This is a genomic window from Vogesella oryzagri (assembly GCF_040148885.1).
Classification (GTDB): domain Bacteria; phylum Pseudomonadota; class Gammaproteobacteria; order Burkholderiales; family Chromobacteriaceae; genus Vogesella; species Vogesella oryzagri.
Genome location: NZ_JBEFLD010000001.1, coordinates 56,728 through 111,553, shown reverse-complemented (window position 1 = coordinate 111,553; position 54,826 = coordinate 56,728). Strand labels below are relative to the sequence as shown.

General features: G+C 66.9%; 57 protein-coding genes (1 of these 57 cut by a window edge). 14 read left to right on the top strand and 43 right to left on the bottom strand.

Translation table 11 applies throughout. The annotated features are described in order from the left end of the window. Positions 1–34: 34 nt before the first annotated feature. The 9 genes from ABNW52_RS00535 to ABNW52_RS00495 all read right to left on the bottom strand — a co-directional run bounded on the left by ABNW52_RS00535 (position 35) and on the right by ABNW52_RS00495 (position 7,238). On the bottom strand, positions 35–1,852 hold the full coding sequence (locus ABNW52_RS00535) for a nitric oxide reductase activation protein NorD (protein WP_349582544.1): 1,818 nt from the start codon (positions 1,850–1,852) through the stop codon (positions 35–37). Positions 1,853–1,867: 15 nt separating this feature from the next. After that, complete coding sequence (locus ABNW52_RS00530) at positions 1,868–2,257, bottom strand: magnetosome magnetite crystal formation protein family (protein ID WP_349582541.1); 390 nt, start codon at positions 2,255–2,257, stop codon at positions 1,868–1,870. Further along, positions 2,247–3,056, bottom strand: a complete 810-nt coding sequence (locus ABNW52_RS00525) for a CbbQ/NirQ/NorQ/GpvN family protein (protein ID WP_349582539.1) — start codon at positions 3,054–3,056, stop codon at positions 2,247–2,249. The genes ABNW52_RS00530 and ABNW52_RS00525 overlap by 11 nt, the downstream gene beginning before the upstream one ends. 10 nt (positions 3,057–3,066) lie before the next feature. After that, entirely contained in the window at positions 3,067–3,327 is a 261-nt protein-coding gene (locus tag ABNW52_RS00520; RefSeq protein ID WP_349582536.1) for a cytochrome C oxidase subunit IV family protein, read from the bottom strand. A 100-nt stretch (positions 3,328–3,427) separates the two neighbouring features. Then, positions 3,428–3,826 carry a VOC family protein gene (locus tag ABNW52_RS00515; protein WP_349582533.1) on the bottom strand — a complete coding sequence of 133 codons (399 nt, stop codon included), beginning with the start codon at positions 3,824–3,826 and terminating at the stop codon, positions 3,428–3,430. Then, on the bottom strand, positions 3,823–4,467 hold the full coding sequence (gene yfcF / locus ABNW52_RS00510) for a glutathione transferase (RefSeq protein ID WP_349582530.1): 645 nt from the start codon (positions 4,465–4,467) through the stop codon (positions 3,823–3,825). The genes ABNW52_RS00515 and yfcF overlap by 4 nt, the downstream gene beginning before the upstream one ends. Positions 4,468–4,588: 121 nt before the next feature. Continuing rightward, positions 4,589–5,173 (bottom strand): cytochrome c oxidase subunit 3, encoded by a 585-nt coding sequence (locus ABNW52_RS00505; RefSeq protein WP_349582527.1) that lies wholly within the window; start codon positions 5,171–5,173, stop codon positions 4,589–4,591. A 165-nt stretch (positions 5,174–5,338) separates the two neighbouring features. Beyond that, positions 5,339–6,772 carry a cbb3-type cytochrome c oxidase subunit I gene (locus ABNW52_RS00500; protein ID WP_349582524.1) on the bottom strand — a complete coding sequence of 478 codons (1,434 nt, stop codon included), beginning with the start codon at positions 6,770–6,772 and terminating at the stop codon, positions 5,339–5,341. Between the two features lie 40 nt (positions 6,773–6,812). Beyond that, positions 6,813–7,238, bottom strand: coding sequence for a c-type cytochrome (locus tag ABNW52_RS00495; protein WP_349582521.1), 426 nt, complete (start codon positions 7,236–7,238; stop codon positions 6,813–6,815). 148 nt (positions 7,239–7,386) lie between these two features. On the opposite strand from ABNW52_RS00495, the gene cobA reads away from it, so the two are divergent. Further along, positions 7,387–8,181: a uroporphyrinogen-III C-methyltransferase gene (gene cobA / locus ABNW52_RS00490; protein WP_349582518.1), complete on the top strand. Its 795-nt coding sequence runs from the start codon at positions 7,387–7,389 to the stop codon at positions 8,179–8,181. Between the two features lie 123 nt (positions 8,182–8,304). Here cobA and ABNW52_RS00485 read toward each other — a convergent pair whose 3' ends face one another. From ABNW52_RS00485 to ABNW52_RS00430, 12 genes are all read right to left on the bottom strand, one after another. Beyond that, the gene (locus ABNW52_RS00485) at positions 8,305–9,564 is read right to left on the bottom strand and encodes a hypothetical protein (protein WP_349582515.1); all 1,260 of its coding nucleotides are present in this window, start codon (positions 9,562–9,564) and stop codon (positions 8,305–8,307) included. Beyond that, positions 9,564–9,779, bottom strand: coding sequence for a DUF2249 domain-containing protein (locus tag ABNW52_RS00480; protein WP_349582512.1), 216 nt, complete (start codon positions 9,777–9,779; stop codon positions 9,564–9,566). The genes ABNW52_RS00485 and ABNW52_RS00480 overlap by 1 nt, the downstream gene beginning before the upstream one ends. Then, the gene (locus ABNW52_RS00475) at positions 9,766–10,197 is read right to left on the bottom strand and encodes a hemerythrin domain-containing protein (RefSeq protein WP_349582509.1); all 432 of its coding nucleotides are present in this window, start codon (positions 10,195–10,197) and stop codon (positions 9,766–9,768) included. The genes ABNW52_RS00480 and ABNW52_RS00475 overlap by 14 nt, the downstream gene beginning before the upstream one ends. Positions 10,198–10,277: 80 nt before the next feature. After that, complete coding sequence (locus ABNW52_RS00470) at positions 10,278–11,879, bottom strand: MFS transporter (protein WP_349582506.1); 1,602 nt, start codon at positions 11,877–11,879, stop codon at positions 10,278–10,280. Between the two features lie 84 nt (positions 11,880–11,963). Next, positions 11,964–12,398 (bottom strand): universal stress protein, encoded by a 435-nt coding sequence (locus ABNW52_RS00465; protein WP_349582503.1) that lies wholly within the window; start codon positions 12,396–12,398, stop codon positions 11,964–11,966. Between the two features lie 11 nt (positions 12,399–12,409). Beyond that, positions 12,410–13,153, bottom strand: a complete 744-nt coding sequence (locus tag ABNW52_RS00460; RefSeq protein ID WP_349582500.1) for a TerC family protein — start codon at positions 13,151–13,153, stop codon at positions 12,410–12,412. 108 nt (positions 13,154–13,261) lie between these two features. After that, the gene (locus ABNW52_RS00455) at positions 13,262–13,993 is read right to left on the bottom strand and encodes a substrate-binding periplasmic protein (RefSeq protein WP_349582497.1); all 732 of its coding nucleotides are present in this window, start codon (positions 13,991–13,993) and stop codon (positions 13,262–13,264) included. A gap of 253 nt (positions 13,994–14,246) precedes the next feature. Then, positions 14,247–15,107 carry a pirin family protein gene (locus tag ABNW52_RS00450; protein ID WP_349582494.1) on the bottom strand — a complete coding sequence of 287 codons (861 nt, stop codon included), beginning with the start codon at positions 15,105–15,107 and terminating at the stop codon, positions 14,247–14,249. A gap of 9 nt (positions 15,108–15,116) precedes the next feature. Further along, positions 15,117–15,968, bottom strand: coding sequence for a pirin family protein (locus ABNW52_RS00445; RefSeq protein WP_349582491.1), 852 nt, complete (start codon positions 15,966–15,968; stop codon positions 15,117–15,119). A gap of 147 nt (positions 15,969–16,115) precedes the next feature. Beyond that, positions 16,116–17,513, bottom strand: a complete 1,398-nt coding sequence (locus tag ABNW52_RS00440; RefSeq protein ID WP_349582488.1) for an EAL and HDOD domain-containing protein — start codon at positions 17,511–17,513, stop codon at positions 16,116–16,118. 81 nt (positions 17,514–17,594) lie between these two features. Further along, the gene (gene aroC / locus ABNW52_RS00435; RefSeq protein ID WP_349582486.1) at positions 17,595–18,695 is read right to left on the bottom strand and encodes a chorismate synthase; all 1,101 of its coding nucleotides are present in this window, start codon (positions 18,693–18,695) and stop codon (positions 17,595–17,597) included. Positions 18,696–18,844: 149 nt separating this feature from the next. Then, positions 18,845–19,783: a LysR family transcriptional regulator gene (locus tag ABNW52_RS00430; RefSeq protein ID WP_349582483.1), complete on the bottom strand. Its 939-nt coding sequence runs from the start codon at positions 19,781–19,783 to the stop codon at positions 18,845–18,847. A gap of 117 nt (positions 19,784–19,900) precedes the next feature. Between ABNW52_RS00430 and ABNW52_RS00425 the strand changes: the two genes are divergently transcribed. Genes ABNW52_RS00425 through aguB form a run of 3 tightly spaced genes read left to right on the top strand, consistent with a single transcriptional unit; the run spans position 19,901 to position 22,991 of the window. After that, a complete protein-coding gene (locus ABNW52_RS00425; RefSeq protein ID WP_349582480.1) occupies positions 19,901–20,995 on the top strand; it encodes a polyamine ABC transporter substrate-binding protein in 1,095 nt (364 codons plus the stop codon). Positions 20,996–21,010: 15 nt separating this feature from the next. Further along, entirely contained in the window at positions 21,011–22,129 is a 1,119-nt protein-coding gene (locus tag ABNW52_RS00420) for an arginase family protein (RefSeq protein ID WP_349582478.1), read from the top strand. Beyond that, on the top strand, positions 22,122–22,991 hold the full coding sequence (aguB, locus tag ABNW52_RS00415; RefSeq protein ID WP_349582475.1) for an N-carbamoylputrescine amidase: 870 nt from the start codon (positions 22,122–22,124) through the stop codon (positions 22,989–22,991). Before ABNW52_RS00420 ends, aguB begins: the two co-directional genes overlap by 8 nt. Before the next feature lie 120 nt (positions 22,992–23,111). Here aguB and ABNW52_RS00410 read toward each other — a convergent pair whose 3' ends face one another. Next, on the bottom strand, positions 23,112–24,317 hold the full coding sequence (locus tag ABNW52_RS00410; RefSeq protein ID WP_349582472.1) for an MFS transporter: 1,206 nt from the start codon (positions 24,315–24,317) through the stop codon (positions 23,112–23,114). Positions 24,318–24,576: 259 nt separating this feature from the next. Between ABNW52_RS00410 and ABNW52_RS00405 the strand changes: the two genes are divergently transcribed. Next, complete coding sequence (locus tag ABNW52_RS00405; protein WP_349582470.1) at positions 24,577–26,244, top strand: ABC transporter substrate-binding protein; 1,668 nt, start codon at positions 24,577–24,579, stop codon at positions 26,242–26,244. Between the two features lie 89 nt (positions 26,245–26,333). On the opposite strand, the gene ABNW52_RS00400 is transcribed toward ABNW52_RS00405, so the two are convergent. Further along, complete coding sequence (locus ABNW52_RS00400) at positions 26,334–26,960, bottom strand: 2OG-Fe(II) oxygenase (RefSeq protein WP_349582468.1); 627 nt, start codon at positions 26,958–26,960, stop codon at positions 26,334–26,336. A 70-nt stretch (positions 26,961–27,030) separates the two neighbouring features. Beyond that, positions 27,031–28,032: a YeiH family protein gene (locus ABNW52_RS00395; protein ID WP_349582464.1), complete on the bottom strand. Its 1,002-nt coding sequence runs from the start codon at positions 28,030–28,032 to the stop codon at positions 27,031–27,033. Positions 28,033–28,133: 101 nt separating this feature from the next. Between ABNW52_RS00395 and ABNW52_RS00390 the strand changes: the two genes are divergently transcribed. Continuing rightward, on the top strand, positions 28,134–29,030 hold the full coding sequence (locus ABNW52_RS00390) for a LysR family transcriptional regulator (protein ID WP_349582461.1): 897 nt from the start codon (positions 28,134–28,136) through the stop codon (positions 29,028–29,030). Here the strand turns inward: ABNW52_RS00390 and ABNW52_RS00385 are convergent. Further along, positions 29,024–29,950 carry an alpha/beta hydrolase family protein gene (locus ABNW52_RS00385; protein ID WP_349582459.1) on the bottom strand — a complete coding sequence of 309 codons (927 nt, stop codon included), beginning with the start codon at positions 29,948–29,950 and terminating at the stop codon, positions 29,024–29,026. The genes ABNW52_RS00390 and ABNW52_RS00385 overlap by 7 nt on opposite strands. Positions 29,951–30,144: 194 nt before the next feature. Between ABNW52_RS00385 and ABNW52_RS00380 the strand changes: the two genes are divergently transcribed. Next, on the top strand, positions 30,145–31,380 hold the full coding sequence (locus ABNW52_RS00380; protein WP_349582457.1) for a DEAD/DEAH box helicase: 1,236 nt from the start codon (positions 30,145–30,147) through the stop codon (positions 31,378–31,380). A gap of 88 nt (positions 31,381–31,468) precedes the next feature. Here ABNW52_RS00380 and ABNW52_RS00375 read toward each other — a convergent pair whose 3' ends face one another. From ABNW52_RS00375 to ABNW52_RS00335, 9 genes are all read right to left on the bottom strand, one after another. Next, entirely contained in the window at positions 31,469–32,239 is a 771-nt protein-coding gene (locus tag ABNW52_RS00375) for an ABC transporter substrate-binding protein (protein WP_349582455.1), read from the bottom strand. A 37-nt stretch (positions 32,240–32,276) separates the two neighbouring features. After that, a complete protein-coding gene (locus ABNW52_RS00370; RefSeq protein ID WP_349582453.1) occupies positions 32,277–33,389 on the bottom strand; it encodes an NAD/NADP octopine/nopaline dehydrogenase family protein in 1,113 nt (370 codons plus the stop codon). Between the two features lie 105 nt (positions 33,390–33,494). Then, entirely contained in the window at positions 33,495–34,454 is a 960-nt protein-coding gene (locus tag ABNW52_RS00365; RefSeq protein WP_349582451.1) for a LysR substrate-binding domain-containing protein, read from the bottom strand. Positions 34,455–34,706: 252 nt separating this feature from the next. After that, positions 34,707–35,663: a 23S rRNA (adenine(1618)-N(6))-methyltransferase RlmF gene (gene rlmF / locus ABNW52_RS00360; RefSeq protein ID WP_349582449.1), complete on the bottom strand. Its 957-nt coding sequence runs from the start codon at positions 35,661–35,663 to the stop codon at positions 34,707–34,709. 108 nt (positions 35,664–35,771) lie between these two features. After that, positions 35,772–36,704 carry a GlxA family transcriptional regulator gene (locus ABNW52_RS00355; protein WP_349582446.1) on the bottom strand — a complete coding sequence of 311 codons (933 nt, stop codon included), beginning with the start codon at positions 36,702–36,704 and terminating at the stop codon, positions 35,772–35,774. A gap of 12 nt (positions 36,705–36,716) precedes the next feature. Continuing rightward, complete coding sequence (locus ABNW52_RS00350) at positions 36,717–36,914, bottom strand: DUF1737 domain-containing protein (protein ID WP_349582444.1); 198 nt, start codon at positions 36,912–36,914, stop codon at positions 36,717–36,719. A gap of 29 nt (positions 36,915–36,943) precedes the next feature. Beyond that, positions 36,944–37,399, bottom strand: coding sequence for a GNAT family N-acetyltransferase (locus ABNW52_RS00345; protein ID WP_349582441.1), 456 nt, complete (start codon positions 37,397–37,399; stop codon positions 36,944–36,946). Further along, a complete protein-coding gene (locus ABNW52_RS00340) occupies positions 37,399–38,301 on the bottom strand; it encodes an EamA family transporter (RefSeq protein ID WP_349582439.1) in 903 nt (300 codons plus the stop codon). The genes ABNW52_RS00345 and ABNW52_RS00340 overlap by 1 nt, the downstream gene beginning before the upstream one ends. Positions 38,302–38,429: 128 nt before the next feature. Next, positions 38,430–38,663, bottom strand: a complete 234-nt coding sequence (locus ABNW52_RS00335; protein WP_349582436.1) for a DUF1272 domain-containing protein — start codon at positions 38,661–38,663, stop codon at positions 38,430–38,432. A 257-nt stretch (positions 38,664–38,920) separates the two neighbouring features. On the opposite strand from ABNW52_RS00335, the gene ABNW52_RS00330 reads away from it, so the two are divergent. The 4 genes from ABNW52_RS00330 to ABNW52_RS00315 all read left to right on the top strand — a co-directional run bounded on the left by ABNW52_RS00330 (position 38,921) and on the right by ABNW52_RS00315 (position 42,177). After that, entirely contained in the window at positions 38,921–39,430 is a 510-nt protein-coding gene (locus ABNW52_RS00330; RefSeq protein ID WP_349582433.1) for a hypothetical protein, read from the top strand. Between the two features lie 71 nt (positions 39,431–39,501). After that, positions 39,502–40,209 (top strand): response regulator transcription factor, encoded by a 708-nt coding sequence (locus tag ABNW52_RS00325; protein WP_349582431.1) that lies wholly within the window; start codon positions 39,502–39,504, stop codon positions 40,207–40,209. 13 nt (positions 40,210–40,222) lie between these two features. Then, positions 40,223–41,338, top strand: a complete 1,116-nt coding sequence (locus ABNW52_RS00320; RefSeq protein WP_349582428.1) for an ATP-binding protein — start codon at positions 40,223–40,225, stop codon at positions 41,336–41,338. Positions 41,339–41,445: 107 nt separating this feature from the next. Next, complete coding sequence (locus tag ABNW52_RS00315; RefSeq protein WP_349582426.1) at positions 41,446–42,177, top strand: EF-hand domain-containing protein; 732 nt, start codon at positions 41,446–41,448, stop codon at positions 42,175–42,177. On the opposite strand, the gene ctlX is transcribed toward ABNW52_RS00315, so the two are convergent. Then, the gene (gene ctlX, locus ABNW52_RS00310; protein ID WP_349582423.1) at positions 42,161–43,108 is read right to left on the bottom strand and encodes a citrulline utilization hydrolase CtlX; all 948 of its coding nucleotides are present in this window, start codon (positions 43,106–43,108) and stop codon (positions 42,161–42,163) included. The two genes, ABNW52_RS00315 and ctlX, sit on opposite strands and share 17 nt — an antisense overlap. A 145-nt stretch (positions 43,109–43,253) precedes the next feature. Between ctlX and ABNW52_RS00305 the strand changes: the two genes are divergently transcribed. Beyond that, complete coding sequence (locus tag ABNW52_RS00305; RefSeq protein ID WP_349582420.1) at positions 43,254–43,706, top strand: Lrp/AsnC family transcriptional regulator; 453 nt, start codon at positions 43,254–43,256, stop codon at positions 43,704–43,706. 104 nt (positions 43,707–43,810) lie between these two features. On the opposite strand, the gene ABNW52_RS00300 is transcribed toward ABNW52_RS00305, so the two are convergent. After that, a complete protein-coding gene (locus ABNW52_RS00300) occupies positions 43,811–45,337 on the bottom strand; it encodes a fumarate hydratase (RefSeq protein WP_349582418.1) in 1,527 nt (508 codons plus the stop codon). Positions 45,338–45,482: 145 nt separating this feature from the next. On the opposite strand from ABNW52_RS00300, the gene ABNW52_RS00295 reads away from it, so the two are divergent. Beyond that, entirely contained in the window at positions 45,483–46,241 is a 759-nt protein-coding gene (locus ABNW52_RS00295) for a substrate-binding periplasmic protein (RefSeq protein ID WP_349582415.1), read from the top strand. A gap of 93 nt (positions 46,242–46,334) precedes the next feature. Here ABNW52_RS00295 and ABNW52_RS00290 read toward each other — a convergent pair whose 3' ends face one another. The 3 genes from ABNW52_RS00290 to ABNW52_RS00280 form a co-directional block, all read right to left on the bottom strand. Continuing rightward, the gene (locus ABNW52_RS00290; protein WP_349582412.1) at positions 46,335–46,673 is read right to left on the bottom strand and encodes a zinc ribbon domain-containing protein YjdM; all 339 of its coding nucleotides are present in this window, start codon (positions 46,671–46,673) and stop codon (positions 46,335–46,337) included. Between the two features lie 137 nt (positions 46,674–46,810). Next, entirely contained in the window at positions 46,811–49,306 is a 2,496-nt protein-coding gene (locus ABNW52_RS00285; protein WP_349582408.1) for a bifunctional diguanylate cyclase/phosphodiesterase, read from the bottom strand. Then, positions 49,303–49,437, bottom strand: coding sequence for a hypothetical protein (locus ABNW52_RS00280; protein WP_349582406.1), 135 nt, complete (start codon positions 49,435–49,437; stop codon positions 49,303–49,305). Before ABNW52_RS00280 ends, ABNW52_RS00285 begins: the two co-directional genes overlap by 4 nt. A 333-nt stretch (positions 49,438–49,770) precedes the next feature. Between ABNW52_RS00280 and ABNW52_RS00275 the strand changes: the two genes are divergently transcribed. After that, on the top strand, positions 49,771–51,381 hold the full coding sequence (locus ABNW52_RS00275; RefSeq protein ID WP_349582403.1) for a methyl-accepting chemotaxis protein: 1,611 nt from the start codon (positions 49,771–49,773) through the stop codon (positions 51,379–51,381). Positions 51,382–51,746: 365 nt separating this feature from the next. Here the strand turns inward: ABNW52_RS00275 and ABNW52_RS00270 are convergent, their stop codons facing one another. The 4 genes in view from ABNW52_RS00270 to ABNW52_RS00255 are tightly spaced (at most 34 nt apart) and all read right to left on the bottom strand, a layout consistent with a single transcriptional unit that may run on beyond the window. Then, a complete protein-coding gene (locus ABNW52_RS00270; protein WP_349582400.1) occupies positions 51,747–52,955 on the bottom strand; it encodes an amidohydrolase family protein in 1,209 nt (402 codons plus the stop codon). 34 nt (positions 52,956–52,989) lie between these two features. Next, positions 52,990–53,757 (bottom strand): ABC transporter ATP-binding protein, encoded by a 768-nt coding sequence (locus tag ABNW52_RS00265; protein WP_349582397.1) that lies wholly within the window; start codon positions 53,755–53,757, stop codon positions 52,990–52,992. A 23-nt stretch (positions 53,758–53,780) separates the two neighbouring features. Beyond that, positions 53,781–54,503, bottom strand: a complete 723-nt coding sequence (locus tag ABNW52_RS00260) for an ABC transporter permease (RefSeq protein ID WP_349582394.1) — start codon at positions 54,501–54,503, stop codon at positions 53,781–53,783. Continuing rightward, positions 54,500–54,826 carry the 3' portion of an ABC transporter permease gene (locus ABNW52_RS00255; protein WP_349583644.1) on the bottom strand. It continues 363 nt past the right edge of the window, so only the last 327 of its 690 coding nucleotides appear in the window; its start codon lies off the right edge, out of view; its stop codon occupies positions 54,500–54,502. Before ABNW52_RS00255 ends, ABNW52_RS00260 begins: the two co-directional genes overlap by 4 nt.

The window sequence follows — 54,826 nt, the reverse complement described above, 5'->3', positions numbered from 1 at the left end:
GTTGGGCTGCGCTACGCTCGAACCAATCTTCAAACTACGCCGTCAGCCCCGCATACAAGCTGGTCAGCACCTGCGGCAGCCGCCGCGCGTCGTGCACCACGCTGTAGCCACGGCGGCCGAACAGGTGCGGCAGGTAGTCGCCGGCCTCCTTGTCCACCGTGACGCAGAACGGGATCAGCCCGGCCTGCTTGGCCTCCAGCACCGCGCGGCGGGTGTCTTCCACCCCGTAGCGCCCCTCGTAGTGATCCAGATCGTTGGGCTTGCCATCGGACACGATCAGCAACAACCGGCGCTGTGCCGGCTGTTCCAGCAGGATGCGGGTGGACTGGCGGATGGCGGCGCCCATGCGCGTGTAGTAGCCGGGGCGGATGGCCAGGATGCGGCCGCGCGCGGCGTCGTCGTAGCGTTCGGCGAAATCCTTCAGCAGCAGGTAGCGCACCTCGCTGCGGCGGATGCTGGAAAAACCGTACAAGCCGAAGCTGTCGCCGCAGGCGGCCAGCGCCTCGGCGAACAGCAGCAGGCTGTCGCGGATGACGTGGATCACCTGCCCGGCTTCGCCGAGCCAGCTTTCGGTGGACAGCGACAGGTCGGCCAGCAGCAGGCAGGCCATGCTGCGCCCGCCCGGCGGCCAAGCCTGGTACAGCGCCGGCTCGGCCACCGCCACGCCGCTTTTCTGTTCGGCCAGGAAGCGGATCAGCCGATCCAGATCGATGTCCGGGCCGCTGGCTTCGCCGCTCTTGCGGGTGCGTTCCGGCGCCAGCGCCTGGAACTGGCGGCGCAGGCGCCGGGCCAGCGGTTGCAGGTTTTCCGGCAGCCCGGCCGGCTGCGCGTCGCGCGGCAGCATCGGCTGTAGCCGGCAGTGTTCGGCCACCAGCCGCTGCCGCTTCCAGTCCCATTCCGGCAGCAGGATGCCGCCGCCCAGCGGGGTGTCGTCGTAGGCGGCGGCCGGCAGGTCGAGGTCGAACTTGAGCCGGCTGGCGCGGGTGTGGCCGTCGCGCGCCACGGTCAGGCGGTCCATGTCCTCGGCGGCGGCGCCATCGTCGGATTCGTCGTCGTCCTGGTGGCGGTTCACCTTCACGTAGTCGTCCCAGGTGAAGATGCTTTCGGCGCGGAACTGCAGCAGCATGCCGCTCTTGCGTTCGTCCGGCGTTTCGCGGCGCGCGCGGTAGCGGCGGCGCTGCTTGCCGTCACGGCTGTCGCCGTGCGAGCTGTCCGGCGTCTGGCCATCGTCGGCGTTGGCCGCCAGCGTGGTGGGCGGCGCCGGATGCAGCCACAGCAGCACCGGCTGCGGCGGGGTGCGCGCCGCCGGCAGGCTGATGTCGCGCTCTGGCTGTTGCAATGCCTGACGGATGGCGGCCTCCTGCGCGGCGGCAGCCGGATCGCGCGGGCTGTCGCGCAGTGGCAGCAGTGCCGTCACCAGCCGCTGGTACAGCGCGGCGAGACCGGGCATGGCGGCAATCGCGGCCGCGCTGGCGCGGCGATTGCGCGTCAGCCAGTCGCCGGCCGGCAGCGGCTGCGCCGCCAGCGCCATCAGCCAGAAATACAGCTCGCGGTTGCGCGCGGCATCCGGGTACAGGTCGATTTTTTCCGGTAGGTACAGCGACTGGCCGTCGCGCCAGGCCAGCTCCACCTGGGTGTTGCTGCCGGCAATGCGTTCCAGCAGCCGGCGGCGCGCGCCGTGGGCGGTGCCGACCGCGCTCTTGATGGTGAGCGCCGGTTCGCCGCCCATGGCGCGAAAGAACAGCGGCGCCTGGCGTTCGATATCGACCAGCGCGACGGCGGCCTGCGGGTAGCCGCGATAGGCGGCGCGGCGGATGAGTTTGTCCCACCAGCCGCCGACGATGTCTTCCATAGTGGCAGTTCCGTTCTAGCGTGGCCGCCACAGACCGGGCAGCGGGTAGCGGCACGGCAGGCCGGCCATGGCCCGCGCCAGCGCGTAGGCGCCGGACAGCACCAGGGCGGCGTGAATCAGGGTGAAGTACAGGATCAGCACTATCCAGGTAGTGCTGTTGCCAAAGCCGCCCAGCAGCGGCACGGCGGCGGTGACCAGCAGCAGCAACACGCCGCTCCACAACGCGGCGATGAACGCCTGCTGCAGATGCTGGCGCAGTTCGGCGCCGGCCTGCGGCTGCCAGCGGCGGCGGCACCACCACAGCGCGGCAAAACCGAGGCCCGGCGCCAGCAGCAGGTTGAGCAGGTACAGTGCGTGGGCGCAGATGGCGCGCTGGCGGTCGGCCTCGTCCATGTCAGTAGCCAAACTGGGTGTCCACCACCGCCAGCAACGCGGCAATGGTGTCCGCCTCGTCCGACAGCGGCTCCACCAGCGCCACGCGGCAGGCGCTGCGCGGGTCCATGCCGCTGGCGATCAGCTTGGCGGCGTACACCAGCAAACGGGTGCTGACCGCTTCGTCCAGGTCGTAGCCGGTGAGGCGGCGGATCTGGCCGGCCAGTTGCACCAGCTGCCGGGCCAGCATCTCGTCGGCGCCGCCTTCGTGGCGCAACACCGCCATTTCCACCTCGGCGGCGGGAAAGTCGAAACTCAGCGCCACGAAGCGCTGGCGGGTAGACGGTTTCAGCGTCTTGAGCACGTGCTGGTAGCCCGGGTTGTACGACACCACCAGCATGAAGCCGGGCGGTGCGGCCAACTCTTCGCCGGTGCGCTCGATCGGCAGGATGCGGCGGTCGTCGGTGAGCGGGTGCAGCACCACGGTGGTGTCCTTGCGCGCCTCCACCACTTCGTCCAGGTAGCAGATGCCGCCCTCGCGCACTGCGCGGGTGAGCGGGCCATCGCACCAGCGGGTGTCGCCACCGGCAATCAGGTGGCGGCCGACCAGATCGGCGGCGGACAGGTCGTCATGGCAGGACACGGTGAACAGCGGCAACCCCAGCCGCGCCGCCATGTGGGCGACGAAGCGGGTCTTGCCGCAGCCGGTGGGGCCCTTGATCAGCACCGGCAACTGGTGACGCCAGGCATTTTCGAACACCGCGCATTCGTCGGCCACCGGCTGGTAATAGGGAACGTTGGCCGCAATGGCGGCGTGGACGGGGGCATTCATCTGGGGGCTCCTACAGGAAACTGGTGAGCAGGCCGCCGCATACCAGCAGCAGCCAGCCATGCACGCAGCTGCGCAGCCACAACGGCGCATGGCGCAGCGCCATGAATTCTTCGGCCACCGCCACGCCCTTGAGCCAGGCACCGGCCAGTGCCAGCAGCGCCACGGTATGGCCGCCGGCGCGCCAGTCGGCCAGCCAGGCCAGCAACAGGGTAAGGACGGAAAGCCATAGCCAAACCAGCCACAGCCCGCGGTGGGAAACGGGGGAAGTCATGGCCGAAGCATGCCGCAGCAGGGTTGCGGCCAACCTTGACGACAGGCAAGAAAAAGCCCGCGCAGGGCGGGCGGGGGTGGCAGCGGCGGCGGGCGCGGCGTCAGCTGGCGGCCGGCTGCAGCAGATCCCACAGGTTGCCGTACAGGTCCTTGAACACCGCCACCGTGCCATAGGCTTCCTGCCGGGGCGGGCGGACAAACTCAATGCCGGCGGCCTGGTAGCGGGCGTAGTCGCGGGCGAAGTCATCGGTGTACAGGAACAGGAACACGCGCCCGCCGGTTTGCGCGCCGACACGCGACAGCTGCTCGTCATTCGACGCCCGCGCCAGCAGCAGTCGCGATTCGCTGGCGCCCGGCGGCGACACCACCACCCAGCGCTTGTCCTGCTCGGCAATATAGCTGTCTTCCAGCAGCACGAAGCCCAGCTTGCCGACAAAAAACGCCAGCGCCTCGTCGTAGTCGCGCACCAGCAGCGATACCAGCCCCAGGCTCTGCTTCATGGCGACACTCCCGCACCGGCTGCATCGCCCAGCCGGCGCCAAGCCTGCAGCGACGGGCGCTGCCACTGCTGCGCGGCATAGTCGGCCAGCCGCTGCGGCAGCGGGTCACCGGCGCGCAGCAGCCGCTGCAGCATCAGCGCCAGGTCGGCGTCGGCTATGCACCAGTCGCCGAACAGGTTAGCGCCGCCGTGCGCCAGCAGCTCGGAGGCCACCGCCACCAGCTTGGCGGCGGCCTGCTGCCCGGCGGCATCCAGCGGCGCAATGGCCGGGCGGCGGAATACCACTTCGGTGGTGCGCTGCTCGCGCAGCGGCATCAGATCGCTGCGCAGCCAGGCCTGCACTTGCCGCGCCTGCGCCCGCAGTTGCGCCGCGGCCGGATACACCGCGGGTGCCGGGTGGCAGTCTTCCAGGTATTCGCTGATGGCAGACGACTCGGCAAGGCGGAAATCGCCGGCCAGCAGCAGCGGCACGCGCTGCATGCCGGTCAGCGCGGCGTAGTCCGGCTGGCGGTTGGCACCACTTTCCAGATCAACGGTGCGCAGTTCGAACGGCAGGCCCTTTTCGGTCAGGGTGACGAACACCGACATGGCGTAAGGGCTCAGGTTCTGGCTGTCGACATACAGCAGGTAAGGCTGGGACATGGTGTTCCTTTCGGATGGGTGGGAGGGCAAACACATTGGCTACCACTCTACCCTGTCCGGCCGCCCGTCACAGCCTGACCATCCAGAATGCATTGTTCTGCAGTCGGCGCCGCAGTGGCACTCAGTGCGCCACGTACACCAGCGCGAACAGCACCAGCCACACCAGGTCCACCATGTGCCAGTAGGCGGCGGCGGTCTCCACCCCGACATGGTTGGCCGCATCGTAAGCGCCTTGCCGCGCGCGGACATACACCGCGGCGATGATCACCATACCCAGCACCACGTGCAGGTAGTGAAAGCCGGTCAGCGCCAGGTAGAACATCCAGAAATCGTTGCTGGACAAGGTGATGCCGGCGCCGAACTTGGCGGCAAACTCCATGCTCTTGAGCAGCAGGAAGCCGCCGCCACAGGCCAGCGACGCCAGCAGCCAGCGCTGGCCATGCCGCGCACGACCGGCGGCAAAACTGCGCACCGCCGCCGCCACCGCCGCACTGCCGGCAATCAGCAGCAGGGTGTTGATGATCGCCGGCAGCAGCGACAGCTGCTGCTGCCCGGCGGCGAACAGTTCCGGCTGCCGCGCGCGCACCACGCCGTAAATGGCGAAGAACAGGCCGAATACCGCCAACTCCGCCAGGATGAAAAACCACATCGCCAGATCGCCCGGCACCGTGCGCGGTGCGCTGGCGGCCAACCTTGTCGTCTGCATTGTCGTGCTCCGGGCCGGCTCCGCGGGCGGAGCAGGCCAGTAAAAATCCATTCGGGGCGAACCGGGCTGGGGCCCGTTACCACCGTGCTCGGCCCACCCGCTGTGCGCGTAAAAAAGGCGCCCCCTCGCAGGGGCGCCAACCGTTACACACACACATACACGGAATCAGTCGCGCGCATCACCGCGCACGAAGAAGCTGATGATGTACAACACCAGACCGGCAGCAAACATCACCCCGGCGCCTTCACGCAGCCAGTAGAAGAAGGTGAGCTGGTCTTGCGTTGCCATGAACGACAGCGGCTGGCTGCCCATGCGCTGCATCCATACCTGCAGGATGCCGGCGGCGGTCAGGAACAGGGTGATGAACACCATGGCGATGGTCATCAGCCAGAACGACCACATCTCCACCACTTGCGAACGGTTGCTGTTGGCTTCGCGGCCACGCAGGATCGGCATGGTGTAGGAGATCATGGTGATCACCACCATGGCGTAGGCGCCGTAGAAGGCCATGTGACCGTGGCTGGCAGTGATCTGCGTGCCGTGGGTCAGGTAGTTCACCGGAGCCAGGGTGTGCAGGAAGCCCCACACGCCGGCGCCAAGGAAGGACATCACACCGGTACCCAGCGCCCACAGTACGGCAGCCTTGTTCGGGTGTTCGCGGCGGCGCTTGTTCACCATGTTGAACGAGAACAGCGTCATCATGAAGAACGGGATCGGCTCCAGCGCGGAGAAGGCCGAACCAAATACCTGCCAGTAGCTAGGCGTACCAATCCAGAAGTAATGGTGACCGGTACCGATGATGCCGGTAATCAGCGTCATGGCGATGATCACGTACAGCCATTTTTCGACTACTTCGCGGTCCACGCCGGTGACTTTCACCAGCACGAAGGCCAGCATGGCACCCATGATCAGTTCCCAGACGCCTTCCACCCACAAGTGGACCACCCACCACCAGAAGTACTTGTCCAGCACCAGGTTGATCGGGTTATAGAACGAGAACAGGAAGAAGATCGCCAGTCCCCACAAGCCCATCATCATCACCATGCTGATGCTGGTCTTGCGACCCTTGAGCACCGTCATGCTGAGGTTGAACAGGAAGGACAGCGCCACCACCACGATACCGATCTTGGTAATGGTGGGCTGCTCCAGGAACTCGCGCCCCATGGTGGGTAACAAGTCGTTGCCGGTAATCCTGGCCAGCGTGGCGTATGGCACCGCCAGATAGCCGACGATGGTCAGCGCCCCGGCGATCAGGAACACCCAGAAGGTGATGATGGCCAGTTTCGGACTGTGCAGCTCGCGCTCGGATTCTTCCGGGATCAGGTAGTAGCCTGCGCCCATGAAGCCGAACAGCAGCCACACGATCAGCAGGTTGGTGTGCACCATGCGCGCCACGTTGAACGGGATTTCCGGGAACAGGAAATCGCCGATCACGTACTGCAGGCCCATCACCAGACCAAAGATGATCTGGCCGACAAACAGGCCGATGGCGGCCATGAAGTATGGCTTGGCCACCGCCTGCGAGCGGTATTTGAGTTGAACGTTGGCCGCAGCCTTGCCCGTTGCCGGGTTCAGTGTGGCCGTAGTGGAGGAAGTCATGCTCGTCTCCTGGGTAAGTAAGTCAGCAAGCGGTGCGGGCTCAGCCTTCGATGTTCGGCGGCCAGTTGTTGGTATTGATCTCGGAGCTGTATTTCAGGAATGCCACCAGATCGTCCAGTTGTGCATCGGTCAGATGGAAATTGGGCATCTGGCGACGGCCAGGCACGCCGGTCGGCTGCGCCTTGATCCAGGCCTTGATGAAGTCTGGGCCGCGGCGCTGGTAGACGTTGCCCAGCTCCGGCGCAAAGTAGGCGCCCTCGCCCAGCAGGGTGTGACAGCCGATACAGTTGTTGGTCTCCCACAGCTTCTTGCCGCGCGCCACCTGTTCGGTGAGGTTGGCCCGGTTGTCCCGCTTGGGCAGCGCCTGCACGGTGTCGAACGTGAGTGCGACAAACAGCAGGAAGAAGAACACCGCGCCGCCATAAAAAATATTGCGCGCGGTGGATTTGGTGAAACTGGCGCTCATCGCAACCTCCTAGTCATCTGCTCCGGCATCCCGGCATTTCAGCCCGAAATGTACGTTTTCGGGCTTCCCGATAGCATTGACCGCGATCAACGATTTCCAGACCCTGCCCTTCCTACACTGGCGTCATTCCATCGTTGCGGAGAACCGCATGAATCCCGCCCTGCCCTTTTCCCATCCCGCCCCGCTGCACGGCGGCCAGGTCAGCCTGGTCGGTGCCGGCCCCGGTGACCCGGACCTGCTCACCCTCAAGGCGCTGCGCCGCCTGGCCGAGGCCGACGTGGTGCTGTACGACCTGCTGGTGGCCGAGGAAATACTGGCGCTGATCAACAAGCGCGCGCGGCTGATCTGCGTCGGCAAGCGCGCCAGCCGCCACACCCTGCCGCAGCACGAGATCAACCAGCTGCTGCTGACCGAGGCGCAGGCCGGCCATCGCGTGGTGCGGCTGAAAGGCGGTGACCCGCTGCTGTTTGGCCGCGGCGGCGAAGAGTTGGCCGCACTATTGGCAGCGGGTATCGAGGTGGAAGTGGTGCCCGGCATCACCGCCGCAGTAGGAGCCGCCGCCGCCGCCGGCATCCCGCTGACCCACCGCGACTGTGCGCAGGGCGTCAGCCTGGTCACCGGCCACCGTCGCGACGGCGCCAGCGGGCTGGACTGGGCCGCACACAGCGGCCGCGAACAGACCGTGGTGGTGTACATGGGCCTGGGCGAGGCGGCCGCCATCGCCGCCGAGCTGCAGGCGCACGGCCGCAGTGGCGACACCCCGGTGGCCGTGATCGAACAGGCCACCACGCCACGACAGCGAGTGCTGCGCTGCAGCCTGGCCACACTGGCCGACTGCGTGGCACGCGAAGCGCCGCAGCCGCCGGCGCTGCTGGTGATCGGAGAAGTGGTGGCGCTGGCCAGCAGCTGGCAGCGGCAAACCGCGGAGTGCAGCGCCGGCTGACGCCGTATTCCGCTACCGACCAAGCAAAAAGGTTGGCCGCAAAGTTCACCACTTTGCGGCCAACCTTTTTGCCGTTGCTGGCGCTACCGCGTACTGCACATGACCTTTAGCGCCGGCAGTTGCTTACTGCACCGGCACCGCCTTGGCCACCGGCTGCGTGCCCTGGCGCCAGCAACGCCAGGCGGCGTGATAGTGCCAGCCCAGCAGCAGCGCCAGCAGGGTACCGGCCAGCGCCGGCAGCAGCCACAGCCCGGGGGCCAGACACCAGGCCACGCCGCACAGCTGCCATAGGCACACCGCGCGCCAGCCCTGCCGCGCCCGCGCCTCCGGCAATAGCACCTGCAGCGATGGCACCTTCTGCTGCGGCTTGACGCCGCGCCGCAGCTGCAGCCACAGCAGGAACGGGATGATGCGGTACAGCATGCCCACGCACAGTGTCAGCACCACGCCCGGCAGTAGCAACCAGCCCTGCAAGCGGCGCAGCCAGTCGCTGTCCTGCCACTGCCCGGCGATGAACGCCAGACCCAGAGCCAACATCAGCCCCAACCCCAGCTGCCAGTAACGCGGCAGCCATTCATGCGGGCGACGGCTGTGTGCCAACGCCTTGCCCCACACCCAGCCACACAGCGGCAGCGGCAGCGCCGCCAGCCACCACCAGCCACCGTCCGGCCAGCGCAGCGACAGCGCCGCGGCCAGCAGCAACAAGCCGCCCCAGCCCGGCGACGCCCAGCGCTGCCACCAGCCGGGCAAGGCCGGGGTCAGCAGGAACATCGGCAGAATCACCTGCGCCACCGCCACCAGCAGCAGCCATACCCAGCCCTGCGCCGCCAGCCGATGCAGCGGCAGCAAGCTCAGCAGCGGCCAGGACAGCCCCCAGCCGAACACGCCCAGCTGCGCCACGCCCAGCCCCAGCGTCAACAGCAGGCACAGCAGCGCCAGGCGCAGGCCACGGCTGCTGCTGTCCTGTGCCGGACTCTGCCACAGCAGCCACCACAGCCAGACCAGCAAGCCCATCGCCGCCAGCAAGGCTACGCTGGCCAGTTGCAGCCAGTGCGGCGACAGGCCGCCGGCAAAGCCCAGCGCCAGCGCGGCGCAGCCTACCTGCCAGCAGCCCCACAAGCCGTGCTGCCACAGCCCCGGGCGAGGGAAGGCCAGCGCCGACACCACCGCCAGCAATTGCAGCAGCGCGCCCAGCATCACATTGCCCAGCACCCCCAGCGCCAGCATATGCAGCGGCAGCCACAGCGCGGGGGATGGATAGCCGCCATCGGCCGTGCCGATCCAGGCGCCGGCCAGCAACAGCAGCCAGACCCACGCCGCCATGAAAAAACGCACCGGCAGGGCGAGTGGCGGTGCGCTGTCATAACTGGGTATCGCCTGCATCAGGGGATATCCACGTGGAAGATCACGCCGGACATGTCCGGCAGCATTTCGCTGTCGAAGCGCACGCCACGATCGCGCAGCATCGGCAACAAGGGGCCGGGAAAGTGCGGCAGCACGAAGGACAGACGTTGGCCGCTGGCCCCCTCGTCCACCGCATCCAGGATGATCTCTATCGGCTCGGGCGGCAGCAGGCCGCGCAGGTCACGCGGGGACATGGCCCAGCTCCGCCAACAGTACGCTCATATCGCCTACGCGATCACACATCGGGTACAGGATGTTCTCCTCCTTCAGGTTGTGCTGCTGCATTAGCAGCAGCAGGGTATCGGCAGCGCCGGCCAGACCATCGCCATCCAGCGCCGCGGCGGCGGCACGCATCTCGTCCATCAGCACCCGCATTTCGGCGTGCTCGTGGCGCATCACCACGGTGGGGCCCTGGCCCATGCCGCTGGCCTGCTCGAAAGCCGGAAACAGCACGTTTTCCTCCTCGGCAAAATGGTGTTCCATTGCCTGGCAGAAGGCCGTGCAGCTGGCCACCACTTGCGGCCAGTCGCCATCACGCAGCGCATTTTCCACGGCCACGAATTGATCGTCACAGGCGCGATGCACCTGGGTAAAACAGCGGGTGAGAGTCATGTCGGCAGCACCGGTGTTGAGCTTGCTTGCATTGTGCGGCGCGGCGGGCGCTGGCAGACATGACATCGGTCAAGGGTATTTCAGCGCGCCACCGGCGCCGCGATGAAACGGCGGATGCGCGGCGGCGCGGTCTCCAGATGCAGCTCATGCCGGCGGTCGCGCAGGCTGAGGTCGGCGGCGGTGCCGCGCTCGTTGCGCCTTAGGTATTCCAACCACGAACTGTCGGTGAACTGTTCAATATAGACGCCGGGCTCGGCAGTATCGTGGAACAGTTCCCACGACAGCGCGCCGTTGCGCAGCCGCGAGCGCCGGGTTTCGCGCATCAGCTGGGCAAACTCCTCGGCGCGGCTCGGGTCGATGCGGTACTCCACCATGATCAATACCGGGCCCTGGTCCGGCTCGATGTCGATGGCGACTTCCGGCGCCTGCCACAGCCGCACCGGCGACTTGTCCTCGTTGTGTATCCCCAGCGTCAGGCGGCGGGTGAGCAGCAAGCCCAGCAATGCGCAGCCGGCGGCAATGGTCAGCGCCGTCGGCACGCTGCTGATGCTGGCCACCTGCCCCCACAGCGCGGCGCCCAGCGCGCTGGAGCCCATCATGGTCATCTGGTGGATGGACATGCCGCGCGCGCGCACCCAGTCCGGCAGCGCCGCCTGCGCCGACACCGTCAGCGAGTTGGCCACCGAGATCCACGCCATGCCGGCCAGCGGCATCAGCACGGCAGCCAACCATGGGCTGGGCACATGCGCCACCAGCACGGTGATGGCGGCATGCAGCAGCGTGCCATAGAGCAACAGGGTGTCGCGCGGCAGGTGCTGGCGCACATACGGCAGCAGGAACGCCGCCAGCACCGCGCCGGCGCCCATGCTGGCCAGCAGCAGGGTAAAGGTGCCGGCACCGGCGCCGGGAAAGCGCCGCGCCACCAGCGGCAGCAGCGCCAGCAAGGCAGTGGACAGCGTGAAGAAGGTAAACACCCGCAGCATGATGATGTGCAGTTCCGGCGACTGCCGCACGTACTGCAGCCCCACGCGGATGGCACCGAAGAAGCGCTCGCCCGGCAGCGAGCTGATCTTTTGCTGGTGGCGCCAGGTCAGCAGCAGCAGGCCGATGGCCACCGACAGCACGGCGTTGAGCAGAAACACGTAGCCGCTGCCGGCCGCGGCGATGATGCCGCCGGCGACGATGGGGCCGATCACCCGCGACAGGTTCATCGCCACCGCGTTGAGCACCAGCGCACCCGGCAGCTCGGCCCGGGGCACCAGGGTGGGAATCAGCGCCGCGAACAGCGGCCAGCGCATGGCCAGGCCGATGCCGTAGGCAAACGTCAGCGTCAGCAGCAGCCCCGGCGTCAGCAAGCCCAGAAAAGTGGTCAGGCTCAGGGTAATGGCCACCGCGGCCACCCAGAACTGGGTGGCGATGAAAAAACGGCGCCGGTCGACGATATCTGCCAGCGCCCCGCACGGCACCCCCAGCAGGAACACCGGCAAGGTAGACGCCGCCTGCACCAGCGCCACCAGCACCGGGCTGCTGCTGAGCGAGGTCATCAGCCAGGCGGCGGCCACGTCGTTCATCCACATGCAGATGTTGGCCGTCAGCCAGGTGCTCCACAGCATGCGGAACAGCGGTTGTTTCAGCGGCGTCCAGGCCGGCAACGGTGTCGTGGAGGTAGCGGGGGCAGTCATGGTGGCAATCGGGTCCGGCAACAGCGGGGTGGAGAAAACAAGACGCCCGTCAGCGCGGGCGCCGACGGGCAAACGGCAGGATATTTACTCGTGGCTGACCACGGTCACCGGCACCGACGACAGGCGAATCACCTCGCTGGTGACCGAGCCCAGCAGCGCGCGCCCCAGCCCGGAGCGGCCATGCGAGCCCATCACCACCTGGTGGGCGCGTACCTCGCTGGCGTAGTGGGCGATGGTGCTGGCGGTGTGCCCCACCGCGATGTGCGGCGTGTAGGGCTGGCCGGCCGCCTCCAGTGCCGCCTTGGCCGGCTGCAATGCAGCCAACCCTTCTTCGCGGTAGTAGTTCTCCAGCTGCTCGTGGCTGACAAACCAGCGCACGTGGCCGGATTCCACCGGCACCTGCACCGTCAGCAGGTGCACCTCCAGCGCGCCCAGCAGCTCGCGCAGCTGCAACACGTGCTTCACCGCGCGCATGGCGCAGGCCGAGCCATCCACCGCCAGCAATATCCGCATGCTCATCTTGGTTTCCTTCACGATGGTTTGCGCGGGCTTTCGTCGCCCAGCGCCACTTCATGGATGTGCTGCGCCTGCGCGCGCCGCGCCAGCAGGCTGCCCACCAGCACCACCCCCAAGGCGCCAGCGGCGGCGGCCACATAGTGCAGGCCGTGCGGCGCGCCGGCCAGCAGCGGCTTGACCGCCACGTCGCCCAGCAGCATGTCGCCGGCGATCCAGCCCAGCAGCGCGGCACCAAAGGTGATCACCAGCGGAAAACGGTCCATCAGCTTGAGCACGAACTGGCTGCCCCACACGATGATGGGAATGCTGATCAGGATACCGAACACCACCAGCCCCAGCTCGCCGCGGGCGGCACCGGCCACGGCAATCACGTTGTCCAGGCTCATCACCGCGTCGGCCACGATGATGGTCTTGATCGCCCCCAGCAGGTGGGTGCTGCCCTCGATATTGCTATGCGCGTCGCCTTCTTCCGGCTGCATCAGCTTGATGCCGATCCACAACAGCAGCAGCGCGCCCACCACTTTCAGGTACGGCAGCGCCAGCAGCTGCAAGGCAAAGAAGATCAGCGCGATGCGCAGCGCAATGGCGCCGGCCACACCCCACATGATGCCCTTGCGCCGCAGTTCCGGCGACAGCTTGCGGCAGGCCAACGCGATCACCACTGCGTTGTCGCCGCCCAGCAGAATGTCGATCATCACGATCTGCAGCACGGCACTCAGGAAGGCCATGCTGAACAGCTCCATCCCGTACAACTCCATGGCGTGTCCTCGACGACGGGCCGTGCGCAGGCACGGCGATGACAGGTTGGCCGCATCGCGCGGCCGGGTTGATGTTTCATGTTAGCCGCTGCACCGGGCGGCAACCGGCTAGCGATAACGGTTATACGCCGCCTGCAGGCGGCCGCGGGCCTGCAACTGGCGGATGGCGCGGTTGAGCTCGGCCAGGCTGACGCTGCTGTGCGGCGACAACGCACACTGCACCCGTGTCCGGCTGACCAGCAGCCGCGGGTGCAGCGCATGGCGGAACAGGCCGCGCTTGATCTGATAATCCAGAAACTGGCTGTTGACCACCACATGCCTGATGCGCCCGGCGACCAGCTTTTCCAGATTGGCCTGCATCTGTGGCGCATCATCGCGGATGAAATGCGCCCCCAGCACCGCCTCCAGCTCCGGGTAACGGAAGCCGAGCACGGTGCCGACCGGCTGATCGGCAACCGCGGCCAGCGCCGGCGGGCGCGGCGCGCGCCGCAGGGTCACCAGCACGTCGGTATGTTCGGCCACCGGCGCGCTCCACAAGAATGGCCCCGGCAGCCACGCCGGCTGGTAACCGCAGACGATATCGGCATCGCCACTGGCCAGCGACACCGGCAGCCGCTTGCGCGGCCGGACCAGGAAGCGCGGCTCGCGCCCCAGCCTGGCGGCCAGCAACACGCCGATATCCTTGTGCCAGCCCTGCAGCAGCTGGCCATCGCGCAGCTCGGCCAGCGGCATTTCGGTGCTGTCGTCCACCACGATGCTCAGCGTGGCGGCACAGGCCGGGCCGGTGGCGGCCAACAGGCCGCCAAGCAGCAACAGCAGGCGCCGGTAAGCGCGTTTCATGCATCCCCCTGCCCTACTGCGCTGTCATGCCGACACCAGGTTGGCCGCAGCGATGACGCGCAGTTAACAATTATGCACCGCACTTTGCCACAAGCCCGCCTCGGTTGTCATGGCAGCGCCGGCCCGACCGCTGCATGCCCGCCCGGGCAGGCAGGAAACAAAACGCCGCGCACCATTATCGGCACGCGGCGTTGTCATCGTTGTCACCGCTGCCAGCCAGCATGCCTGACTGGCCAGTCGTGGCGCTTGCGCGCTAGCCCGGCAGCGGGATGAACTCGGTTTCGCCCGGCACCATGGCAAAACGGCCGGCCGCCCAGTCCTCGCGCGCCTGCTGCAGCCGGGCCTTGTCGCTGGCGACGAAGTTCCAGTCCAGATAGCGCGGCGCATCCAGCGGCGCGCCGCCAAACAGCACGCCGTGGGCGCAGGCGCTAGCCTGCAGGCGGATCTCGCCCGGCCCCAGCTGCACCAGCTCGCCGGCGCGCACCCGCTCGTCGCCAAGCTGCACTTCACCGTCGAACAGGTACAGGCCGCGCTCGGCCACCTCCGGCAGCAGCAGTTCGCCGCCGCCCTTCAGCTGCCAGTCCAGATACAGCGTGTCGCTGAAGGTGCGCACCGGCGAGTGCATGCCGTAGGCGTTGCCGATCAACAGCCGCACCAGCGCGCGCGGCAGCTGGCTTTGCGGCAGCTCGTCCGCCGGGTAGTGGTGGAAGGCCGGCGCGCAGGCTTCGTCCGCCAGCGGCAGTGCCAGCCACATCTGCAGCCCCTCCACCGCCAGCTGGCATTCGCGGATGTCCGGCGGCACACGCTCGGAGTGCACGATACCGCGGCCGGCCACCATCAGGTTCACCGCTCCCGGCTCAATGCGCTGCACCGTGCCCAGGCTGTCGCGGTGCATCATCGCGCCCTGCGTCAGGTAGGTGACGGTGGCGAGGCCGATGTGCGGATGCGGCCGCACATCGCCTTCGGTGCCGGCGGCCACGAAATACGCCGGCCCCATGTGGTCCAGAAACACAAACGGCCCGATCTGGCGGCAGCCGCGCACCGGCAGCAGCCGGCGTACGATAAAGCCGATGTCCTGCTGCTTCGGTTCAATGCGTTGCATGATGGCGTTCATCGCAGCTCCTTAGGCCAGGGTGCCGGCCTGGTAATCGGCAAATGCCTGTTCCAGTTCGGCACGACTGTTCATCACGAACGGACCGTACTGCGCGATCGGCTCACACAGCGGCTTGCCGGCCAGCACCAGCACGCTGGCACCCGCTTCGCTGTGAAAGCTCACGCCGTCACCACTGCCGGATAGCACCGCCATGCGCCCCTCGGTCACCGGCCGCGCCGGCTCGCCGACGGCGATCTGGCCCTGGTACACGTACAAAAAGGCGTTATGCCCGGCCGGGATGCTGATCTGCTGCGTCTGGCCTGCGGCCAACGTTACGTCCAGATACAGCGGCTCGGTGTCCGGCTGCTGGATAGTGCCGGCGGTGTCGGCGTAATGGCCGGCAATCACCTTCACCTTGCTGCCATCAGCCAGGCTGACCACCGGAATATCGCTGGACGGAATGTCCTGGTAGGCAGCCGGAATCATCTTGCGCTTGCCCGGCAGGTTGATCCACAGCTGGAAGCCGTGCATCAGGCCTTCTTCCTGCTCCGGCATTTCGGAGTGGATCACGCCGCGACCGGCAGTCATCCACTGCACGCCGCCCGGCCCCAGCAGGCCTTCGTTGCCGCCGCTGTCGCGGTGGCGCATGCGCCCGGCCAGCATGTAGGTGACGGTCTCGAAGCCGCGGTGCGGATGCGGCGGGAAGCCGGCGATATAGTCATTGGGGTCGTCGGAGCGGAACTCGTCCAGCATCAGGAACGGATCGAGCCGGCGCTGCAGGTCCTGTGTCAGCACGCGCTTGAGATTGACCCCGGCGCCGTCGGCGGTGTCGATGCCGACCACCAGGCGTTCTACCTGGCGGGATTGGAAAGCAGTAGTCATGGTAGCGTTCCTCGTAGCGTTGTTATGCGGCCAACTATAAGAAAGCCGCCGCCGATAGAAAAGCGCAAAAAACTGCAAGCAGTCTTCAAAAAAAACGAGCAAAAAAGCCGCCCACAACGGACGGCTTGGCAACGGCGGCGCAGCGGCTTACTCGCTGGCCGGCGCCAGCATCTCCTGCGCCCACACCATGGCGTCCAGGTGGCTGCGGTTCACCACCGCCGGCTCCAGCTTGAGCATGCGCGCCAGCGTGGTTACCCGTTCGATGTTGTCCTGCTCCGCCGCCATCGCCAGCGCCAGGTACGGCGCAAACAACCCGCGCTGGTTGAGCAGCGCATCCGCCACCGTCGGCGGCAGCTCCAGCGGCTCCAGCGCATCGGCCAGCTTCACCTGCATCAGCGCATCCAGCAGCGAGAACATGCCGGTCAGGAACAGGTGCTCGCACTCCAGCTTGTGGTTGCCGCCCATCTCGCCCAGCTTCTGCATGAAGCGGGCGCGGAACAGCGAGCGCTCCATCAGCGCCACCGAGCGGCCATCGTCCTTGCGGGTGGTGAACAGCAGCAGCGTCAGCCACTTGAACAGCGAATCGCGGCCGATCAGCATCAGCGATTCCTGGATGGTCATCACCTTGCGCGACAGGCCGTTCATCGGCGAGTTGATGAAGCGCAGCAGCTTGAACAGCAGCAGCGAATCCAGCTTGAACTGGGCGTCGATCTCCACGCCGTCGGCGCCGGCGCGCAGCAGGCGCATGATTTCCATGATGCGCATCTGGCTGGCATCCACCTGCGCCGCCGGCAGCGGGTGGAAGTTGGTAAGGAAGCTGCCCTGGTACAAGGCGAAGCGCTTGGCGGCGCCCGGCGTTTTCACGCACACGTCGAACTCTTCCGCCGAGCCGATATTGCGCGCATACCAGCGCGCCGCCGGGTATTTGCCCGGCAGCTGGTCCAGGAACGGTGCCAGCACATCGTCCACCGCGGCGGCGAAATCCAGCACCAGGATGTCCATGCGCGACAGCAGCTCGTCCTGCAGCAGCTCGGACGCCACGTGGTGGCCGAACAGCGCCGGCTCCAGCGCAAAGCGGCGCCCCTGCGCCTTGTGACGGTCGATCTCGGCGATGATGGCCTCGGTCACCGGCTCGTCCGACGGCGGGTTGAGCACGAAGTACACGCGGTCGGTCGGAAAGCCTTCCAGCGCCGGGTCGTTCAGCGAGGTGGTGGAGATGTGCACCAGCGCGCGGCGGAAGGCCAGCAGGCGGAACACGTCCATATTGATCAGCGTGCTGATCATCAGGTGATCGAACTGCACCCACTGGCTGGCGCTGGATTCCTTGCGCCGCAGCGCGTCGCGCACCATGAACTCGTAGGCGACCACCCGCTGCTGACTGTCGTGCACCGCCTGGTGCATCACAAAGCCGAAGGTGGGCGGCAGCACCGGAGCGGCCTGGGAGGCCGGGTCCGGCGTGGCGGCCGCGGGGACGGCACCCGGCTCGTTGGCCGCCGGCTCATCCTTGTTGCCCTTGCCCAAACCACCAAACAGACTTTTCAACATGATCGGGTATCCCGTCGTAAAACCAGTGTTATTCAGAGCCAAGCGCTTGCCGCTGCGCGACAAGCGTATCTGGTTATCAATCTAGCCGATGCGCCCCGGAATGCGCGGGGTATCGACATGCACATCGCCGCACTGCGCGCGGTGGCGCAGCGCGTGGTCGATCAACACCAGCGCCAGCATCGCCTCGGCGATCGGCGTGGCGCGGATGCCGACGCACGGATCGTGGCGGCCATGGGTTTCCATCTCGATCGGCTCGCCGGCCTTGTTGATGGAGCGGCGCGGCTGGGCGATGGACGAGGTCGGCTTGATGGCGATCGACACTTCGATGTCCTGGCCGGTGGAAATGCCGCCCAGCACGCCGCCGGCGTGGTTGCTGGCAAAGCCCTGCGGCGTCAGTTCGTCGCCGTGCTCGCTGCCGCGCTGGGTGACGCAGCCGAAGCCGGCGCCGATCTCCACGCCCTTCACCGCGTTGATGTTCATCATCGCGTAGGCGATGTCGGCGTCCAGGCGGTCGTACACCGGCTCGCCCCAACCCACCGGTACGTTCTCGGCCACCACGCGCAGGCGTGCGCCGACCGAGTCCAGGCTCTTGCGGATGCTGTCCATATAGGCTTCCAGCTCGTCCACCTTGCTGGCGTCGGCGGCAAAGAACGGGTTGTCGTTGACCACGTTCCAGCTCTGGAACGGAATTTCCACCGCGCCGATCTGCGTCATGTGGCCGCGGATCACGATGCCGAATTTCTCGCGCAGCCATTTCTTGGCAATGGCGCCGGCGGCCACCCGCACCGCGGTCTCGCGCGCCGAGGAGCGGCCGCCGCCACGCGGGTCGCGGATGCCGTACTTGTGCCAGTAGGTGTAGTCGGCGTGCCCCGGGCGGAAGGTATCGGCGATATTGCCGTAGTCCTTGCTGCGCTGGTCGGTGTTGCGGATCAACAGCGCGATTGGCGTGCCGGTGGTCTTGCCCTCGTACACGCCGGAGAGGATCTCGACAGTGTCCGGCTCGCGGCGCTGGGTCACGTGGCGGCTGGTACCGGGCTTGCGGCGATCCAGCTCGGCCTGAATGTCGGCCTCGGACAGTTCCAGCCCCGGTGGGCAGCCATCCACCACGCAGCCGATACCCGGCCCGTGGCTTTCGCCGAAAGAGGTGACAGAAAACAGCAGACCCATGCTATTGCCAGACATCGCTTTATCCCTAGATTCTTGTGGTGATCGCGATGGATTCTAGCACGGCTGGCAGCGCCTCCAGAGAGGCAGCCGACAGTTCACCGCCGGGCCATGCCGCCTCCACCGCGAGCACCGATTGGTACAGAGCGACCACCGCGCAAAAATACTTAAACGCCGCCGGCGAGCGGCGGGTGGCCGGCGGGGAAATGCTGCTCCATCCACTGCTGTATTTCCTGCACAAACAGCCGTACTTTCAACGAGTTGCGGCGCGATGCCGGATACACCGCATACACATGGTCGCGGCCAAAACTTTCACCGGTGCAGTAATACTCCGGCAGCACTTGCTGCAGCCGTCCGACCGCCAGGTGACGCAGCGCGCTCCAGCGCGGACACGGCAGGATGCCCTGCCCGGCGCAGGCGGCGTCGATCAGCAGATCGAAGTTGTCGGACTGGATGCGGCCAACCGGTTCGATGCGCTGGCTGTGGCCATCGCGGCTGAAGAACCACGCCGGGTTGAGCAGCGGGTGGCGGTAGATCAGGCAGCGGTGCAGCGCCAGATCGCGCGGCTCGCGCAGCGGCGGCGCGCTGGCCAGGTAGTCGGCCGACGCGCACACCATCACCCGGTTATCGCCGATCACCTTGGCGATCTGCCCTGGCAGATCGTGGTGCCCCAGCCGCAGCGCCACATCGTAGTTTTCCGCCACCAGGTCCACGTAGCGGTCCGACAGCGCCACGTCCAGCTCCACCTCCGGATAACGCTGCATGAAGGCCGGGCAGAACGACGACAGCACCGCGCGCCCGAACGACAGCGCCGCAGTGATGCGCAGCCGGCCGCGCGGCATGCCGTCCAGCTCGTTGATGCGCTGGCCGACGCGCGCCAGCTGCGCCATCGCCTCGCTGGCGGTTTCCAGATAGATGCGGCCGGCCTCGGTCAGCGCCACCTGGCGCGTGGTGCGTGTCAGCAGCCGGCTGCCCAGCGACGCCTCCAGTCCATTGATAGCCTTGGTGATGGCCGATGGCGTCTTGCCCAGCTTCAGCGCCGCCCGCGACAGGCTGCCGGTTTCCGCCACCGCCAGAAAGGCGGAAATCGCGTGAAAAGTATCCATGAGTTTTTCCATTCAGGAAAAAAAGAACTGCGCACCACGTGCTTTATCCGCCGGGGCGAATCGCGCCATGATGGCTGCACCGCTTGCCATATTGCGGACTACAAATGGAGAAAGGCAATGAAAACAACCGTTAAAACCCTTGCCGCAAGCTGTCTTGTCGGCTTTATACCGCTGGCCGCCCACGCCGGCGGCACGCTTAACATCTACAACTGGGGCGAGTACTTCGCCCCCGACACTATTGCCAATTTCGAAAAAGAAAGCGGCATCAAGGTGCGGCTGGACGTGTACGACAGCAACGAGGTGCTGCAAACCAAGCTGCTGGCCGGCGGCAGCGGCTACGACCTGGTATTTCCGTCCAACGATTTTCTCAGCCGCCAGATCCAGAGCGGGGTGTACCAGAAGCTGGACAAGAGCAAGCTGCCAAACCTGAAAAACCTCGATCCGGCCTTCGTGCCCAAGGTGGGCAGCGTCGACCCGGGCATGCAGTACAGCGTGCCGTATATGTGGGGCACCACCGCCATCGGCTACAACGTCGACAAGGTGAAAAAGGCGCTCGGCGGCCAGCTGCCGGCCAACAGCTATGAGCTGCTGTTCAACCCGGCCATCCTCGCCAAGCTGCAAGGCTGTGGCGTGGCCTACAACGATGCCGGCAGCGCCATGTTCCCGCTGGCACTGCGCTACGTTGGCCGCGACCCTAACAGTACCAAGCCGCAGGACTACGAAGCCGCCGCCGGCGTGCTGCAGAAGGCGCGCCCGTTCGTGCGCCGCCTGATCGCCACCCCGGTGATGAACGATCTGGCCAACGGCGAAGTCTGCGTGTCCACCGGCTATTCCGGCGCCGTGCTGGTGGCCAAGCTGCGCGCCCGCGACAGCAAGACCGGCAACAACATCGCCTACAGCATCCCGCAGAGCGGCGCACCGATCTGGTTCGACAGCATGGTGATCCCCAAGGACGCCAAGAATGTCGACAACGCGCACAAGTTCATCAACTACATCCTGCGCCCGGACGTGGTGGCCCACATCAGCAACGCGGTGATGTACCCCAGCCCCAATGCCAAGGCGGTGAAGCTGATGAGCAAGGACCTCACCGGCGACCCGATGATCTTCCCGGACAGCAAGCGCATGCAGACGCTGTGGGTGCAACGTCCGTTCGACCCGGCCACCATGCGGCTGCAGACCCGCCTGTGGCAAAAATTCAAGACCGGCCGTTAAGCGGGAGCGCCAGCCATGACCACTACCGGCTTCATCTACGACGACCTGTTTCTGGAACACAACGCCGGCCGCCAGCAGTACTGCGGCCAACATGGCAGTGCCGATTGCGGCGAGGAGTTCGACACCCCGCTGCGCCTGCGCTACACCAAGGCACTGCTCGACGCCACCGGCATGACGGCGCGCCTGCGTCCGCTTGACTACCAGCCGGCCGGCGACGACGCCCTGCTGCGGGTACACACCCCGGCCTACCTCGCCAGCCTGGCGGCCAACTGTGCCGCGGCGCAAAGCGATGGCGTGCAGCTGGGTTCCGACGCCCGCGGCGGCCCGGCCACCGAACGCATCGCCCGCGCCGCCGCCGGTGGCGCCTGTGCCGCGGTGGATGCGGTAATGCAGGGCGAAGTGCGCAACACCTACGCGCTGATCCGCCCCTCCGGCCACCATGCCGGCCCGGACTACGCCATGGGCTACTGCTACTACAACAACGTGGCGGTGGCCGCGCGCCACGCGCAGGCCAAGTACAGCGTCGAACGCGTCGCCATCATCGACTGGGACGTGCACCACGGCAACGGCACCCAGCACATCTTCTACGGCGACGACAGCGTGCTGTTCTGCTCGCTGCACGAAGAGGACAACTACCCGCAGGAAGGCGGCAGCAGCGCCGAACACGGCGAAGGCCGCGGTGCGGGCTACACCGTCAACATTCCGCTGCCGGCCGGCAGCGGCTACGCCGCCTATGCCGACGCCTTCGAGCGCGTGCTGCTGCCCATCCTGCGCCGCTTCGCGCCGCAGCTGATCCTGGTCTCCGCCGGCCAGGATGCCAATGCCTACGACCCGCTGGGGCGCATGCGTCTGACCCGCCCCGGCTACCGCCGCCTGGCCGCCAGCCTGGTGGCCGTGGCCGAAAGCCTGTGCGGCGGCCGCATCGTGATGCTGCAGGAAGGCGGCTACAGCCTGCCCTACCTGCCGATCGCCACCCTCGGCGTGATCGAGGGCCTGAGCGGCCAGCAGGTCGACTTCGACGACCCACACCTGATACCCGACCGGCCGCTGAGCGCCGGCGAAGCCAGCGCCGTCAGCCACGCGCTGGATGCACAACGCCCGTACTGGGCCGGATTGGAGGAACACCATGCGTAACGTCACCGTCGCCACCACCCAGATGCGCTGCAGCTGGGGCCGTGCGACCAACCTTGAGCGCGCCGAAGCGCTGGTGCGCGAAGCCGCCGCCCGCGGCGCCAACATCATCCTACTGCAGGAGCTGTTTGAAACGCCGTACTTCTGTATCGACCAGCGCCACCACCACAACGCGCTGGCCGCACCGTTCGACGGCCACCCGTGGCTGGGCCGCTTCGCCGCGCTGGCGCGCGAACTGCAGGTGGTGCTGCCGGTGAGCTTTTTCGAACAGGCCGGCAACACCCAGTTCAACAGCCTGGCGATGATCGACGCCGACGGCAGCATCCTCGGCCACTACCGCAAGATGCACATTCCGGATGGCCCCGGCTACAGCGAAAAGTTCTACTTCTCGCCCGGCGATATGGGCTTCAAGGTGTGGGACACCCGCTACGGCAAGCTGGGCGTCGGCATCTGCTGGGATCAGTGGTTCCCGGAGACCGCGCGCTGCATGGCACTGATGGGCGCCGAGATTCTGCTCTACCCCACCGCCATCGGCAGCGAGCCGCACGATGCGAGCATCAACTCCATGCGCCACTGGCAGAACACCCAGCGCGGCCACGCCGCGGCCAACGTGATGCCACTGCTGGCCAGCAACCGCGTCGGCACCGAACACGGCGAGGCCGGCACGCATATCAGCTTCTACGGCGGCTCCTTCATCGCCGCCGAAGACGGCGAACTGCGCGCCGAGGCGGCAGACGAAGACGGCTGCATCCTCACCGCCAGCTTCGACCTGGATGCGCTGGCCGCCAAACGCCGCGCCTGGGGCGTGTTCCGCGACCGCCGCGTGGAGCACTACGGCACGCTGCTGCAGTTTGCGCAGGGTTGAGCCGACGATAGAAAAATACTTGGTTGCAGCACGAAAACGCCGTCCACCGGAACAGTGGACGGCGTTTTCACTGGTGCCGGGCTGCGGCCAACGTTGGCCACATACCCGCGACCCGACCAGCTAGCGCGCCACCTCCGCTGCCGTCAGCGCCGGCGAAACCGGCCGCCGGTGCGCCCGGTCCGCCTGCCACACGAACAGCGCACCCAGCAGCGTCAGCAGCAGCATGCTCCACAGCATGGCGCTGCCGGGCATGGCGGTAAGCAGCAGGCCGGCCAGCACCGGGCTGCCAGCGGCGCCCAGCTGTGCCAGGTTCTGTGCGCCGTAGTAGCTGCCCTTCAGCTGTTCCGGCGCGATGGCGTCGATGTACAGGTACTCCGCCGGCACCAGCAGGATCTCGCCCAGGGTGAACAGCACCATCCAGCCGCACCACAGCCATAGCGACGGCGACAGCGCGAAGCCGGCCAGGCCGGCGGCCAGCAGCACCGAGGCCAGCATGATCCAGCGCAGCAGGTTGTGCGGCCGCAGCAGGCGGCCCAGCCAGTACTGGCACAGCACCACGGTAACGGCGTTGCAGGTGATCAGCGCCGACATCCAGCGCAGTACCTCGGCATCGCTGTGGCTTTGCAGCAGGTACAGCGACAGGTAGTCGGAAAAACGGCCGTGCACCACGCAGGCCAGCAGGCTGCCGATGGTGAACAGCACCAGGGTGTGGTCGCGGCGCAGCAGCTGCAGCGTGGCGGCGAACTGCTGCGGCTGGCTGGCCTGCGCCGCCGCGTGGCCGCGCGGTACCAGCCGGGTGAGTGGCAGGCTGAGCAGCGCCAGCAGCCCCGCCAGCCAGTACGCCCACGCCATCTGGCCGGCCGCCAGCAGGCTGCCCAGCAGCGGGCCGATGGCATAGCCGACATTGGCCAGTGTGTAGCGCAGTGAGAAGGCGCGGCTGCGCTCCGCCGGCGGCAGCGAATCGCTGAGCAGCGCCTTGATGGCGATGCCGAACAGCACGAAGGCCAGCTCCACCAGCAGTAGCGCCACGGCGGCCAGCGCGGTATGGCGACAGGCCGGCAGCAGCGCAAAGCCGACACCGATGGCCAGCAGCGCTGCCTGCAGCAGGCGGCGGCGGTCGGCGCGATCCACCAGATAGCCGGCATACAACCCGCCCAGGGTGGCGGCCAGCAGTACGGCGCCCAGCAGCAGACCGATCTGCTGGGCGGCCAACTGCAGCTGCCGCCCCAGCGTCAGCACCAACAGCGGCGACACCAGCGCGCGGCTGATCGACAACACAAAACTGCTCAGCAACAGCTGCTGCACCAGTGGGGGAAAACGCGACACGATGACACTCCTGAGTTGCGGTTTACGCGCTGCGTTGCGGCGGCGATACGAGTGCGGAAGGTGCTTTTACTGCGAGTAAATTCCGCGGCTCCGACCGCGATGGTCGGCACTTGCACTCGCTGCCAGCAACGTAAACCGGCGGTTACTTGCGATGCCGTCAGTATCGGCAACAAAGCAGAAGCAAAAAATGGATAATCCTTCCATTATTTACTTCCGCTTTTATCCGTCGCGGCCACCTTGGCCGCGGCCAGGAGTCGCCATGCGTCTGGAACAACAATACCGGCTGCTGCATCAGCACTACGGCGAAGCCGACAGCCATCCCGGCCTGCCGGCGCTGGCCGCGCTACTGAACTGCAGCGAGCGCAATGTGCGGCTGCAGCTGGGCAAGATGCAGGCACAGGGCTGGATCGCCTGGCAGGCCGGCCGTGGCCGCGGCCGGCTGTCCACCCTGCGCTGCCTGCGCGCGCCGGACACGCTGGCGCTGGACAGCGTTGGCCGCCTGCTGGCGCAGGGCGAGCTGGAACAGGCGTTTGCCCGCCTGCCGCCGGAACAGCGCGGCCAGCTGATGGCGCAGCTGTCGTGCTATCTGGGCGCCGGCAACAACCGCCGCCAGTTGCGCATCCCCATCCATCGCCAGCTCACCACGCTGGACCCGCAGCAAGTCAGCAGCCGGCTGGAAGCGCATCTGGTGCGGCAGCTGTTCGATCGCCTGTGCGATTTCGACGTGCACAGCCAGACGCTGCAGCCGGCGCTGGCGCACCACTGGGAGGCACAGCACGACGCGTGCCGCTGGCGCTTCTGGCTGCGACCGGGCATCAGCTTTCACGACGGCACGCCGCTGGATGCCCAGGCGGTGGCGGCCAGCCTGCGCCGGCTGGACCACCCGGCCTGCCCGTGGCGGCGGCAGTACCGCGGCCTGCGCGCCATCCGGCTGCACGATGCGCTGTCGCTGAGCTTCGAGCTGGCCGACAGCGACTGGCTGTGGCCGCAGCGGCTGATCACCGCCAATGCCTCCATCGTGCCGCTGCGGCGGGCGGCGGGCTTTGCGCAGCTGCCGGTGGGCAGCGGCCCGTTCCGCGTGCTGCGCCACAGCCCGCAGCGGCTGACGCTGCAGGCCAACCCGCACTACTACCGCGAGCGGCCGCTGCTGGACGAGATCGACCTGTGGGTGATCGACACCCCGGCACAGCAGCAAGGCTTCGATGTGCGGCTGGACGCCGCCGGCGGCGATCGCTCGCTGCAATCGGCCTGCACCTACCTGGTGCCCAACCCGCAGCGACCGCTGCTGCGCGACGCCGCCAGCCGGCGCTGGCTGCTGCGGCTGCTGTCGCAGCCGTCGGTGATTACCGCCGACGATCCGCTGCGGCGCCCGGCGCACGGCCTGCTGCCGGACTGGCAGCAGCCAGCGGTGGCCCCGGCGGCGGCGGCGCTGCCACCCGGCAGCCAGCTGCGGCTGGTGACCTACGAGCTGGCAGCCTTCCAGCCGCTGGCGCAGGCACTGGCGGCGCGGCTGGCCGCCGCCGGCATCGGGCTGCAGATCGTCACCCTGGACTATCCGCGCTACGAACGACTGCAGGAATGGTGGCCGGATACCGACCTGGTGCTGGGCAGCGAGGTGCTGCACGACGACCGCGACTACAGCTGCCACGAATGGTTTGGCAGCAATCCGACGCTGCGGCTGGCGCTGGGCGAGGTCGGCGGTGCACGCATGGATGCGGCGCTGCTGGCAATCCAGCGCCAGCCGTCACCCGCTGCGCGCATGGCGGCGTACCGGCAGATCGGCGACTGGCTGGTGGCCGAAGGCTGGCTGCTGCCGCTATCGCACGAATACCAGGGCGTGATCGCCAGCCCGGCGGTGGCCGGGTTGACGCTGGGGCTGAATGGCTGGATGGATTTCTCGCGGCTATGGCTGCAGGACGAAGCCTGAGCGCCGGGCCAACCGCTGCGGCCAACGTTGGCCGCATAAAACAACAGCGCCCCGTGTCGGGGCGCTGTGGCATGACTAGCCGACTGTGCTTACCACGGCACGCTGCCGCCGCGGCGGCGATACCAGCCGGTCACCGACAGCCGCTGCTGTGTTGCCGGCAGCACCTCGTGCCAGAAACGGTCGGACAGGAACAGCACCAGGGTGCCGGCCTCCGGCGTTACGTCGATGTGCTGCGTGCAATCGGCGTCCAGATACAAGCGGATCTCGCCACCAGCATCCTGCGGCCAAGCTTCGTTGAGATAGAACACCGTGGTCAGGGTGCGGGCGTCGTCGTCGCGGAAGCGGTCGAGATGCTTCTTGTAGAACGCGCCTTCCGGGTACACCGCGAAGTGCGACTCCAGCTCGGCCAGCCCCAGGTACAGGCCACGGTTCACCGCCTGCATGATGTCGTCCATCGCCGCGTTGTAGGCGGCCACCGCCGGCAGCGTCGCCACTTTATCCAGCCACAGCACCGAATCGCTGCGGATCTCGGCGCGGCGCGCCTGGCCATCGCCACGGCCGGTGGCGGCCTCGTGGAACAGCCCCTGCTGCCACACCTGCAGGCAGGCGTCGCGCAGCTCGGCGGTCAGCGCCGCCGGCATGGCATGGGGAATCACCACCCAGCCATCGGTGGCCAGGCGGTCGAGTACGGCATCAATATCGAATTGCAGGGACATCGCGGTAATCGGCAAAAAATCGGTCAGGCGGCTTTCTACCATGCGGCGGCGGCGCCGCCAATGCATTGCATCAAGCCTGCAGCAGCCAGTTGATGCCGCCACCGCCCAGCAGCAGCCAGCCGAACAGCAGCGCCGCCAGCAGCAGCGGTTGCCAGCCGGCGGCGCGGATGGCGGCCAGGCGGGTATCCAGCCCCAGCGCGGCCATGGCGGTGGCCAGCAGCAGGCGGTCCAGCTGCAGCAGACCGTCGCGCAGCCCGGCGGCCAGCACGCCGCTGCTGTTGACGGCGATGGCGGCGATAAATCCAAACGCGAACCACGGCACGGTGATCGGCACCCGCTGGCCGGTAGGCGCGGCACGACGCTGCCAGCAGGCGGCCAGCAGCAGCAGGAACGGCGCCAGCAGCATCACCCGCAGCATCTTGGTCAGCACCGCGTTGGCCGCGGCGCCCTCGCCCACCGCGCGGCCGGCGGCCACCACCTGCGCCACTTCGTGCAGGGTGGAGCCGGTCAGCACGCCGTAGGCGGCCTCGTTCAGCCCCAGCGGCGCCAGCAGGCTGTACAGCCACGGATACAGCAGCATGGCGATGCTGCCGAACAGCACCACGCCGGCCACCGCCACGCTGGCACGCTCGCCGCTGGCGCGGATCACCGGCTGGGTGGCCAGCACCGCCGCCGCGCCGCAGATGGCGCTGCCGGCGCCGATCAGCACGCAGCTGTCGCGGTCCAGCCCCAGCTTGCGCCCCAGCCACAATGCCAGCCCGAAAGTGCTAGCCAGCACCAGCGCATCGATCAGCAATACCCGCCCGCCCAGCTGCAGCAGCTGGCCCAGCGTCAGCTGCAGGCCGAACAGCACGATGCCGGCGCGCAGCAGTTGCTGCTTGCACAGCCGCAACCCTGGCTGCCAGCGGGATGGCAGCGGCCGCAGATTGGCCAGCACGATGCCGCCCAGCATTGCCAGCGTCAGCGCCGAGCCGCCATGCGCGGCCAACCATGGCAGGCTGGCCAGCTGTCCGGCGGCCAGTGCCAGCAGCAGCGCCGCCAGCAAGCCGGGTAAATATGCGTTTTTTTGCATATTGATAGCACCACAAGGTTTAACGGTGGCGCCAGCTTACGCAGCCGGCGTTTAGTGGTAAAACGGATAATATCGATCAACACCATTAGCAATACCGATCAATGACCCTCAAGCTCAGCCTGCGCGAACTGGAAGTGTTCGCCGCCATTGCCGATGCCGAATCGGTGACCCGTGCCGCCAGCACGCTGGCGCTGTCGCAATCCGCCGCCAGCCAGGCACTGGCGCAGCTGGAAAGCGCGCTGGGCGCGGCGCTGTTCGACCGCATCGGCCGCCGCCTGCAGCTGAACGAGAACGGCCGCGCGCTGCTGCCGCGGGCACGGGCGCTGCTGGACGATGCCGCCGCGCTGCAGGGGCTGTTCGGCCAGGCGGCGCTGTCGCTGCGGCTGGGCGCCAGCACCACCATCGCCAACTACCTGTTGCCGCAAAGGTTGGCCGCACTGCGCCGTGACTGGCCGCAATGCAAGGTTCTCCTGCAGGTGGCCAACACCCGCGACATCGTGGCGGCGGTGGCGGCGCTGCGGGTGGATTTCGGCCTGATCGAAGGCCCGTGCCACCACCCGGAACTGCTGGCCACGCCGTGGCAGCAGGACGAGCTGGTGCTGATCGCGGCGGCGGAGCACCCGCTGGCACAGCAACCGCTATCCCGCGCCAGCCTGGCCGCCGCGCCGTGGCTGCTGCGCGAGGCCGGCTCCGGCACCCGCGAGGAAGTGGAACGCGTGCTGCTGCCGCTGCTGGGCAGCCTGCAGCTGGAAATGGAGCTGGGCGACTCCGAGGCCATCAAGCGCGCGGTGGCAGCCGGGTTGGGCATCAGCTGCCTGTCGCGGCGGGTGGTGGCGGAGCTGCTGGCCGACGGCAGCCTGGTGGAGCTGGCCGCCGGTTTGCCGCCGCTGGCGCGTACGCTGTGGTGCGTGCGCCACCGCGACAAACCGGTGGGGCGCAGCATGCAAGAGTTTTTGCAGCTGGATGCCGGCGGCGGCCAGGCCGGCGCGGCTCAGTAGTTTTCCACCACCCGCTGGTACTGCCCGGCCAGCCAGTGCAGCACCAGCGGAAAGTGGTCATGCACCGCATCCGGATGCGTCAGCAGGCTGACGTGGTCGTAATCGTGGCGATGGCCCTTGTGCCGCGCCAGCAGCCGCAGCCGCGACAGATGTTGGCCGCTTTCATCGCGAAAGCGCCGCACATCGTCCGGGTGGCCGCGGCAGGGGTCGTTGCGGGCGGCGAAGTACAGCGCCGGCGGCAAGCGGTGCTGCTGCGCGGCGGCGGCGTAGTCGAAGCCATCGTCGCTATCCACCCACGGCGCCACCTGCGCCCACTGCTTGCTCTGGCGGTGGCTCTTGTCGGTCTCGTCGTCCGCCCCCAGGCCGATGCGCTGCGCCGGCAGGTAACCCACGCTGCGGCACAGCAGGCGGCCAACGATGTTCCACATCAGGTCCACCTCCAGCCGCTTGCGCCAGTTGCGCACATGCACGCTGCGCTTGCTGCCGAAATACACCAGGCTCTGCACCTGCGGGATCAACTGCGGATGGCGCAGCAGGCAGCTGCTCATGTGCACCCCACCCCAGGAATGCGCCAGCCAGTGCAGCGGCGCCTCGCCCTTGATGTGGCGCACCGCCGCATGCAGCGCCGGCAGGTCTTCGGTGATGGTTTCGGTCTGGCCGTGGCGGGCATGGCGGTCGATGCGCGGCGTGCTGTTGCCGCGCCCGCGCAGATCGGCCACAAACACATCGTAACCATGCGCCGCCAGATACGGCGCCAACCCCTTGCCGTTGGCGGAGTAGAAGATGCGGCCGTTGGCCATCACCCCGTGCAGCAGCAGCACTGCCGGCGCATCCAGCCTGCCTTTGGGGCGCAACCGTTTCAGGAACAGCGTATCGCGGTCGGTGACCGGCACCTGGATATCGTCCAGCCGAATGTTCATGTTTCCTCCCGTGGTGGTGTCGCCGGCTGTCTGCGCAGCCGTTTAAACAAGCGCTTGACTAAACCGCACCCCACCCCGCGGCGTCAACCGGAAACCACCTGCCGCCGGTCTGGCCGCTGCGCTAGTTACCACAGTCGAAACCCCGTAGACTGCCGCCTTTCTCTTTTAGTGCCTGGCGCAAGCCATGCTCGCCGATGCCCTTTTCCTCTTTTGCGCTGGACCCGGCGCTGCTGCACGCGCTGGATGAAGCCGGCTACCCGGCCGCCACCGCCATCCAGCAAGCGGCCATTCCGCTGATCCTGGCCGGCCACGACCTGCTGGCCACCGCCCACACCGGCGCCGGCAAAACCGCCGCCTACTGCCTGCCGCTGCTGCAACACTGGCTGCAGCGCAAGGGCAGCCACGGCAAGCGCTGCACCCTGCTGCTGCTGCCTACCCGCGAGCTGGCGCAGCAGGTCGGCGCCACGCTGCAACAGTTGGCCGCCCACCTGCCGCGCCTCAACATCGTTACCGCCTATGGCGGCGTGTCGATCAACCCGCAACTGCTGGCGCTGCGCGGCGGTGCGGATTTCCTGATCGCCACCCCCGGGCGGCTGCTGGACCTGATCGAGCACAACGCCGTGCAGCCGGCCAGCATCGACACCCTGGTGCTGGACGAAGCCGACCGCCTGCTGGCGCTGGGCTTTGCCGACGAACTGAACCGCATCCTGGCGCTGCTGCCGGCCAAACGGCAGACGCTGCTGTTCTCCGCCACCTTTGCGGCCAACGTGCAACAGCTGGCGGCCGGCCTGCTACAGCAGCCGCAGCGGGTGCACATCGCCGCCGAGCAGGTGCCGGACATCACCCAGCGCGCCATCGAGGTGGATGCCCGCCAGCGCAATGCGCTGCTGCTGCAGTTGCTGCAGCAGGAGGGTTGGCCGCAGGCGATGCTGTTCGTCAACAGCAAGCACGATGCCGCCGAACTGGCGCAGTGGTTGCAACGCGAAGGCATCCGCGCCGCCGCGCTGCATGGTGAGCTGGCGCAGGGGCGGCGCGAGCGGGTGCTGGACAATCTGAAGAACGGCACGCTGCAGGTGCTGGTGGCCACCGATCTGGCGGCACGCGGCATCGACGTGCCGGCGCTGCCGGCGGTGGTGAACATGGCGCTACCGCGCTCGCCGCAGGACTACACCCACCGCATCGGCCGTACCGGCCGCGCCGGGCAGCGCGGCGTGGCGGTCAGCCTGATCGACGCCGACAGCCGTGCGCACTTCCGCTTGATCGAAAAACGCCTCGGCCTGAAGCTGGCGCGCGAAGTGCTGCCGGGCTTCGAGCCAACCGATCAACCCGCCGCGCGGCTGCTGGCCAGCGACGACAACGGCGGCATCAAGGGCAAGCGCATGAGCAAAAAGGACAAGCTGCGCGCGGCGGCGGCCAAGCAGCCGGACTGAGACGCCATCAACCAAACGCCCTGCGGCCTTGCGCTATGACAAGGTTGGCCGCAGGGCGTTTTTGCAGGCGTCGTCCCGGAGAAATCTCTTAGTCGCCGAAGATATCTGCCGAAAAGTACTTTTTCTGAATCTTGCCGTAGCTGCCATTCTTGCGAATCTGGCTAATGGCCTGATTCAACCGCTGCACCAGCTCGGCATTGCCCTTTTTCACCGCGATGCCGGCACCTTCACCAAAGTAACGGACATCGGTAATCGGCGCGCCGACAAAGGCGTAACCAGCCCCCTGCTTGGTCTGGATGAAGTCCTGGTCACCCACTTCGCTGGTCACAAACACCCCATCCACCCGCCCGGACTTCAAATCCAAAAACGCTTCCGGCGCCTTGCCATACACCACGATATTGGCGCCATTCTTGCCCCACACATCGCGGGCATACTTCTCTTGCGTGGATGCCCGCAGCACACCGATACGCTTGCCGCTAAAATCCTTGGCGCCGATGCTGGAACCCGCTTTGGCGATCATGCGTGCCGGCACGTGGTAGTACTTATTGGTGAAATCCACCGCCTTCTTGCGCTCGGCGGTAATCGACATCGATGACAGGATGGCGTCGTATTTATTAGCGTTCAGCCCGGGAATCAGGCCGTCCCAGTCCTGCGGCACGATCTGGCACGTCACCTGCATGACCTGGCACAGTGCCTGGGCGATATCCACATCAAAACCTTGCAGATTGCCATCTGCCCCCTGTTTGGTGAACGGCGGGTAATTGCCATCCATGCCAAAACGCAGTGTCTCACCCTGTGCCGTGCCCAGCATGGCCAACAGCATGCCAGCCAGCGCCAGTTGTTTGATGGGTTTGTTCATGATGCTCTCCTTTGTTGTCGTGAGATAACCGCCCGAATTAGTCCAGCGCCGCCAGCAAGGCAACCGGCGGCGTGCTGGCCAGGCCCATACTGGCCAGCGTCCGGCCATGCCGGCGGTAATCAGTTTGGTTGAAGGCGCCAGCCAGATTGAGGCAGGCATCCAGAATCGGGGTCGCCAGCCCGCACAGCCGAGCCAGCTCGTGGCAAGGCACCAGCAGATAGGGCACGTCTTCGCTGATGTAGCGCGACTGCGGCCCTTCCGGTGCGCTATGCAGCTTGCTGTGGGTGTCACTTTGCCGGTTAAGCGCCAGCACGCTGTCAAACTGCGTGCCGTACAGATCATTCATCGCCGCCAGTTCGCTGCGCAGCGTCAGGCCCAGCGCGGCGCCCACCTGTAGTCGTTCGGTATCCAGCTGTTCAGCAGCGCGTGCCACGCCCGGCGAACAGCAATCGCGATAGAAGCTGAAACGGCCACCGCTGTTTTCCAGCAGTCCCATGCTGCAGATGGTCAGCAGCGGGTGGCCGCCGAAGTTGATGTTTTCCAACCCCGCCTCCAGCACATTGCCAAGCGGGGTCAAGGGCAGTGGCAGCAGCGGCTGCAAGCGCGCCAGTGCCGCACGGGTGCGGCTGGCGGGCAAGGCGGCGGCCGGCAGGTGCCGCTTGATACCGAAAATAGCCAATTGTGCCGGCGCGACAATGCGCGTCGCCCACGGAATGGAAATGCAATCGACAAAAGTAAGATCCAGCGCCGCGTAGCCATGCTCCCGCTGCAAGCGGCGCAGCACCAGCGAGCCGTAGTTGCCGGGCATCAGGCAGATCAGCTGGCCACTGCGCAGATGCGGCAACAACGCCAGAAACAAGGCTTCCTGGGCAAAAGACGGCACCGGCAGCAGCAGGATGTCGGCGAAGGCGGCCGCAGCGGCCAGCGAGCGGGTGAGCGTATGCAACGCAGCGTGGCCGGCCAGCAGCAGGGCCTCGCCCTCCAGCGCCGCCAAGGCGGTGATGCCGCCCTGCTGCGCGATGGCATCCAGCTGCAGATCGAAACCGGGGGCGCCGTACAGGCAGACGTCCACTCCCTCGCGGCTGAGGTGGTAGGCGGCGGTCAGGCCGGCATTGCCGGCCCCGAGAACAGAAACGCGGAGCGATGACATGAACTGAATCTCTGGTGAGTGATCTTCAGTGCCATCTTGGCCAAAATCCATAACTAGAAAAAATGCTATTTCAAGCTGAATCCATGCCGTAACGTTATGGATAGGTCACGGTAGCCACGGTGACGCGCCGCCAAACAGCGCCTCGCCATGGGGCAGGTACTCCACTTGCAACAGAATACCCTCCTCGCGGGCCAGCTCGAAGAAGGCGCGCAGGAAGTGCTGGGCAAACGGCGCCAGCGGTCGCAAGGTGGGCAGCAAAATCAGAAATTCGAACGGCAGCGCCGGCTCAAAGCGGTGGATGGTCACCGCCTCGTTCTGGTTACGGGCGATATGGGCGGTAAACGGATCGGTAACCGCAGCGCCCACCCCGACAGCCACCAGGCTGGCTAGGGCGCTGGCGAATGACACCTCGATCGGATCATGACGATGCATGCCGGCCTGACGGAACACATGGTCCAGCAGCTGTTGCGCCGGGTCCTGCTCATTGCGAATCAGCGCGGTACCGGCAAGGTCGCCCGGCGTCAGCGGACGGTGCAACTGCGCCAGCGGATGCGCCGGCGGCAGCAGGCAGATACTGTCGCAGCGCACCCGCAGCCCGCTCATGCCTTCGCCGGCCTCGCAGCCCAACGCAAAGCCGATATCACAGGTCTGGATGGCGACGCGCTGCAGTACTTCCTCGCTACGAAACGTCTGTAGCGTCATCGCCCCCTGAAAGCCCTGCTGCAGACACAGCCGCAGGGCCTCCGGCAAGAACAGGTTGGACAGCAGCGGCATCGCCGCCAGCACCAGACTGCCACTGTGCTGCTGCCGGATACTGCTGGCGCTATGGCGCAGACGCTCCAATCCGACAAACGCCCGATCCACCTCCAGATAAAATGCCCGCCCCTGCGACGTGGGCTGCAAGCGCCCCTTGATGCGCTCGAACAAGGGAAAGCCCACCGCTTCCTCCAGCGAGGCGATCAGCCGGCTTACCGCCGGTTGCGCAATGTGCAGATAGTTGGCCGCGGCCGTCACCGTACCCAACTCGATCACGGCCTTGAAAGCGCTAATCTGCTGGAACTTCATACCCACTCCTGCTGAGGCTTGCCTGGGTAACGTCTCGCGTCTCAGCGCAAGACCAGGCAAAAACAAGCGGCGACGCGGCACGCCCACGTATCAACGGTGTGCTTGCCGGACATGGCGACATTGTCTCGGTGGCACGACGCGCATGGTAAACAGCTTCCGCGCGCCTCGACAAATGTGATCGCCGGGTAGACGGGAACAAAAAACCCCGCGCGGCTTCCCGGCGGGGTTTTTGTTTGCCTTACGGCGGCGGGCTTACGACTCCCAGCGCGTATCGCGCCACTCCGCCATTGCTTCTTTGTCGAGGAAGGTCCACGCCACCACGCGGCTGACCTTGTTGCCCTGCGCCATTTCCAGCACCACCACGCGGCGTGCGTCGCACATTTCCAGCTCGCGCTGCAGGCCGCGCACATTGTCCACCTTGGACACCAGCGAGCTGAACCACGCCACCTGGTGGCCGTAGCGCACGCTCTGGCGCGCCATGGTGGCCAGGAAGTATTCCTCGCCGCCGTCACACCACAGCTCGTGGTGCTTGCCGCCGAAGTTCAGCTCGACATTGGCCATGCGCTGGCCGGTGAGGTTGGCCACCTTGCGCCGCGCCGCCGCCTCCGCCTCCTGCGACGAACCGTGGAACGGCGGGTTGCAGATGGTCAGGTCGAAGCGGTCGTCGCGCTTGATGATGCCGTCGAACACGTCGGCCGGATTGGTCTGCTGCCGCAGCTTGAGGCCACTCTTCAGCTGCGGGTTGGCATCCACCAGCAAGCGTGCCATGCGCAGCGCGTCCGGGTCGATGTCGCTGCCGACAAAGCGCCAGCCGTACACGCTGCGGCCGATGATCGGGTAGATGCAGTTGGCGCCCACGCCCACGTCCAGCACGGTGACGCGCTTGGGGATGGTGCCCTTGTTGCTCTTGGCCAGCAGGTCGGCAGCGTGGTGCAGGTAGTCGGCACGGCCTGGTACCGGCGGGCACAGGTAGCCCGGCGGAATATCCCAGAACAGTACGCCGTAGTGGTGCATCAGCAGCGCGCGGTTGAGCGCCTTCACCGCCGCCGGGTTGTGGAAATCCACGGTTTCGATGCCGTGTTCGTTGTGGCGCACAAACTCGGCCAGCTCCGGATTGACCGCGATCAGCGCGGCAAAATCGTAGGGGTTGCGATGGGCGCTGCGAAAGTGCAGGCCGGGTTTGCTGTCGGAAGTAGAAGAAGTTGTCATGGCACGTACCGCAAAATCAATCGGCGGATTGTACGGACTTATTGCCCGGCCTGCAGGACTGCGGCCAACCTTGTGCCCGCGTTGGGCGGCAAACCGCCGCCCGCCGGCTCAGGCGCCGTGCTGGCCGGGGCTGCCCGGCTGGTATTTGTGCCACACCCGGCGCATGTCGCGCGCCGAGGCAAAACCGGCGCCTTCCGCCGCGCGCTCCACGCTGCTGCCCTGCTGCAGCAGCTGACGCACCACGGCAATGCGCAGCCGCTGCTGGTATTCGACGATGCCGACCCCGGCCTGCTCGCGGAACAGCCGGGTCAGGTGGCGCGGACTCAGATGCACGCGCTCGGCCAGGGTTTCCACCGCCCAGCGCTGTTCCGGCCCGCGCGCGATCAGGTCCTGTGCGCGGTGCACCGCCGGGTGCAGGTGGTTGCGGAACGCCAGCCACGGTGACAGCTGCGGATCGTCGCCGGCACGGCGCGCGTACAGCACCATGCGCCGCGCCACCCGCCCGGCGATGTCGGCGCCGGCGTGACGCTCGATCAGCGCCAGCGCCAGATCCATGCCGGTGGTGATGCCGGCCGAGGTGGCGATGTTGCCGTCCTCGACGAAGATGCGGTTGTCCAGCACCCGCGCCGCCGGCGCGGCGGCGGCCAACTTGGGCACGATGCTGTGATGGGTGGTGCAGGCGCGGCCGTCCAGCAGCCCGGCCATGCCGGCCAGCAAGGCACCGGAGCAGATGGTGGCCAGCTGCACCTCAGCCGTGATGTGCTGCCGCAGCCACGCCACCAGCTGCTGCGCCTCTGGCGTGGCGTAATCGGCATCCTCGTCCACCGTGCCGCACAGCAGCACCAGGCTGCCGGCGGCCAGCGCGTCCGGCAGCGGGTCGATCAGCGAGGCCAGCCCCAGCGAGCTGACACACTCGCGCGCCGGCCCCGCCACGTGCAGGCGGAACGGCGCGCCCTCGTCGATGGCCATGCGCAGCGCCTCGGCCGGGCCGACGAAATCCAGCGCCAGGTAGCGCGGGGTAAGCAAAAACCAGATATCCATGTCGTGTGCTGCCTACAGCTCGCCCAGCTTGATGTCCGGCGTGTAGTCGCCGGCCACTTCCTTGACGATGGCCTGGCCAGCGATCACCCGCTCGCCGTTGAAGGTCAGCGTCGGCTGGCCGTGCAGCTGCCAGCCGCGGTTCAGCGCCTCGGTCACGCGGTGGCAGAAGGCGGAATCGTCCGGGCCGGTCAGCAGGCGGTACAGCTTCATTGGGTAATGCTCCTGTAGTGGCGCGCCGGTTACAGCATGGCACGGTAAACGATGAAACCGGTATCGCGTGCCAGCTGCTCGTACAGCCGGCGCGCGGCGGAGTTGTCCTGATGGGTGTGCCAGTACACGCTAGGGCAGCCTTGCGCGCGGGCGGCGTCTGCCACTGCCGCGATCAACGCCCTGGCCACTCCCTGCCCGCGGGCGGCAGGCGCGGTGAACAGGTCCTGCAGATAGCAGGCGTAGTGCGGCAGCAGCGTGTTGCGCAGGTAGATCGCGTGCGCCAGCCCGACCAGCTGGCCATCCTGCTCCGCCAGCCACAGCTGCATCGGCTCGGCATCGTCCAGCAGCCGCTGCCAGGTCAGCTGCAGCTGCGCCTCCGGCAAGGCGCTGTCGCCGTGGCGGCCATAGAAGGCGTTATAGCCCGCCCACAGTTCACACCACGCTGGGTAATCCGCGGCCGTCGCCGCGCGGATGTGCAGCGCCATCACAGTTGCCCCGCCACCGCCGGACGGCGCAAACGCGCCAGCAGCCGCGGCCCGAACACGTTCACCGCCAGCCCGGCCAGCAGCACCGCGCCGCCGGCCAGCTGCCAGAAGCTCAGCCGCTCGCCCAGCACCAGCGCCGAGGACAGCACGCCGAAAAACGGCACCAGCAGCGAATACGGCGCCACCACGTTGGCCGCATGCCGCGCCAGCAGCTTGCTCCACTGGCCGTAGCCGAACAGGGTGGCGATCAGCGCCAGATAGGCCACCGCGAACAGGCTCTTGCCGCTCAGCACCAGACTCCAGTCGATCTGCGCCGACTCGAACCGCGCCGACAGCACGAAGAACGGCAGCACCGGCGTCAGGCTGCTCCACACCACCAGCCCCAGCATGTCCGGCTTATAGCCGGCCGCCACGATGCGCCGCACCACCACATTGGAAAACGCCCAGCTCAGCGCCCCGCACAGGGTCAGCAGGAAGCCGGCCAGCGGCAGGCCGGCGGCGCCCAGGCCGCCGATCAGATACAGCCCGACGCTGCCGATCAGCAGGCCGGACAATTGCCAGCGGGTAAAGCCTTCGCGCAGCCACAGCAGGCTGATCAGCAGGGTAAAGAACGCCTGCGACTGCAGCACAATGGAGGCGAGGCCGGCCGGCATGCCCAGCTTGATGGCGGTAAACAGGCAGGCGAACTGCCCCAGTCCGACGCTGATGCCGTACAGCGCCAGCCAGCGCCACGGCAGCGCCGGACGGCGCACGAACAACAGGCCGATGGCGGCGGCGGCGCTGAAGCGCAGCGCCCCCAGCAGGAACGGCGGCACGCCGGCCACGCCCCACTTGATCACCACGAAATTGAAGCCCCATACCGCCACGATGGCGAGGGCGATCAGACGGTCTTGCCAGTTCATGGCGTGCGCTCCCGTTTTTGCATGCAAAATTTGGCAGAACGCGCCGGCACTGCGCGCCCCAGCCTGGGCCACTACCTTACCCCGCTCATGCCAGCGGCAACAGCAACAGTGTGTTCACGAATGCGCGGTTACAGCTGGCGTGGCTTGTAGACACGCTGACTGCTGGCCGGGTTGGCCGCCAGTTTCGCACCGACCCGCCGTGGCCGCGGCAGCAGTTCGCCGCCGCAATTGGGGCAGACCTGTTGCATCGCCGTCGCGCAATCGCGACAAAAGGTGCATTCAAAACTGCAGATCAGCGCGTCGGCGCTGTCGCCGGGCAGATCGCGGTCACAGGTTTCACAACCAGGGCGCAAAGTCAGCATGTTTGGCTCCTCGGTCTGGCGGCACGGGCGAAAGCGGCCATCCACCAGCCGGATGTGGGTTGGGTGATAGCGCCATTGTGGCGCAAGCGTACTCGCGGCACGAGGCAGTATCCGGTCGAGCTGCGGACCGATCACGCCATGGCCACCCGGCGCGGCCGGCTGTAAGCGGCATGATACAAAGCCGACAAGCACGCGATATGGCCGGCTGCAACACTGCAGGCTGACGGCAACACAATCCCCTGTACGGAGCCCAACACATGCCACACCCTACCCTGCGCCGCAGCCTGCTCGCCCTGTGCGCCTGCCTGCTGGCCGCCAGCGCCCTCGCCGCCCAGCCACTGCCGCCGAACGGCGCCCCCGCCTGCCAGCCGCCGCATGCCGACGGCCACGCCCGTGCTGAGCCGGGATCGCTGGAGCCGTTACTGCCGCAGCTGCAACTGAACGCGCGCCAGGAAGTGCTGTGGCAACAGGCCGAAACCGCCCGCCTGGCGCGCATGGTGGCCCAGCGCCGCGCCGCGCAGCTGGCGCAGGCCGCGCTGCGTGATAATCTGGCCAACGCCAAAGTGCCACTGAGCGTGGCGCTGCGCGATGCGCAGCCGGCGGCAAAGGACAGCCCGTTCACCGGCGCCGAGTGGGTCAGCTTCTTTGACAGCCTGTCGGCGCAACAGGCCGCCCAGGTGCGACAATACCTGCTGGCGCAATCCGGTGATAACATGCCGCCCGCATTGCCCGGCCTGCCGCGCGAAGGTGCCATGCCCAAACCGTGAGGCCGGGTAGCGGCGGCCTTGCGGCCAACCGCGGTGCCCCTGCAGCCCCTTCCCCAGCCACGGAACCCCCTATGTCTGCCCAAGCCATACGCCTGCTCATTGTCGATGACGATCCGGATATCCGCAGCCTGCTCGCCGATTACCTGCGCGGCTACGCCATGCTCTGCACCACGGTGGCAGACGGCGCCGCCATGCAGGACATGCTGGCGCGCGATAGCTTCGACCTGATCATTCTCGACCTGATGCTGCCCGGCGAGGACGGCCTGGCGCTGTGCCGCCAGATTCGCCGCCAGGGCGACACGCCCATCATCATGCTGACCGCGCGCGGCGAAGCGGCCGACCGCGTGGTGGGGCTGGAGCTGGGCGCCGACGACTACGTGGTGAAGCCGTTCGACCCGCGCGAGCTGGTAGCGCGCATCCATACCATCCTGCGCCGCAGCAAGCGCCAGCAGCAGCCGCTGGAAGTGCAGGAAGTGCGCTTTGCCGGCTGGACGCTGCACCACATCAAGCGCGAGATCACCACCCCGGAACAGGTGCTGATCCCGCTGTCGCATGCCGAATACCGGCTGCTGTGCGTGTTTCTGGAGCGCCCGCAGCGCGTGCTCAGCCGCGAACAGCTGCTGGACGCCGCCCGTGGCCGCGCCATCGAGGCGTTTGATCGCAGCATCGACCTGTTGGTGTCGCGCCTGCGCCAGAAGCTGGGCGACGACCCGAAATCGCCGCGGCTGCTGAAAACCGTGCGCGGCGAAGGCTATCTGTTCGACTGCAAAGTGGAATGACAGGACCCGCCTGATGAAACGTCTGCTACGGCTGTTTCCCGATACCGTGTTCACCCGCCTGTTCGGCCTGGTGGTGGCGGTACTGGTCACCTCCCACCTGGTGATGACCAGCCTGTTCCTGTTCTTCGGGCCGCACCAGCCGCCCGGCCCGCCGGTAGCCAGCAGCCAGCCGCCGCGCAGCAGCCTGCGGCCAACCTTGCCGGGCAGCGCGCCGCTGCTGCGCCCGCCGCCGCCACGGGAAAACCGCCCGCACTTCCCGCCGGAATTCTGGCTGGCGCAGCTGGTCACCCTGGCCATCATCAGCCTGCTGGCCTGGTACGGCGCACGCCGGCTGGCGCGCCCGATCCAGCAACTGACCCATGCGGCGGCGCTGCTGGGCGACAACCTGCAGGCGCCGCCGGTGGAAGAAGCCGGGCCGGCGGAAACCCGCCAGGCCGCCCGACTGTTCAACCACATGCAGGACAAGCTGCGCCAGCAGATGGCCGAGCGCAGCCGCTTTCTGGCCGCGGTGTCGCACGACCTGCGCACGCCGCTGACCCGCATCCGCCTGCGCAGCGCGCAGCTGGAAGACGCCACGCTGCAGGCCAAGCTGGGCAAGGATATCGACGACATGGCCGCCATGCTGGACGCCACCCTGGCCTACCTGCGCGACGATGCCAAGGAAGAAGCCTGGCAATGGCTGAACGTCACCGCGCTGGTACAGGCGATGGCGGAAGACGCCGAGGAACAGGGCTACCACGTCAGCACCAGCGGCCATGCCGACCGGCTGTACACCCTGCCCGCCAGCCTGCGCCGCTGCCTGGAAAACCTGCTGGAAAACGCCATGCGCTATGGCGGCGGCGAGGCGGAAATCAGCCTGCTGTGCGCCGCCGGCCAGCTGCGCATCGACATCCACGACCACGGCCCGGGCATTGCGGAAGCGCAGCTGGAAACCGTGTTCGAACCGTTTGTGCGGCTGGAAGAGTCGCGCAATCGCCACACCGGCGGCACCGGCCTGGGGCTGTCGATCGCCCGCGACGCCGCGCGGCGCATGGGCGGCAAGCTGACGCTGTTCAATGCCGCGGAAGGCGGCCTCACCGCCCGGCTGGAGCTGCCACTGGATACTGCCGCCGCTTTGTATCAAGCCTGATACCAACTCCATACATGCAGTAGACATGACGCCTACACACTGGCAACACCCCGCCATACCGGCGGCCGGACCAGTGTGCCCGCCCTGCGGGCGTAAGGAGAATCGTCATGACAAGTGCCATCAGCAGTTACGGCGGCTATCCGCCGGCGACGCAGGCCGCCTACGGCAGCCGCCCGCGCAAACCGGATGCCAGCGAGTTGGCCGCCGACCTGTTCAGCGCGCTGGACACCCAGCAGCAGGGCTATCTGCAGGCCAGCGACTTCGACAGCGCCATCAGCGCGCTGAACGGCAGCAGCAGTAGCAGCGACAGCACCGCCAGCGACCTGTTTGCCGCGCTGGACAGCGATAGCGACGGCAAGGTTACCCAGGACGAGCTGACCACCCGCCTGCAGGAGCTGCAGTCGCAGCTGGACAGCCAGTTCAACGCCATGCGCACCCAGGGCATGGGCGGCATGGCGGCCATGGGTGGCATGGGCGGCATGCCGCCACCACCGCCGCGCGGCAACGATGCCGGGCTGGACCAGGATCAGCTCACCACCATGGCCAGCGATGCCAGCGCCAGCGGCGACAGCACCGCGGCGGCACGCTTTTCCAGCCTGGCGGCCAACTTCGACGCCGCCGACAGCAATGGCGATGGCAAGGTGAGCTTTCAGGAAAGCATCGCCTACGAGCAGTCGCAGAGCACCAGCAGCGACAGCGCTAGCGCCACGGCCAGCGCCGACAACAGCAGCGACAGCACCCAGAACGCCCGCGTGCTGCACCGGCTGATGGAAATGCTGCGCGCCTACGACAGCAACGACAACGACAGCGGCAGCCAGCTGCTCAGTACCGCGGTGTAAACGCCGCCGGTGCCTGCGGGTGATCGGGCAGGAACAGCTCGGCCAGCATGCAGCGCACGCCGCCGCCGCCCAGCGTCTCGATCACCGGAATGGCCGGCCGCAGCAGCCGGCCATGTACCGCCAGCCGGGTGCGCTGCGCGTCGTCCAGCGCGTCATGCGCCCGCTGCGACAGCACCAGCAGCGGCTCGCCGGCGGCGTTGTGCAGCGCCAGCATATTGCCGGCCAGCGCCACCACCTGCTGGCGGCTGATGGCGATGACCTCCTTGCCGTCAGCCTGCAGTTGCCGCTGCAGCTGCTCGCGCTCCTCGGCATCCTCCACCGCCTGCAGGCACACCACCGCCCAGTCCGGGCCGACGCACAGCAGCACATTGCTGTGGTAGATCGGCCGGCCGGCGGCATCGGTGGCGGTAAACGCCGTCAGCTGGTAATCGATGCGGCGGGCAAACTGCTGCAGCTCATCACGGTGGGTGCGGCTGGACAGTGCGGCGTAGATGCGGCGGTTGGCGCGGTCCAGCACCATGCTGCCGGTGCCTTCCAGGTAGCGCCCGTGCTGCTCGGCCGGCGACAGGTCCACCAGCTTGCGCACCGCAAAGCTGCCGCGCAGCCAGGCCACGATGTCCACCCGGCGCTCCAGCCGGCGGTTGGCGCCTTCCATCGGGTACAGGTACAGGCTGCCGTCGGCGTGGGTGGAGAACCAGTTGTTGGGAAAGATCGAATCCGGCGTGTGCGGCTCCGGGGTGTCGTCGAACACATGCACCGTCACGCCGTTGGCGCGCAGCAACGCCACATAGGCATCGAACTCGGCCAGCGCCGCCGCCTGCGCGGCCCCGGCGTCCAGCGTGGCCTGCTGGTAGGCATTGCTGGCGGCGGTATCCGGGTTGAAGCCGAAACGGCAGGGACGGACCATCAGGACGCGGGAGGTGGTTTGCATGACGTGGGGGGCAACGTTGGCCGGGTGGTGAACATGAGTGGATTGTGCAAAAGGTGTCGCATTGATAAACGACGAATCGGGTGCGCTTGACGCACACTTGCCGTCGTTATCATTTCCTGCCGCAGCGGTTTCTGCTGCCGATGCCATGCAACTGGACCGTATCGACCTGCAAATCCTCGACATCCTGCGCCGGGAGGGCCGCATCACCTATCAGGCGCTGTCCGAGCAGGTGCATCTGACCGCCCGCCCCTGCCAGGAACGGGTGCGCAAACTGGAGCAGGCCGGCTATATCCGCGGCTATCACGCCGACGTGGCGCTGCCGCAGCAGGAAGGGGTGGTGGTGCTGGCGCAGCTGGCGCTGGGCGACAAGCTGGGGCGCAGCGCGCAGCTGGCATTCGAGCACACCATGCGCGACTGCGACGAGGTGGAGGATTGCTGGCTGGTGAGCGGCGAGTTCGACTACCAGCTGCGGGTGCGCTGCCGCGATCTGGCGCACTTTCGCGAGCTGTCCGGCAGCTGGCTGGACGATGCCCGCTTCCGCATTGCGCGCATCGTCAGCAGCCCGCAGCTGCAGCAGATCAAGCTGGGGCGGCGCTGAGCGGCGAGCGCCGGCGCTTGCCGTCCGGGCCATGCAAAACGCCCGCCCCGTAACACGGGCGGGCGTTGTGTTTGTTGCGGCCAACGTTGGCCGCCAGCGCTGGCTTAGCCGGCGTTGACCGGGATCTTGCCGATCTTCACCCGCCATTCGGCCGGGCCGGTGTTGTGCACCGAGGTGCCACAGGAGTCCACCGCCACGGTTACCGGCATGTCCTGCACTTCGAACTCGTAGATGGCTTCCATGCCCAAGTCTTCGAAGCCGACCACTTTCGACGCCTTGATCGCCTTGGACACCAGGTAGGCAGAGCCGCCCACCGCCATCAGGTACACCGCCTTGTTGTCCTTGATGGCGTCGATGGCGATCTGGCCGCGCTCGGCCTTGCCGATCATGCCCAACAGACCGGTCTGTTCCAGCATCTGGCGAGTGAACTTGTCCATGCGGGTGGCGGTGGTGGGACCAGCCGGGCCGACCACTTCGTCACGCACCGGATCCACCGGGCCGACGTAGTAGATGAAGCGGTTGGTGAAGTCCACCGGCAGCTTCTCGCCCTTGTTCAGCATGTCGATCATGCGCTTGTGCGCGGCATCGCGGCCGGTGAGGATCTTGCCGTTGAGCAGCAGCACGTCGCCCGGCTGCCAGCTGGCCACTTCTGCCGGGGTGATGTTGTCCAGGTCCACGCGCTTGCCGTTGGAGCTGTCATAGGTGATTTCCGGCCAGTCTTCCAGCTTCGGCGCTTCCAGCTTGGCCGGGCCGTTGCCGTCCAGGTGGAAATGCACGTGACGGGTGGCAGCGCAGTTCGGGATCATCGCTACCGGCAGGCTGGCGGCGTGGGTCGGATAATCCAGAATCTTCACGTCCAGTACGGTGGTGAGGCCGCCCAGGCCCTGCGCGCCGATGCCCAGCGCATTCACCTTCTCGAAGATTTCCAGGCGCAGCGCTTCCACGCGGCTCAGCTCTTCGCCCTTGGCGGCTTTCGCCTTCAGCTCGTGGATGTCGACGTGATCCATCAGCGACTCTTTCGCCAGCAGCATGGCCTTTTCCGGCGTGCCGCCGATGCCGATGCCGAGGATGCCCGGCGGACACCAGCCGGCGCCCATGGTCGGCACGGTCTTGATCACCCAGTCGACGATGCTGTCGGACGGGTTCAGCGCGTAGAACTTGGATTTGTTCTCCGAGCCGCCGCCCTTGGCGGCACAGATCACTTCCACGCCGTCGCCTTCCACGATCTCGAAGTGCACCACCGCCGGGGTGTTGTCCTTGGAGTTCTTGCGCAGGCCGGCCGGATCCAGCAGCACCGAGGCGCGCAGCTTGTTGTCCGGGTTCAGGTAGGCGCGACGCACGCCTTCGTTGACCATCTCCTGCACGCTCAGGGTGCTGTCCCACTGCACTTTCATGCCCACTTTCAGGAACACCACGGCAATGCCGGTATCCTGGCAGATCGGGCGGTGGCCTTCGGCGCACATGCGGCTGTTGATCAGGATCTGCGCCATGGCGTCCTTGGCCGCCGGGCTTTCTTCGTGCAGATACGCCTGGTACAGCGCGTCGATGTAGTCTTTCGGGTGGTAGTAACTGATGTACTGGAAGGCATCAGCGATGCTCTGGATGAAGTCTTCCTGACGGATGATGGTCATTGTTGCGATCTCCAGCGTGGGGCTGTTTCGGGTTAGCCCGCCCATTTTAGGCAGTTACGCTGCACTGCGCCATCGTCGGCGACTTGTCAGCCGGCAGGCGCGCGCGCATGCTGCGGCTTTTATTGCCATACGGATACCGCACGGCATGCGCTCCGCCCTGCTCCTGCTGCTGTCCTGCCTACCCATGGCCGCCCAGGCCGCCAGGCTGCTGGCGGTCACCACCGACTTTCCGCCGTTCCAGAGCGCCAGCCCGCAACCGTGGGGCCTGGCGCTGCAGACCGCGCAGGCGCTGGCGCAGCGCAATGGCGATACGCTGGATATCCGCTTCCTGCCGTGGCCGCGCGCCTATCAGATCGCGGAAAGCACGCCCGATACGCTGATTTTCTGCCTGGCGCGCACCCCGGAGCGCGAGGCGCGCTACGGCTGGATCGGCCAGATCGCGCACAATGATGTGGTGCTGTGGCGGCTGCGCAGCCGGCCGGAGGTGAACCCACATACGCTGGCCGACGCGCGGCGCTGGCAGCTGGGCGTCACCGCACAGGACGTGAAGGCGCGCTACCTGCTGCAGCAGGGCTTTGTGATTGGCAGCAATCTGCAGGAAAGCAGCGACGACGGCAGCAATATCCGCAAGCTGCTGGCCGGACGTATCGACCTGCTGCCGTTTTCCAGCAGCACCGCCCTGCATTACCAGCTGCGGGAAGCCGGCCTGGCGCCGGATAGCTTGCAACCGGCACTGGCGCTGCCGGCACTGTCCGGCCAGCTGTATCTGGCCTTCAGCCCGGGCAGCAATCGCGCCCGGCTGACGCGCTATGTCGCACAGTTCCACCGGCTGCAGCAGCAGAAGTTTCTGCCGCGGCTGCGCCAGCAGCTGCAATTGCCGCCGGAAGCGCCGGGGCAGCCCTGAGCCCCGGCCGTGCGCGGCGGCCAACGTTGGCCGCAATAATGCAAAAAGCCAGCGGCAACGGCACGCTGGCTTGTGGCAACACGGTGCGCCGCGTCAGGCTTTCTTCACGAACTCCGATTTCAGGCCCATGGCGCCGATGCCGTCGATCTTGCAGTCGATGTCGTGGTCGCCGTCCACCAGGCGGATGTTCTTCACCTTGGTGCCCACCTTCACCACCAGCGACGAACCTTTCACTTTCAGGTCCTTGATCACGGTAACGCTGTCGCCGTCCTGCAGCACATTGCCGTTGGCATCGCGCACCACGCGCGCGGCTTCGGTTTCTTCGACGGCGGTTTGCGGCCACTCGTGCGCGCATTCCGGGCACACGTAGTTGCTACCGTCCTCGTAGGTGAATTCGGAATGACATTGCGGGCAATTGGGCAGCTGGCTCATACGGGACCTTGTAGCAAGTGGCGGGCGCCGGCAACGTTGGCCGCAGGCGTCCGCACAAAGAAAGCGCGCATTATGCGCCAGCGGACGGGGTAGAGACCAGTCCCCCTACTGGCGCAGGGGTCTAGCCGGCACCGCCGCTACGCCTCCGGCGCGGCCGTGCGCTTGCGTTGCAGATAGGGCGCCACCGCGTCGCTGGGCAATGGCCGCGCTTCCAGGAAGCCCTGCATCTCGTCGCAATGGTTGGCCAGCAGCCAGGCACGCTGCGCCTCGGTTTCCACCCCTTCGGCCACGGTGTTGCAGCCCAGGTTCTGCGCCAGGGTGATGATGGTACGCGCCACCGCCCGCCCTTCTTCGCGGTCCAGGTTGCGCACGAAGGCCAGGTCGATCTTCAGCACCGACACCGGCAGCTGCTGCAGGTAGGCCAGCGAGGAATAACCGGTGCCGAAGTCGTCCAGCGCGATATAGGCGCCCAGCGCGCGCAGCCGGTGCAGCACCGGCAATGCCCACTCCAGGTTTTCCATCGCCGCGGTTTCGGTGATTTCCAGCTCCAGCTGCGCCGGGCTGATACCGTGGCGGGCGCAGCTTTGCAGCAGAAAGTCCTGCAGCCCGGGGTCGCTGAGCTGGCGGGTGGACAGGTTGATGGCCAGGCGGCCAACGTCAATGCCCGCGTGCTGCCACTGCGCCAGCTGCGCCAGCGCGTGGTCGAAGATCCAGCGCCCCAGCTCCAGGATGAAGCCGGTTTCCTCCGCCACCGGGATGAACTCGCCCGGGCTGATGTTGCCCGCCGGCGTCTGCCAGCGCAGCAGTACCTCGAAGCCAGCCACCTGGCCGTCGTCCAGCGCGATGCGCGGCTGGTAGACCAGAAAGAACTCGTGCTGCTGCAGGCCATTGCTCAGCTGACTGGCCAGTTCCAGCCAGCGCCGGGTTTGCGCCGGCTGCACCGAATTGAACGCCTTCACCCCGTGCTGGCCACTGCGCTTGGCCGCCGCCATCGCCAGCTCGGCGTACTGCAGCAGCAGGTCCGGCTGCTGGCTGTCCTGCGGAAAGCGGCAGTAACCGGCCGTGGCGCTGGCTTGCAGCCGCACCTCGCCGCTGAGCAGGAACGGGTGGCTGAACGCGCCCAGCAGCACATCGGCCCGCGTCTCGACCGCGGCGTTGCCGGCCATGATCACGGCAAAGCTGTCGCCCTGCAGCCGGGTGATTTCCTCGCCCGGCAACAACAGGCCCTGCAGCCGCCGGCTGCTGGCCACCAGCACTTCATCGCCGACGCGATGGCCGAACACCTGGTTGATGCGCCCCAGCGCATCGATGTTCAGCACCAGCAAGGCGCCCAGCCCCGGCTGTTTCACCGCCAGCGCCAGCCGCTCCAGCGTGGCGCGGCGGTTGGGCAGCGCCGTCAGCTCGTCGTGGTCGGCCAGCCATTGCAGCTGCAGGTTCTGCTGCACCTCGGCGCTGACATCGCTGACAAACGCCAGGGTGTGCTGCCGCCCGCCCCACTGCAGCGGCGCCAGCGCCACATTGACGTAAAAGCGGCTGCCATCGCGGCGCAGCGCCTGCAGCCCCTGCCGCTCGCTCATGCGCCGCACCTGCGGCGCGGCGTGGTAGGCCACGCGGTGGCGCAGGTGCGCGGCGCGCAGATCGTGCCCGACCAGCTCGTCGACGGTCAGGCCGTCCAGCGAACCGGGCACGGCGCGGAACATGTTTTCCGCGGCGTGGTTGCTGCTGCTGATCAGCCCCGCGGCATCCACCACCAGAATGCCCAGCGGCGCCCCGGCCACCAGCGCGTTGAGCCGCCCCAGCGCATCCTCGTGCGCCGCCTTCTCGATAGTCAGTTGCTGATACGGCTGCAACAGCCGGGCCTCGATCACCCCGCGCAGGAAAAACGCCTGGCCGACCACCTTGAACACGTGGCCCAGGCCGTTGGCCAGATCATCCACCAGCAGGTAAAAGCAGAAAAACAGCTCGCCAAACGCCAGCACCAGCAAACCTGCGGCCAACCATTGCCCGGCCAGGATGCTCAGCCCGGCGCGATAGATGCGCCAGGCCAGCAGCAGATAGCTGCCCACCAGCAGCCACTCCAGCGCCACCTTCAGCGGCGTCAGCCCCTGCCCCGGCACAAACAGCAGCGGCAGGGCATCGTGATAGCCCACCCCCAGCACCGCAAACAGCAGCCCGTACAGCAGTAGCAACGGCGCGGCGCTGCGCTGATGGCGCTCCGGCAACAGCATGAACAGCATCGCCAGCGCCACGCTACTGCGCGCGCCCAGCCACAGCACGATGGCCTTGTGCGGCGTATTCGTCCCCAGAAAAGCCGGCAATACCGGGTAGGACACCGCATGCAGAATATCCAGCCCGGCCACCACCATGAAACCGATGGCCAGTACCCGCAGCCGGCGGCTGCTGTCGGTCTTGAACCAGGACATCACCGCCACCAGCAGGCTCATGGCGATGGACAGCATCTCCAGCAGGGTGTGCAGCGCCGCGTAATCCGGCAACCGCAGCCAGCCCGGAAACACCAGCTGCAGCAGCAGCAGGCCGCTGATCAGCGCACACAGCATCGCCGCCAGCTGCAGCGGCGGCAGCCTGGTCGCAGCAGTCGCGGCGGGCGGGGGCATGGCGGGCAGTTGGATCATGGCAGGGCAGTTCCGCGACTAAGTGTGGAATCGGAAAAATACGCAACTGGCAGCCAGCGGATGGCGGCGGCAGCAACGCAGTTTATCTGGCGCAGCAAGTCTGTCGATTTTAATAAGAAATGCTGTTTCATTACAGCGATCATGCAACAGTTATAAGCAATGACGCGCGATTGGGAAATCCCGCTATGCCGGAGCCGGCCAAACGATCATGCGCAGGCTATCTTATTTCTTTTACATAAAGAGCCGCCGTAAAACCCACCGTCATTATCAATGACAAATAATTTTAAATTTATTCAAGCGGTTAAATAACCACGGCTAAATTTTACAAACTGCCATTCGCCGCAATTCAATCAACATAAGCAATAACGCATGCGAATTTAATTAATCGCAGCTTAGCGCTTGCTAATTAAATCACTGTTAACGTAAAAATAAAAACTAGCCGCCTTTGCCCCCTGGAGACGTCCATGAAAATTTCCCAGCGTCTGATTCTGCTGATCTCGGTCGCCATCGCCGGCCTGCTGCTGCTGGCCGGCACCACCTTCCTGCAGTTGAATCGCCTGTACCTGGAGCTGGAGAACATCGGCGACAACGTGCTGCCCAGCGTGAAGATACTCGGCAGTTTCAACCAGGAATTACTGGAAGAACGTAACTCGCTGCTGGCGCATATCGTCGCCACCGACGCCGCCAGCAAGCCGGGCATCGAGCAATCGCTGCACCAGCACCGCGACGCCATCGGCAAAGCGCTGCAGGCCTACGCGCCGATGGTGGTCAGCGACAAGGACGGCGCCTACCTGAAGCAACTGGAAGCCGGGGTGGCAGAGCTGGACAAGCTGTATGCGCCGGCGCTGGCCGCCTCCACTGCCGGCCAGACCGAAGAAGCGATACGCCAGGCCAATGCCATGCGCGAACGTTTCATTGCCATCCAGGCTATCGCCAAGGAACACCTCGACTACAACCAGCAGCTGGCGGATGACGCCAAGGCGCAGGCGCAGTCGGTCAGCAGCCATGCCCGCCTGATTGCCGCCGCGGTCGCCCTGCTGTCCATCGCCCTGCTCGCCATCCTCGGCCTGCTGACCTACCGCCAGATCGTCGGCAGCGTGCAGCGCGGCCAGGCCAGCATCCAGCAGTTGGCCGCATCGCTGGATTTCACTACCCGCTGCGAGGTGAAGGGCAAGGACGAGATCGCCCAGATGCTGGCCGCCTTCAACCAGCTGATCGAAAAACTGCAGGGCAGCCTGCGCACGGTGATCACCGCCTCGCGCGATGTGTCGCAGTCGGCCACCGAGCTGGCCGGCTCGGCCAAGCAGGTGGCGGCCGGCTCCAATGCGCAGAGTGAGTCCGCCTCTACCATGGCCGCCGCGCTGGAACAAATCACCGTCAGCATCAACCACGTGGCCGACCGCACCCAGGAGGCCAACGCCCTGGCGCAGGACACCGGCAGCCGCGCCCAGAGCGGCGCCGTGGTAATCACCGGCACCAGCCAGTCGATCGAAAGCATTGCCGGCGCGGTGGAGCATGCCGCCAGCGAGATGAGCCAGCTGTCCGAGCGCACCCGCCAGATCGCCGTGGTGGTGAACGTGATCAAGGATGTCGCCGACCAGACCAACCTGCTGGCGCTGAACGCCGCCATCGAGGCCGCCCGCGCCGGCGAAATGGGCCGCGGCTTTGCCGTGGTGGCCGATGAAGTGCGCAAGCTGGCCGAGCGCACCGCGCAGTCCACCCAGGAAATCGCCGCCATCATCGGCGCCATCCAGACGGTGTCGGAAAGCGCCGCCGAGCGCATGCAGGGCGTGGTGCACAACGTGGAAAGCGGCGTGGACGAAGCCGGCAAGGCGCGCGGCGCCATCCAGCAGATTTCCGAAGTGGCCGAGCAGAGCCGCCACCTGGTGGGCGAAATCAGCCACGCCATCCGCGAACAGGGCACCGCGGCCAACAGCATCGCCAGCCAGGTGGAAACCGTGGCGCAAATGGCGGAAGAAAACTCCGCCGCCGCCTCGCACGTTACCGCGCTGGCCAGCCGGCTACAGAATCTGTCGCACGCGATGGAAAGCGAAGTCGCGGTTTACCGGGTGTAAGCGGCGGCGCGGGCCGCGGCCAGTACCGGAAAACAACACGGCACCGGCTGCCGGCGCAACATTACATGCTGCGCTGCTGCGCCACACCAAAGGCAGCCTTACTGGCTGCCTTTTTTATATTGCTGCCCCGGCAAACAGATAAGACCAGCGGCATGTACGGGCCCCGCTGGCTGCGGCCAACCTTGCCGGTGAGCAGGCGCCGCCAACAAGGCCTCGCTGCCAACCGGCAACGGCAGGACATTAGTCCGCCTGAGCGGCGCAACGCCGGAGCCGCCATTTTGTGAGCGGGGCCAAGCCGGCAAGGTTGGCCGCAGCGATAGGCAATCGCACGCGGCCAGGCGCACCGAGGCTGGCCGCCATCCCGCTTACGGCAACGCCAGCAGGCTGCCCAGCAGCACGCCGTCACGGACGATCACCCGGCCGTGGCGGATCAGCGTGCGCTGCGGCGGGCGCAGCGCGATAGCCTCGCCCACCGTCTGCACCGGCAGCAGCAGGAAGTTGGCCGGCTTGCCCTCTGCCAGCCCGTAGTCGGCGTGGCCCATGGCGCGGGCGCCGTTGACGGTGCCGGCGTCGAACGCCGCCCGCAGCCCTTCGTCGGTGCGCTCGTAGAAGCGGTAGGCCTGCAGCATCACCCGCTCCAGCATGTCGCCGTTGCCCATCGGCGACCAGGCGTCACGGATGCCGTCCGAACCCAGGCACACCGTCACCCCCGCCGCCGTCAGCTCGGCAAACGGCGGCACCCCGATGTCCGCCGGCGCGGTGGTGACGGTGCTGATGCCGTTTGCGGCCAACCTTGCCGCCAGCGGCGCCACTTTCGCCCACGGCAACATGCCCAGGCAGAAGGCGTGGCTGAGCATCACCCGCCCCTGCCGCCGGTACTGCTCGGTAAAGTCGCAGATGCGCGCGATCTGCCACAGCCCCAGCTCGCCACCGTCGTGCAGGTGGATGTCGACGCCGCGGTCGAACTCGGCGGCCAGTTCGAACACCTGCGTCAGCTGCGCAATCGGATCACCGTCGATGCCGCACGGGTCCAGCCCGCCCACCACCTCCACCCCGGCTTCCAGCGCCTGGCGCATCAGCGCGGCGGCGCCGGGGCGGGTCACGAGGCCAGCCTGCGGGAAGGTGACCAGCTCGATGTCGACCAGCCCGGCGTAACGTTCGCGCAGCGCCAGCATGGCGTCGATATGCGACCAGCCCAGCTCCGGGTCGGCGTCCACGTGGCAGCGCAGCAGCTGGGTGCCCTGCGCGATGCAGTGCTCCAGTAGCGCGCCAGCGCGCGCGGCGATCGGCACCGTCTGCTCGCGCAGGATACGGCGCTCGTTGTCGATGCGTGCGCGCAGGTTGTCGGCGGCGCTGTGCGGCTGCCACGGCAGGCTCCACAGTGTCTTGTCGAGGTGGGTGTGCGCCTCCACCAAGGGCGGTGTCAGCAGCCGGCCCCCGCCGTCGAGGTCGCCCGCCGCCAGCGGCAGGTTGGCCGCCGGGCGGCGCGCGCCGATGCGGCCGGCCACGATTTCGATGTCTTCTGCCGCGCCGCCGTAGGGGCGCACATTACGCAGCCAAAATGGGTGTTGCATGCTCGTCTCGCTTGTTGGGTTAGAGCCGTGCGGCTCATTTCAGGCTGCCGGACAGGAACTGCGCCAGCCGTTCGCTCCTGGGCGCCACCAGCACCTGCCTGGGGTCGCCCTGCTCCTCGATGCGGCCCTGGTGCAGGAAGATCACGTGGTTGGACACCTCGCGGGCAAAGCCCATCTCGTGGGTGACCACCACCATGGTGCGGCCCTCCTCCGCCAGCGCCTGCATCACGCGCAGCACCTCGCCCACCAGCTCCGGGTCCAGCGCCGAGGTCGGCTCGTCGAACAGCATCACCTCCGGCTCCATCGCCAGCGCGCGGGCGATGGCCACCCGCTGCTGCTGGCCGCCGGACAGGTGCGACGGATACTTGTCTTCCACCGCGGCGGCCAGCCCGACCTTGGCCAGGTAACGACGCGCACGGACGATGGCTTCGTCGCGGTCCAGTCCCAGCACGTTCACCGGCGCCTCGATCACGTTTTCCAGCACCGTCATGTGGCCCCACAGATTGAAATGCTGGAACACCATCGCCAGCCGGGTGCGCAGCCGCTGCAGCTGGCGCGGGTCGACTGCGCGCAAGGCGCCGTTCTTGTCCGCCACGGTGCGCACTTCTTCATTGCCGACAAAGATGCGGCCCTTGCTCGGCTGCTCCAGAAAGTTGATGCAACGCAGAAAGGTGCTCTTGCCGGAGCCGGAGGAGCCGATGATGCTGATCACATCGCCAGCCTTGGCCTGCAGCGATACCCCCTTGAGCACTTCGTGCGTGCCGTACTGCTTGTGCAGTTCTTCTACGGTCAGTTGATACATGTGTTGTTCTCCAATACGTGCGGCTAGTGGGCGCGCGGTTGCAGGAAGGCGAGCCAGCGGCGCTCACAGCGGCGGAACAGCCACACCAGCGCGAACACCACGCTGGCGTACAGCACGGCGGCGAGGCCGAAGGCCTCGAACGAGGCGTAGGTGGCCGAGTTCACGTCGCGCGCCACTTTCAGCAGGTCCGGCACGGTGGCGGTAAAGGCGATGGAGGTGGAGTGCAGCATCAGGATCACCTCATTGCTGTACGACGGCAGCGCGCGGCGCAGCGCGGAGGGCAGGATGATGCGGCGGTACAGGGTGAAGCGCGACATGCCGAAGGCGCGCGCCGCCTCGATCTCGCCGTGCGGGGTCTCGCGGATCATGCCGGCGAACACCTCGGTGGTGTAGGCGCAGGTATTCAGCGCAAACGCCAGCAGCGTGCAGTTGAAGCCTTCGCGGAAGAAGGCGTCCAGCAGCGGCTGCGCCCGCACCGACTCCAGGCTGTAGATGCCGGAATAGATGATCAGCAGCTGGATATACAGCGGCGTGCCGCGGAACACGTAGGTATACAGCCACACCGGGCCGCTGATGAAGCGGTTGGGCGCCACCCGCGCCACCGCCAGCGGCACCGACAGCACGAAGCCGATGGCAATCGACAACAGCAGCAGCCACAGCGTCATGGCCAGCCCGGACAGGCGGTAGCCGTCGCTCCACAGATAGGCCTGGCCGTATTCCTGCACGATAGCAATGATCTGGTTCATAGCTCGGCCTTTCTGACACCGGCGGCGTAGTGGCGACCCAGCCACGCCAGCAACAGGGTGGACACCGTGGTGATGGCGAGATAGATCGCCGCCGCCACCAGGCTGAAGAAGAACAGCTGCAGCGAGCCCTTGCCGGCGTCCTGGGTGGCTTTCACCACGTCGGACAGGCCGATGATGGACACCAGCGCGGTGGCCTTGATCATCACCTGCCAGTTGTTGCCGATGCCCGGCAGCGCGAAGCGCATCATCTGCGGGAACAGCACGCGGCGGAACACCTGCCACGGCGTCATGCCGTAGGCCACCGCCGCCTCCAGCTGGCCGCG

Coding starts and splice junctions, on each gene's coding strand:
- ABNW52_RS00535 (WP_349582544.1), bottom strand. CDS start 1,852: ATGGAAGACATCGTCGGCGGCTGGTGGGACAAACTCATCCGCCGCGCC.
- ABNW52_RS00525 (WP_349582539.1), bottom strand. CDS start 3,056: ATGAATGCCCCCGTCCACGCCGCCATTGCGGCCAACGTTCCCTATTAC.
- ABNW52_RS00520 (WP_349582536.1), bottom strand. CDS start 3,327: ATGACTTCCCCCGTTTCCCACCGCGGGCTGTGGCTGGTTTGGCTATGG.
- ABNW52_RS00515 (WP_349582533.1), bottom strand. CDS start 3,826: ATGAAGCAGAGCCTGGGGCTGGTATCGCTGCTGGTGCGCGACTACGAC.
- yfcF (WP_349582530.1), bottom strand. CDS start 4,467: ATGTCCCAGCCTTACCTGCTGTATGTCGACAGCCAGAACCTGAGCCCT.
- ABNW52_RS00505 (WP_349582527.1), bottom strand. CDS start 5,173: ATGCAGACGACAAGGTTGGCCGCCAGCGCACCGCGCACGGTGCCGGGC.
- ABNW52_RS00500 (WP_349582524.1), bottom strand. CDS start 6,772: ATGACTTCCTCCACTACGGCCACACTGAACCCGGCAACGGGCAAGGCT.
- ABNW52_RS00495 (WP_349582521.1), bottom strand. CDS start 7,238: ATGAGCGCCAGTTTCACCAAATCCACCGCGCGCAATATTTTTTATGGC.
- cobA (WP_349582518.1), top strand. CDS start 7,387: ATGAATCCCGCCCTGCCCTTTTCCCATCCCGCCCCGCTGCACGGCGGC.
- ABNW52_RS00485 (WP_349582515.1), bottom strand. CDS start 9,564: ATGCAGGCGATACCCAGTTATGACAGCGCACCGCCACTCGCCCTGCCG.
- ABNW52_RS00480 (WP_349582512.1), bottom strand. CDS start 9,779: ATGTCCCCGCGTGACCTGCGCGGCCTGCTGCCGCCCGAGCCGATAGAG.
- ABNW52_RS00475 (WP_349582509.1), bottom strand. CDS start 10,197: ATGACTCTCACCCGCTGTTTTACCCAGGTGCATCGCGCCTGTGACGAT.
- ABNW52_RS00470 (WP_349582506.1), bottom strand. CDS start 11,879: ATGACTGCCCCCGCTACCTCCACGACACCGTTGCCGGCCTGGACGCCG.
- ABNW52_RS00465 (WP_349582503.1), bottom strand. CDS start 12,398: ATGAGCATGCGGATATTGCTGGCGGTGGATGGCTCGGCCTGCGCCATG.
- ABNW52_RS00460 (WP_349582500.1), bottom strand. CDS start 13,153: ATGGAGTTGTACGGGATGGAGCTGTTCAGCATGGCCTTCCTGAGTGCC.
- ABNW52_RS00455 (WP_349582497.1), bottom strand. CDS start 13,993: ATGAAACGCGCTTACCGGCGCCTGCTGTTGCTGCTTGGCGGCCTGTTG.
- ABNW52_RS00450 (WP_349582494.1), bottom strand. CDS start 15,107: ATGAACGCCATCATGCAACGCATTGAACCGAAGCAGCAGGACATCGGC.
- ABNW52_RS00445 (WP_349582491.1), bottom strand. CDS start 15,968: ATGACTACTGCTTTCCAATCCCGCCAGGTAGAACGCCTGGTGGTCGGC.
- ABNW52_RS00440 (WP_349582488.1), bottom strand. CDS start 17,513: ATGTTGAAAAGTCTGTTTGGTGGTTTGGGCAAGGGCAACAAGGATGAG.
- aroC (WP_349582486.1), bottom strand. CDS start 18,695: ATGTCTGGCAATAGCATGGGTCTGCTGTTTTCTGTCACCTCTTTCGGC.
- ABNW52_RS00430 (WP_349582483.1), bottom strand. CDS start 19,783: ATGGATACTTTTCACGCGATTTCCGCCTTTCTGGCGGTGGCGGAAACC.
- ABNW52_RS00425 (WP_349582480.1), top strand. CDS start 19,901: ATGAAAACAACCGTTAAAACCCTTGCCGCAAGCTGTCTTGTCGGCTTT.
- ABNW52_RS00420 (WP_349582478.1), top strand. CDS start 21,011: ATGACCACTACCGGCTTCATCTACGACGACCTGTTTCTGGAACACAAC.
- aguB (WP_349582475.1), top strand. CDS start 22,122: ATGCGTAACGTCACCGTCGCCACCACCCAGATGCGCTGCAGCTGGGGC.
- ABNW52_RS00405 (WP_349582470.1), top strand. CDS start 24,577: ATGCGTCTGGAACAACAATACCGGCTGCTGCATCAGCACTACGGCGAA.
- ABNW52_RS00400 (WP_349582468.1), bottom strand. CDS start 26,960: ATGTCCCTGCAATTCGATATTGATGCCGTACTCGACCGCCTGGCCACC.
- ABNW52_RS00395 (WP_349582464.1), bottom strand. CDS start 28,032: ATGCAAAAAAACGCATATTTACCCGGCTTGCTGGCGGCGCTGCTGCTG.
- ABNW52_RS00390 (WP_349582461.1), top strand. CDS start 28,134: ATGACCCTCAAGCTCAGCCTGCGCGAACTGGAAGTGTTCGCCGCCATT.
- ABNW52_RS00385 (WP_349582459.1), bottom strand. CDS start 29,950: ATGAACATTCGGCTGGACGATATCCAGGTGCCGGTCACCGACCGCGAT.
- ABNW52_RS00380 (WP_349582457.1), top strand. CDS start 30,145: ATGCCCTTTTCCTCTTTTGCGCTGGACCCGGCGCTGCTGCACGCGCTG.
- ABNW52_RS00375 (WP_349582455.1), bottom strand. CDS start 32,239: ATGAACAAACCCATCAAACAACTGGCGCTGGCTGGCATGCTGTTGGCC.
- ABNW52_RS00370 (WP_349582453.1), bottom strand. CDS start 33,389: ATGTCATCGCTCCGCGTTTCTGTTCTCGGGGCCGGCAATGCCGGCCTG.
- ABNW52_RS00365 (WP_349582451.1), bottom strand. CDS start 34,454: ATGAAGTTCCAGCAGATTAGCGCTTTCAAGGCCGTGATCGAGTTGGGT.
- rlmF (WP_349582449.1), bottom strand. CDS start 35,663: ATGACAACTTCTTCTACTTCCGACAGCAAACCCGGCCTGCACTTTCGC.
- ABNW52_RS00355 (WP_349582446.1), bottom strand. CDS start 36,704: ATGGATATCTGGTTTTTGCTTACCCCGCGCTACCTGGCGCTGGATTTC.
- ABNW52_RS00350 (WP_349582444.1), bottom strand. CDS start 36,914: ATGAAGCTGTACCGCCTGCTGACCGGCCCGGACGATTCCGCCTTCTGC.
- ABNW52_RS00345 (WP_349582441.1), bottom strand. CDS start 37,399: ATGGCGCTGCACATCCGCGCGGCGACGGCCGCGGATTACCCAGCGTGG.
- ABNW52_RS00340 (WP_349582439.1), bottom strand. CDS start 38,301: ATGAACTGGCAAGACCGTCTGATCGCCCTCGCCATCGTGGCGGTATGG.
- ABNW52_RS00335 (WP_349582436.1), bottom strand. CDS start 38,663: ATGCTGACTTTGCGCCCTGGTTGTGAAACCTGTGACCGCGATCTGCCC.
- ABNW52_RS00330 (WP_349582433.1), top strand. CDS start 38,921: ATGCCACACCCTACCCTGCGCCGCAGCCTGCTCGCCCTGTGCGCCTGC.
- ABNW52_RS00325 (WP_349582431.1), top strand. CDS start 39,502: ATGTCTGCCCAAGCCATACGCCTGCTCATTGTCGATGACGATCCGGAT.
- ABNW52_RS00320 (WP_349582428.1), top strand. CDS start 40,223: ATGAAACGTCTGCTACGGCTGTTTCCCGATACCGTGTTCACCCGCCTG.
- ABNW52_RS00315 (WP_349582426.1), top strand. CDS start 41,446: ATGACAAGTGCCATCAGCAGTTACGGCGGCTATCCGCCGGCGACGCAG.
- ctlX (WP_349582423.1), bottom strand. CDS start 43,108: ATGCAAACCACCTCCCGCGTCCTGATGGTCCGTCCCTGCCGTTTCGGC.
- ABNW52_RS00305 (WP_349582420.1), top strand. CDS start 43,254: ATGCAACTGGACCGTATCGACCTGCAAATCCTCGACATCCTGCGCCGG.
- ABNW52_RS00300 (WP_349582418.1), bottom strand. CDS start 45,337: ATGACCATCATCCGTCAGGAAGACTTCATCCAGAGCATCGCTGATGCC.
- ABNW52_RS00295 (WP_349582415.1), top strand. CDS start 45,483: ATGCGCTCCGCCCTGCTCCTGCTGCTGTCCTGCCTACCCATGGCCGCC.
- ABNW52_RS00290 (WP_349582412.1), bottom strand. CDS start 46,673: ATGAGCCAGCTGCCCAATTGCCCGCAATGTCATTCCGAATTCACCTAC.
- ABNW52_RS00285 (WP_349582408.1), bottom strand. CDS start 49,306: ATGATCCAACTGCCCGCCATGCCCCCGCCCGCCGCGACTGCTGCGACC.
- ABNW52_RS00280 (WP_349582406.1), bottom strand. CDS start 49,437: ATGAAACAGCATTTCTTATTAAAATCGACAGACTTGCTGCGCCAGATA.
- ABNW52_RS00275 (WP_349582403.1), top strand. CDS start 49,771: ATGAAAATTTCCCAGCGTCTGATTCTGCTGATCTCGGTCGCCATCGCC.
- ABNW52_RS00270 (WP_349582400.1), bottom strand. CDS start 52,955: ATGCAACACCCATTTTGGCTGCGTAATGTGCGCCCCTACGGCGGCGCG.
- ABNW52_RS00265 (WP_349582397.1), bottom strand. CDS start 53,757: ATGTATCAACTGACCGTAGAAGAACTGCACAAGCAGTACGGCACGCAC.
- ABNW52_RS00260 (WP_349582394.1), bottom strand. CDS start 54,503: ATGAACCAGATCATTGCTATCGTGCAGGAATACGGCCAGGCCTATCTG.